Source organism: Chryseobacterium luquanense (assembly GCF_026460945.1).
GTDB lineage: Bacteria > Bacteroidota > Bacteroidia > Flavobacteriales > Weeksellaceae > Chryseobacterium > Chryseobacterium luquanense.
On sequence record NZ_JAOVZV010000008.1, the window covers coordinates 288,358 to 346,028 of the forward strand.

Annotated in this window: 56 protein-coding genes (2 of these 56 only partly in view); 20 read left to right on the forward strand and 36 right to left on the reverse strand. The window is 32.7% G+C overall.

The genetic code is table 11. The annotated features are described in order from the left end of the window. The 12 genes from OEA66_RS09580 to pepE form a co-directional block, all read right to left on the reverse strand. Positions 1-2,097, reverse strand: the 5' portion of a protein-coding gene (locus OEA66_RS09580) for a sodium-translocating pyrophosphatase (protein WP_267281162.1). Its footprint begins 639 nt before the window's first position; the window shows 2,097 of its 2,736 coding nt (coding positions 1-2,097); the start codon lies at positions 2,095-2,097; its stop codon lies off the left edge, out of view. 164 nt (positions 2,098-2,261) lie between these two features. Continuing rightward, on the reverse strand, positions 2,262-2,873 hold the full coding sequence (locus OEA66_RS09585) for an inorganic pyrophosphatase (protein WP_267281163.1): 612 nt from the start codon (positions 2,871-2,873) through the stop codon (positions 2,262-2,264). Between the two features lie 20 nt (positions 2,874-2,893). Beyond that, positions 2,894-3,406, reverse strand: coding sequence for a DUF7935 family protein (locus OEA66_RS09590; RefSeq protein WP_267266073.1), 513 nt, complete (start codon positions 3,404-3,406; stop codon positions 2,894-2,896). A gap of 36 nt (positions 3,407-3,442) precedes the next feature. Then, entirely contained in the window at positions 3,443-4,339 is an 897-nt protein-coding gene (locus OEA66_RS09595) for a phytanoyl-CoA dioxygenase family protein (protein WP_267281164.1), read from the reverse strand. 109 nt (positions 4,340-4,448) lie between these two features. Beyond that, a complete protein-coding gene (locus OEA66_RS09600; protein WP_267281165.1) occupies positions 4,449-5,357 on the reverse strand; it encodes a hypothetical protein in 909 nt (302 codons plus the stop codon). Further along, a complete protein-coding gene (gene radC, locus OEA66_RS09605; protein WP_267281166.1) occupies positions 5,354-6,031 on the reverse strand; it encodes a RadC family protein in 678 nt (225 codons plus the stop codon). Before radC ends, OEA66_RS09600 begins: the two co-directional genes overlap by 4 nt. Before the next feature lie 36 nt (positions 6,032-6,067). After that, positions 6,068-6,640 (reverse strand): murein L,D-transpeptidase catalytic domain-containing protein, encoded by a 573-nt coding sequence (locus OEA66_RS09610; protein ID WP_267281167.1) that lies wholly within the window; start codon positions 6,638-6,640, stop codon positions 6,068-6,070. A 188-nt stretch (positions 6,641-6,828) separates the two neighbouring features. Continuing rightward, on the reverse strand, positions 6,829-7,497 hold the full coding sequence (locus tag OEA66_RS09615) for an ABC transporter ATP-binding protein (protein WP_267281168.1): 669 nt from the start codon (positions 7,495-7,497) through the stop codon (positions 6,829-6,831). Positions 7,498-7,598: 101 nt separating this feature from the next. Further along, on the reverse strand, positions 7,599-8,753 hold the full coding sequence (locus OEA66_RS09620) for a sensor histidine kinase (protein WP_267281169.1): 1,155 nt from the start codon (positions 8,751-8,753) through the stop codon (positions 7,599-7,601). A gap of 6 nt (positions 8,754-8,759) precedes the next feature. Beyond that, the gene (gene dacB, locus OEA66_RS09625; protein WP_267281170.1) at positions 8,760-10,130 is read right to left on the reverse strand and encodes a D-alanyl-D-alanine carboxypeptidase/D-alanyl-D-alanine endopeptidase; all 1,371 of its coding nucleotides are present in this window, start codon (positions 10,128-10,130) and stop codon (positions 8,760-8,762) included. 47 nt (positions 10,131-10,177) lie between these two features. Beyond that, the gene (locus tag OEA66_RS09630) at positions 10,178-11,056 is read right to left on the reverse strand and encodes a hypothetical protein (protein ID WP_267281171.1); all 879 of its coding nucleotides are present in this window, start codon (positions 11,054-11,056) and stop codon (positions 10,178-10,180) included. Positions 11,057-11,058: 2 nt separating this feature from the next. Continuing rightward, entirely contained in the window at positions 11,059-11,751 is a 693-nt protein-coding gene (pepE, locus tag OEA66_RS09635; protein WP_267281172.1) for a dipeptidase PepE, read from the reverse strand. 187 nt (positions 11,752-11,938) lie between these two features. On the opposite strand from pepE, the gene OEA66_RS09640 reads away from it, so the two are divergent. Further along, positions 11,939-12,475, forward strand: coding sequence for a tetratricopeptide repeat protein (locus OEA66_RS09640; RefSeq protein WP_267281173.1), 537 nt, complete (start codon positions 11,939-11,941; stop codon positions 12,473-12,475). Between the two features lie 171 nt (positions 12,476-12,646). On the opposite strand, the gene OEA66_RS09645 is transcribed toward OEA66_RS09640, so the two are convergent. After that, positions 12,647-13,036 carry a DUF1905 domain-containing protein gene (locus OEA66_RS09645; RefSeq protein WP_267281174.1) on the reverse strand — a complete coding sequence of 130 codons (390 nt, stop codon included), beginning with the start codon at positions 13,034-13,036 and terminating at the stop codon, positions 12,647-12,649. 88 nt (positions 13,037-13,124) lie between these two features. Between OEA66_RS09645 and fsa the strand changes: the two genes are divergently transcribed. After that, positions 13,125-13,778: a fructose-6-phosphate aldolase gene (fsa, locus tag OEA66_RS09650; protein WP_267281175.1), complete on the forward strand. Its 654-nt coding sequence runs from the start codon at positions 13,125-13,127 to the stop codon at positions 13,776-13,778. 72 nt (positions 13,779-13,850) lie between these two features. Here the strand turns inward: fsa and OEA66_RS09655 are convergent, their stop codons facing one another. Beyond that, positions 13,851-14,279: a DoxX family protein gene (locus OEA66_RS09655; RefSeq protein ID WP_267281176.1), complete on the reverse strand. Its 429-nt coding sequence runs from the start codon at positions 14,277-14,279 to the stop codon at positions 13,851-13,853. Positions 14,280-14,346: 67 nt separating this feature from the next. Next, positions 14,347-15,222 (reverse strand): GTPase Era, encoded by an 876-nt coding sequence (gene era, locus OEA66_RS09660; RefSeq protein ID WP_267266059.1) that lies wholly within the window; start codon positions 15,220-15,222, stop codon positions 14,347-14,349. A 129-nt stretch (positions 15,223-15,351) separates the two neighbouring features. Here era and OEA66_RS09665 point away from each other — a divergent pair, with 129 nt between their 5' ends. From OEA66_RS09665 to OEA66_RS09675, 3 genes are all read left to right on the forward strand, one after another. After that, positions 15,352-15,915 (forward strand): Crp/Fnr family transcriptional regulator, encoded by a 564-nt coding sequence (locus OEA66_RS09665; protein WP_267281177.1) that lies wholly within the window; start codon positions 15,352-15,354, stop codon positions 15,913-15,915. A 189-nt stretch (positions 15,916-16,104) separates the two neighbouring features. Continuing rightward, a complete protein-coding gene (locus tag OEA66_RS09670; protein ID WP_267281178.1) occupies positions 16,105-16,431 on the forward strand; it encodes a DMT family transporter in 327 nt (108 codons plus the stop codon). Between the two features lie 75 nt (positions 16,432-16,506). Continuing rightward, a complete protein-coding gene (locus OEA66_RS09675; protein ID WP_267281179.1) occupies positions 16,507-17,202 on the forward strand; it encodes a T9SS type A sorting domain-containing protein in 696 nt (231 codons plus the stop codon). Between the two features lie 46 nt (positions 17,203-17,248). On the opposite strand, the gene OEA66_RS09680 is transcribed toward OEA66_RS09675, so the two are convergent. The 5 genes from OEA66_RS09680 to gpmI form a co-directional block, all read right to left on the reverse strand. Next, the gene (locus tag OEA66_RS09680; RefSeq protein ID WP_267281180.1) at positions 17,249-18,016 is read right to left on the reverse strand and encodes a class I SAM-dependent methyltransferase; all 768 of its coding nucleotides are present in this window, start codon (positions 18,014-18,016) and stop codon (positions 17,249-17,251) included. Then, a complete protein-coding gene (gene map, locus OEA66_RS09685; protein WP_267281181.1) occupies positions 18,016-18,825 on the reverse strand; it encodes a type I methionyl aminopeptidase in 810 nt (269 codons plus the stop codon). The genes OEA66_RS09680 and map overlap by 1 nt, the downstream gene beginning before the upstream one ends. A 155-nt stretch (positions 18,826-18,980) precedes the next feature. Further along, the gene (locus OEA66_RS09690) at positions 18,981-19,412 is read right to left on the reverse strand and encodes a BT0820 family HAD-type phosphatase (protein WP_267266053.1); all 432 of its coding nucleotides are present in this window, start codon (positions 19,410-19,412) and stop codon (positions 18,981-18,983) included. A gap of 98 nt (positions 19,413-19,510) precedes the next feature. After that, complete coding sequence (locus tag OEA66_RS09695) at positions 19,511-20,491, reverse strand: acyl-ACP desaturase (RefSeq protein ID WP_267266052.1); 981 nt, start codon at positions 20,489-20,491, stop codon at positions 19,511-19,513. 148 nt (positions 20,492-20,639) lie between these two features. After that, entirely contained in the window at positions 20,640-22,181 is a 1,542-nt protein-coding gene (gene gpmI / locus OEA66_RS09700; protein WP_267281182.1) for a 2,3-bisphosphoglycerate-independent phosphoglycerate mutase, read from the reverse strand. Positions 22,182-22,373: 192 nt separating this feature from the next. Between gpmI and OEA66_RS09705 the strand changes: the two genes are divergently transcribed. Further along, positions 22,374-22,697, forward strand: a complete 324-nt coding sequence (locus OEA66_RS09705; RefSeq protein ID WP_267281183.1) for a translation initiation factor — start codon at positions 22,374-22,376, stop codon at positions 22,695-22,697. A 1-nt stretch (position 22,698) separates the two neighbouring features. On the opposite strand, the gene OEA66_RS09710 is transcribed toward OEA66_RS09705, so the two are convergent. From OEA66_RS09710 to OEA66_RS09720, 3 genes are all read right to left on the reverse strand, one after another. Next, a complete protein-coding gene (locus tag OEA66_RS09710) occupies positions 22,699-23,598 on the reverse strand; it encodes a leucine-rich repeat domain-containing protein (protein WP_267281184.1) in 900 nt (299 codons plus the stop codon). A 56-nt stretch (positions 23,599-23,654) separates the two neighbouring features. After that, positions 23,655-25,814 (reverse strand): alkaline phosphatase PhoX, encoded by a 2,160-nt coding sequence (locus OEA66_RS09715; RefSeq protein ID WP_267281185.1) that lies wholly within the window; start codon positions 25,812-25,814, stop codon positions 23,655-23,657. A 168-nt stretch (positions 25,815-25,982) separates the two neighbouring features. Next, complete coding sequence (locus OEA66_RS09720) at positions 25,983-27,818, reverse strand: cytochrome-c peroxidase (protein ID WP_267281186.1); 1,836 nt, start codon at positions 27,816-27,818, stop codon at positions 25,983-25,985. Positions 27,819-27,973: 155 nt separating this feature from the next. On the opposite strand from OEA66_RS09720, the gene OEA66_RS09725 reads away from it, so the two are divergent. From OEA66_RS09725 to OEA66_RS09740, 4 genes are all read left to right on the forward strand, one after another. Next, the gene (locus OEA66_RS09725) at positions 27,974-28,828 is read left to right on the forward strand and encodes a nucleoside phosphorylase (protein WP_267281187.1); all 855 of its coding nucleotides are present in this window, start codon (positions 27,974-27,976) and stop codon (positions 28,826-28,828) included. A 267-nt stretch (positions 28,829-29,095) separates the two neighbouring features. After that, positions 29,096-29,395, forward strand: a complete 300-nt coding sequence (locus OEA66_RS09730; RefSeq protein WP_267281188.1) for a hypothetical protein — start codon at positions 29,096-29,098, stop codon at positions 29,393-29,395. 123 nt (positions 29,396-29,518) lie between these two features. Continuing rightward, positions 29,519-30,328 carry an enoyl-ACP reductase FabI gene (locus OEA66_RS09735; RefSeq protein WP_102981595.1) on the forward strand — a complete coding sequence of 270 codons (810 nt, stop codon included), beginning with the start codon at positions 29,519-29,521 and terminating at the stop codon, positions 30,326-30,328. Positions 30,329-30,403: 75 nt separating this feature from the next. Beyond that, a complete protein-coding gene (locus OEA66_RS09740) occupies positions 30,404-31,495 on the forward strand; it encodes a hypothetical protein (RefSeq protein ID WP_267281189.1) in 1,092 nt (363 codons plus the stop codon). An 80-nt stretch (positions 31,496-31,575) separates the two neighbouring features. On the opposite strand, the gene OEA66_RS09745 is transcribed toward OEA66_RS09740, so the two are convergent. The 6 genes from OEA66_RS09745 to OEA66_RS09770 all read right to left on the reverse strand — a co-directional run bounded on the left by OEA66_RS09745 (position 31,576) and on the right by OEA66_RS09770 (position 42,307). Next, the gene (locus OEA66_RS09745) at positions 31,576-33,015 is read right to left on the reverse strand and encodes a glycoside hydrolase family 30 protein (RefSeq protein ID WP_267281190.1); all 1,440 of its coding nucleotides are present in this window, start codon (positions 33,013-33,015) and stop codon (positions 31,576-31,578) included. 101 nt (positions 33,016-33,116) lie between these two features. Then, on the reverse strand, positions 33,117-33,926 hold the full coding sequence (locus tag OEA66_RS09750) for a glycoside hydrolase family 16 protein (RefSeq protein WP_267281191.1): 810 nt from the start codon (positions 33,924-33,926) through the stop codon (positions 33,117-33,119). Positions 33,927-34,242: 316 nt separating this feature from the next. Beyond that, a complete protein-coding gene (gene bglX, locus OEA66_RS09755) occupies positions 34,243-36,465 on the reverse strand; it encodes a beta-glucosidase BglX (RefSeq protein ID WP_267281192.1) in 2,223 nt (740 codons plus the stop codon). Positions 36,466-36,624: 159 nt separating this feature from the next. Continuing rightward, positions 36,625-38,055 carry a glycoside hydrolase family 30 protein gene (locus OEA66_RS09760; protein WP_267281193.1) on the reverse strand — a complete coding sequence of 477 codons (1,431 nt, stop codon included), beginning with the start codon at positions 38,053-38,055 and terminating at the stop codon, positions 36,625-36,627. 2 nt (positions 38,056-38,057) lie between these two features. Further along, positions 38,058-39,521 carry a RagB/SusD family nutrient uptake outer membrane protein gene (locus OEA66_RS09765; RefSeq protein WP_267281194.1) on the reverse strand — a complete coding sequence of 488 codons (1,464 nt, stop codon included), beginning with the start codon at positions 39,519-39,521 and terminating at the stop codon, positions 38,058-38,060. Between the two features lie 11 nt (positions 39,522-39,532). After that, on the reverse strand, positions 39,533-42,307 hold the full coding sequence (locus OEA66_RS09770) for a SusC/RagA family TonB-linked outer membrane protein (protein WP_267281195.1): 2,775 nt from the start codon (positions 42,305-42,307) through the stop codon (positions 39,533-39,535). A gap of 176 nt (positions 42,308-42,483) precedes the next feature. Here OEA66_RS09770 and OEA66_RS09775 point away from each other — a divergent pair, with 176 nt between their 5' ends. The 3 genes from OEA66_RS09775 (at position 42,484) to OEA66_RS09785 (ending at position 45,682) form a co-directional block, all read left to right on the forward strand. After that, complete coding sequence (locus OEA66_RS09775) at positions 42,484-43,668, forward strand: MFS transporter (protein WP_267281196.1); 1,185 nt, start codon at positions 42,484-42,486, stop codon at positions 43,666-43,668. A gap of 22 nt (positions 43,669-43,690) precedes the next feature. Beyond that, positions 43,691-44,431, forward strand: a complete 741-nt coding sequence (locus OEA66_RS09780; RefSeq protein WP_267266036.1) for an NUDIX hydrolase — start codon at positions 43,691-43,693, stop codon at positions 44,429-44,431. Between the two features lie 72 nt (positions 44,432-44,503). Beyond that, a complete protein-coding gene (locus OEA66_RS09785; protein ID WP_267281197.1) occupies positions 44,504-45,682 on the forward strand; it encodes an acyl-CoA dehydrogenase family protein in 1,179 nt (392 codons plus the stop codon). Between the two features lie 84 nt (positions 45,683-45,766). Here the strand turns inward: OEA66_RS09785 and OEA66_RS09790 are convergent, their stop codons facing one another. The 4 genes from OEA66_RS09790 to rsmG form a co-directional block, all read right to left on the reverse strand. Next, positions 45,767-48,466 carry a PD-(D/E)XK nuclease family protein gene (locus OEA66_RS09790; RefSeq protein ID WP_267281198.1) on the reverse strand — a complete coding sequence of 900 codons (2,700 nt, stop codon included), beginning with the start codon at positions 48,464-48,466 and terminating at the stop codon, positions 45,767-45,769. Continuing rightward, complete coding sequence (locus OEA66_RS09795) at positions 48,463-48,972, reverse strand: DUF922 domain-containing protein (RefSeq protein WP_267281199.1); 510 nt, start codon at positions 48,970-48,972, stop codon at positions 48,463-48,465. Before OEA66_RS09795 ends, OEA66_RS09790 begins: the two co-directional genes overlap by 4 nt. 27 nt (positions 48,973-48,999) lie before the next feature. Next, entirely contained in the window at positions 49,000-49,407 is a 408-nt protein-coding gene (locus tag OEA66_RS09800) for a hypothetical protein (RefSeq protein ID WP_267281200.1), read from the reverse strand. A 63-nt stretch (positions 49,408-49,470) separates the two neighbouring features. Then, positions 49,471-50,106 (reverse strand): 16S rRNA (guanine(527)-N(7))-methyltransferase RsmG, encoded by a 636-nt coding sequence (gene rsmG, locus OEA66_RS09805; protein WP_267281201.1) that lies wholly within the window; start codon positions 50,104-50,106, stop codon positions 49,471-49,473. Positions 50,107-50,198: 92 nt separating this feature from the next. Between rsmG and OEA66_RS09810 the strand changes: the two genes are divergently transcribed. The 4 genes from OEA66_RS09810 (at position 50,199) to OEA66_RS09825 (ending at position 52,953) form a co-directional block, all read left to right on the forward strand. Continuing rightward, the gene (locus OEA66_RS09810; RefSeq protein WP_267281202.1) at positions 50,199-51,392 is read left to right on the forward strand and encodes a pyridoxal phosphate-dependent aminotransferase; all 1,194 of its coding nucleotides are present in this window, start codon (positions 50,199-50,201) and stop codon (positions 51,390-51,392) included. Between the two features lie 246 nt (positions 51,393-51,638). Then, positions 51,639-52,271 carry a peroxiredoxin gene (locus tag OEA66_RS09815; RefSeq protein WP_267266029.1) on the forward strand — a complete coding sequence of 211 codons (633 nt, stop codon included), beginning with the start codon at positions 51,639-51,641 and terminating at the stop codon, positions 52,269-52,271. 125 nt (positions 52,272-52,396) lie between these two features. Further along, the gene (locus tag OEA66_RS09820) at positions 52,397-52,702 is read left to right on the forward strand and encodes a thioredoxin family protein (RefSeq protein ID WP_047402181.1); all 306 of its coding nucleotides are present in this window, start codon (positions 52,397-52,399) and stop codon (positions 52,700-52,702) included. A 2-nt stretch (positions 52,703-52,704) separates the two neighbouring features. Beyond that, positions 52,705-52,953 carry a DUF6952 family protein gene (locus OEA66_RS09825; protein WP_267281203.1) on the forward strand — a complete coding sequence of 83 codons (249 nt, stop codon included), beginning with the start codon at positions 52,705-52,707 and terminating at the stop codon, positions 52,951-52,953. A gap of 185 nt (positions 52,954-53,138) precedes the next feature. Here the strand turns inward: OEA66_RS09825 and OEA66_RS09830 are convergent, their stop codons facing one another. The 3 genes from OEA66_RS09830 to OEA66_RS09840 are packed head-to-tail and all read right to left on the reverse strand — an operon-like array spanning position 53,139 to position 55,379. After that, entirely contained in the window at positions 53,139-53,825 is a 687-nt protein-coding gene (locus OEA66_RS09830; RefSeq protein WP_267281204.1) for a Bax inhibitor-1/YccA family protein, read from the reverse strand. A gap of 26 nt (positions 53,826-53,851) precedes the next feature. Then, positions 53,852-54,298 (reverse strand): peptidylprolyl isomerase, encoded by a 447-nt coding sequence (locus OEA66_RS09835; RefSeq protein WP_267281205.1) that lies wholly within the window; start codon positions 54,296-54,298, stop codon positions 53,852-53,854. Between the two features lie 46 nt (positions 54,299-54,344). Next, the gene (locus OEA66_RS09840) at positions 54,345-55,379 is read right to left on the reverse strand and encodes an acyl-CoA reductase (RefSeq protein ID WP_267281206.1); all 1,035 of its coding nucleotides are present in this window, start codon (positions 55,377-55,379) and stop codon (positions 54,345-54,347) included. 59 nt (positions 55,380-55,438) lie between these two features. Here OEA66_RS09840 and OEA66_RS09845 point away from each other — a divergent pair, with 59 nt between their 5' ends. From OEA66_RS09845 to OEA66_RS09855, 3 genes are all read left to right on the forward strand, one after another. Then, complete coding sequence (locus OEA66_RS09845) at positions 55,439-55,789, forward strand: 4Fe-4S binding protein (RefSeq protein WP_267281207.1); 351 nt, start codon at positions 55,439-55,441, stop codon at positions 55,787-55,789. A 132-nt stretch (positions 55,790-55,921) separates the two neighbouring features. Continuing rightward, positions 55,922-56,986, forward strand: coding sequence for a 3-phosphoserine/phosphohydroxythreonine transaminase (gene serC / locus OEA66_RS09850; protein WP_267281208.1), 1,065 nt, complete (start codon positions 55,922-55,924; stop codon positions 56,984-56,986). 123 nt (positions 56,987-57,109) lie between these two features. Beyond that, positions 57,110-57,671: the 5' portion of a D-2-hydroxyacid dehydrogenase gene (locus OEA66_RS09855; RefSeq protein WP_267281209.1), read on the forward strand. 398 nt of this gene lie beyond the right edge of the window; 562 of the gene's 960 nt are visible here — the first part of the coding sequence; it begins with the start codon at positions 57,110-57,112; the stop codon falls past the right edge of the window.

Sequence of the window (57,671 nt, forward strand, 5' to 3'; positions counted from 1 at the left end):
CAAAGTTGGTGCAATAACCAAAGAAACAATCGACATTAGTTTTATTAAAATATTCATTGATGGCCCGGAAGTATCTTTAAACGGATCTCCAACTGTATCTCCTGTAATAGAAGCTTTATGCGGTTCTGAACCTTTATAATAAGTTTGTCCGTTGATTTCTACTCCTTTTTCAAAAGATTTTTTAGCATTATCCCAAGCTCCACCTGCATTATTCTGGAAAATCCCCATTAAAACTCCGCAAACTGTTGCTCCGGCTAAAAATCCCCCTAAAACTTCTGGTCCAAAAATAAATCCAATTAATAAAGGTGAAACTATCGCAATTGCACCAGGAAGCATCATTTTTCGGATAGATGCATCAGTAGAAATAGCGACACATTTTTGATATTCCGGTTCTGCTTTTCCTTCCAAAATCCCGGGAATTTCTCTGAACTGTCTTCGGACTTCTTCTACCATCGCCATTGCAGCTTGTCCAACCGCAGTAATAGCCAAAGATGAAAATATGAATGGAATCATTCCACCGACAAATAATCCAGCCAAAACATCGGCTCGGTAAATATCAATTCCATCGATTCCTGCAATTCCTACGAAAGCCGCAAATAAAGCTAAAGCCGTTAATGCAGCAGAAGCAATCGCAAAACCTTTTCCCGATGCTGCAGTGGTATTTCCTACTGCATCTAAAATATCTGTATTCTCACGAACTTCTTTTGGTAATTCACTCATTTCAGCAATTCCTCCCGCGTTGTCTGCAATTGGTCCGAAAGCGTCAATTGCTAACTGCATTGCTGTAGTTGCCATCATTCCGGCTGCTGCAATTGCAACTCCGTATAATCCAGCGCATAAATAAGAACCGTAAATTCCTCCTGCTAAAACTAAAATCGGTAAAAGAGTTGATTCCATTCCAACCGAAAGTCCGCCAATAATGTTGGTGGCATGACCTGTTGAAGATTGTCGTACAATACTTAAAACCGGCCTTTTTCCCATCGCTGTGTAGAATTCTGTAATAATGCTCATCAAAGTTCCTACAACTAATCCTACAATGATTGCTCCGAAAACTCCCATTTTGGTAAATTCAAAACCTCTTAGAATCATTTTTTCAGGTAAAAGATAGGTGACCAAAAAGTAAGATGCGATTGCAGTAATTACAATACTTCCCCAGTTTCCTAAATTTAGTGCATTCTGAACGTTTGAAGTTGATGCTCCTTCATTATCATTAATTTTAACGAATAAAGTTCCGATCATAGAAAATATAATTCCTGTTCCGGCAATTAACATCGGTAAAAGAATCGGAGCAAATCCTCCGAAAGAATCTACTGAGATTGTTTCTCTTCCTAAAACCATCGTTGCTAAAACGGTTGCAACATAAGATCCAAACAAATCAGCTCCCATTCCTGCAACGTCTCCAACATTATCTCCAACATTATCAGCGATTGTAGCTGGATTTCGAGGGTCATCTTCGGGAATTCCGGCTTCTACCTTTCCAACTAAATCGGCTCCGACATCAGCAGCTTTAGTGTATATTCCACCGCCAACTCTTGCAAATAGAGCGATAGATTCCGCTCCGAGAGAAAATCCGGTAAGAATCTCAATAGTTCTTTCCATTTCATGGGAATCAACAGTTGAATTAGGAGCAAAAATCTGTTTAATAATTAAATAAACCGCACCCAATCCTAAAACTGCTAAACCTGCAACTCCCATTCCCATAACAGAACCTCCGGTAAATGATACTTTTAAAGCTTTAGATAAAGAAGTTCTAGCTGCTTCTGCAGTTCTTACATTAGCTTTTGTGGCAATTTTCATTCCGATGAAACCAGCTAAAGCTGAAAGTATGGCACCAATGACAAAAGCAATTCCGATGCTCCAGTGCGAGTTGGAATTGGTCATTCCCATCACTGCAAGTAAAATAGCTACGATAATGACGAAATACATCATGATTTTGTACTCGGCCTTGAGAAAAGCCATCGCACCGTCAGCGATATGCCCGCTGATAACTTTCATTTTTTCATTTCCTGCATTTTGTCTGCTTACCCAATTACTTTGGAGAAAAGTATAGATCAGGGCAATAACGCCAAAAATTGGCACTAACACAAATAAGTCCATAGTTTAATATTTTTTTGGTAATAGAATATTAAATATACTTAATAATTTCCATCAAACCATTTAAAATATTATAGGTTTTGAAAGTTTAAGAAAGTTTAGATAAGATTTAAAACAAAAAAGCAGATGAAAACTCACCTGCTTTTATAATTTTATTGACTAAGGAGCTATCCTCCGTATTTATCAGAATAGTCTTTTTGAGAAGCTATAATTACTTTATGTGCATGATCTGCTCCATAAACTTCCTGGATTCTGCATTTTGCAGGCTCATCCGGTAAGTTTTTGTAAGTAAGGAAATAGTGCATCAATCTTTTTACTTCAGCTTCTGGTAATTCTGAAATATCTCTGAAATGCCCGAAAGCGTGATCACTTACCATTACTGCAACGATTTTATCATCAGCTTCACCTCCATCAATCATTTTGAAACCTCCGATTGGAATAGCTTCCATCAAAAGTCCTCCTGAATGAATATTATGAGAACTTAAAACACAAATATCCAAAGGATCATGATCTCCCATTGTAACATCGCTTGCACCACTTTCTACAGCTAATCTCATTACTTCTGCGTCACAGTAAGTTCTTGGAACAAAACCGTATAATGCAGGAATAATGTTTGAAAATTTCTGAGGTCTGTCTACTTTAAGGTAACCAGTTTCTTTATCTACTTCATATTTAATGGTGTCTGAAGGAACTATTTCCACGAATACGTTTACAACGTTTGGCGCATCTTCTCCTGCAGAAATCCCATGCCACGGATGTGCTTTAAAATTTGGAATCATTATTTATATTTATTATTTAATTAAGCTATTATTAAAATTTCTCTCCTTAAATCTTCGATGGTGGCACCTATATAATCATTATCATTCATGTAATTCATAATGAAAACGGTTTTATATTCGTTAAGATTCGGATTATTATTAAGACTTTCGTATGTTTTGTGAAGCAAATCTATGATTGCATTTTTAGAATCTACAATATTCTGCCATGAATTTTTTGTTAAATAAAGCTGTTGAGAAGCATTATATTCAAATTCTTCGGTAATTGTTTTTTCAGTCAGAAATACAAATTCATGAGCGGCAAGATCTTTATCAAATTTTAAAATAAGATTGGAAGGTTTTATTCTTTCTAAAAAAAGGGTCATTCTTTCATAAGAATGGGTTTTATTTTCAGAATTTGATTTTACAGAAAGTAATTTAATCTCCTGATTTTTTAAGTTGATGTAAGTATATACAAATTGTCTCAGCAAAACCAAAAACGGTATTGCAATAACTAATGCGGCTGCATAAGGTAAATAGTCTAAAAAATCTGTCATAATTTGAGGAAGCAAAATTAATGATATTTTCTGAATTTACAGCTCAAATAATGCAGGTCTTTGAGTTACTTCGTGATAACATATACTTTTGTCATCAAAATAATGATAAACAAGACTTTTTCGGGTTTTGGTTTTGTCTAAATGTGGTTCTCCACCATGAAGAATATTGGCATGCCAAATCAAAAGATCTCCTTTTTTAGCTCGGAAAACTTCTTTTTTAAAACCTAATTCTTTCACTTTATTCTCAAGGAATTCTTCATAAGCTAAATAGCTTTTTTTACCGATTTTAAAAGCCGTTCCTTCATTATCATAATCAGAGTTCAGGAAATATGGCAGTTTATGACTCCCCGGAATATAATGCAAAGCACCATTTGTTTCATCCACATCTTCCAAAGCAATCCAAACTCCTAGAAGTCCGCCTAAAGGATAAGTCGTCATATGAATACTGTCAGAATGTGTTTTTTGCTGACTTCCGTTGATGAAATTGATACTTTGGAATAATTTAGCATTTCCATCAATTAAAACAGATAAAAATTCAAGTAAATTCTTATCGTTTCCAATATTTTTAATGATTTCTGAATGATGAATAACGAACATTAATTTTCCACCGTAACGGAATTTTATCGTCCCATCTTTCATTAATTTTTCAATTTCATTATTGATCTGATCTGCGGTTTCAGGTTTCAAATAATTTCTCAAAACTAAAAAACCCTGATCGTCAAAACTTTCAGCACTCATTTTATTTTCCTCTGAAAGATTCTTATAAAATTCGGTATTAAAAAGTTTTTCTTTATCAAACGTTCTCTCATTTTCTGGTAAATGAGCAAAATCTTTGCTTGAAATGCTTGAGAAATAAGATTTATCGAGTCCGTATTTTTTATAAAGTGGGATATTATGCTGTAATTTTTTTCTATTGAAAAAATTATAAATCATGTAAGGCAATTTATAATTGCGAATCTTCTTTAGCATTGCTATTAGTTTGTAAAATACTTGTATAAATTTATGAAATATATTTAGAACTAATCTAAAGAGCGTGGTTAAATTATCGTTTCATGATAAACTTCAAGCTTAACCATTTTTTGAGAATATCTTTCTTGGAATAATCTATCATATGATAAGGCCGAAGCTCAGGTCTGAAACCTCTGAAAAATTCTTCAACATTAGGAAGATCACTTCCTTCAAAATCGAAAATTTTAGTCTGGATATTTTCTTTTATACAATTGTCTATCAAGACAGAAGCTCCTGATAATTTAACCGATTCTTTATCATTAAATGTTCCTAAAAGTGCCACCGTAAAATCATCAAAATAAGTCACAATAATGTTGATAATTCTTTTATTAAGATAAAAAGCAGAGAACTTCAAACAGCCTGCTTCAAACATATTTTTAAAAATTAAAACAAACAATTCTGTATCTTCTTCTTTATCAGCACCCAATAAATTACCTCTAATAAAGCTTTCAGCTTGATTAAAATTGATTTCTTTAATTTCAGAGTTACTCAAAACATGTTCGTCTAATCTGAGTTTTCTCTTTCTTTTTGGAGAATATTTTGAGTAAACCTTTTCGTACTGGTCAGGGAAAATCAGAAAGTTGTTTTTAGATTTTAATGAAGTTTTAAACTGATTAAATTCATTAAAAGTATAAATTCTGATGAGATATTTTTTCTCTAAAAAACTTAAAAACAATTCATTAAGTTCAATATTGTCTTCCTTTGAAAAAACGCCTAATTGCTGACAAAGCATAGGATTGTGAACTATTTTTACACCAGATTTATAAACATACGGAACCGGCATTACTGCTTCATAATCTTTATAAACGAGCAATTCCCATTTTTTATCAGAACTAATATCTAAAAATCGTTTTGTTGCAGAATATTTTCGTTGTATAGAACTTTCAAGGCATTGAGAATATTTTTCAAAATCAATTTCATTATATTTTAATCTTCTAATCATAATAATCCTTCGTCTGCAAAACTCAGATATGAATTTTGGGTAATAATTAAATGATCCAAAAGCTGAATATTCATCAAATTTCCTGCTTCTTTCACTTTTTTGGTTATGCTAATATCTTCTGCGCTTGGTTTTAAATTTCCTGACGGATGATTGTGCGAAATAATAATTCCTGTTGAAAAATGCTCTAAAGCTGTTTTGAAAAGTATTCTGATGTCTACAATCGACTGATTGATTCCGCCTTGAGTAAGTTGGGCAATGTGAATTACTTTATTGCTTTGATTCAGAAAAAGTGCCCAAAATTCTTCTGTTCTTAGATCAGATAAATGCAGTTTTAAGACATTATAGGCGTCTTTACTGCTCGAAATTTGAGGTTTTTCAGGGATTTCCTGAGCTGCTCTTCTTCTTCCGATTTCCAAAGCTGTTGCAATTGAAATAGCTTTTACTTCACCAACTCCTTTAAATTTAATTAAATCTTTCACCGTCAATAAACTCAACTGATGCCAATTGTTATCAACCGAAGCTAATATTTTTCTTGCCAATTCAACAGCGGTTTCATCTCTGCTTCCACTTCCCATAATGATTGCCAAAAGTTCAGAATCGGATAACGAATTTTTACCTTTCAGTAAAAACTTTTCTCTCGGTCTGTCGTCTTCTGCCAAAAATTTTATAGACATGAATTTAGTTTAAAGGTTTCTGGTTATAGATTTAAGTTAATAAAAAGCATATAAAATGATGCTCTTTTTTGATTGGTCTAAAAACTTTGCTGTTTGATTAAAAGCTTTTGTAGAAAGCATAGGACAACCTAAACTTAAACACGCTAAATCTTGAGATTCCTGATCTGAAACACAGCCAAAAGAATGCAGAACAATGGCACGCTGCATCGCATTGTCATTTGTTGAATCCAAACCTTTCAAACGATAAGCTTTGCCAAATTGACCAACATAACTTTGCTTGATTTCATATTTTCCTAAAGAAGATTGATAAGAGCCTTCAACATTGGAAAATTTAAGCTGATTTGATTTCGGAATTACAGATCCTGAACCGTGGGAAACAATTGCTTTTTGAACAATTTTGTTGTTTTTTAAGTCATAAACAAAATACCGGTATTTCCCGGAATGAACTTTAAAATTAATAAAAATTGCAAAATCTTGATTATACTCTTTATTTTTAATATAATCTCTCAACTCAGAAATTTTCTCTTTTGGCAAGACATCAATATTTTCCTGAGCTTTTGACTGACTGCAGGAAATTAATAAAAGGAATGCAAAAAGTAAAGATTTCATATTTGTTTAAAGTTATTCTTAGAACATTTTTTTACCGCAAAAGATTCAAAAGATTTTTATTCGATTAATTTATTCAAAAGCTAACAAAACGATTGTGAACTTTTTTTCTATATTTTATAAACTTTTGAACAGCCATTTTTCAATCATTTCTTTTGAATCTTTTGCGGTAAAAATATATTAATATAATATTATTCGATGATTAATCCGTCTTTCATGACCAACTTACGGTCGGTAATTTCTGCCAACTGAGGATTGTGCGTCACAATTACAAAAGTCTGATTGTATTTATCTCTCAAATCAAAAAATAACCGGTGAAGATCATCTGCGTTTTTTGAGTCTAAATTACCTGTCGGTTCATCTGCATAAATAATCTTGGGAGAATTGATTAAGGCTCTTGCAACCGCAACTCTTTGCGCCTCACCACCCGATAATTGATTGGGTTTATGATGAATTCTTTCAGCAATTTTTAAATCTTCAAACAGATGATATGCTTTTTCTAAAGTTTCTTTTTCGTTGGCTCCTGCAATTTTTGTTGGCAGTAAAACGTTTTCTAAAGCGGTAAACTCAGGAAGCAACTGATGAAACTGAAACACAAAACCAATATTCTGATTTCTGAATTTTGAAATCTGTTTATCGCTCATGTAAATAAAAGGCTGGTCGTTCAAAAAAATCTCCGTATCGTATTTTTGAGGATTTGATGGAGTATCTAAAGTTCCCAAAATCTGAAGAAGTGTAGATTTTCCGGCTCCGGATTCTCCTACAATAGAAACAACTTCCCCAGTTTTAATGTGAATATCAACTCCTTTCAATACTTCCAGATCTCCATAAGATTTATGGATATTACTCGCTCTAATCATGTTTCAAAAATAGTGTTTTTTTCTTTTGTTTTAAGGTTTTAAAAAGAGGTTTTAGAATGAATGATCTAAGTTTCAATTATCAATTTTTTAATAATAATTATTTATGCTTTTTTAATTAAAATTCTAAAAGTTGTACCTTTTCCTACTTCTGTTTGAGAAATTTTAATATCTCCGTTATGATATTCCTGTACTACTCTTTTTGCTAAACTTAAACCTAATCCCCAACCTCGTTTTTTAGTTGAATATCCTGGTTTAAAAGCATTTTGAGCTTGATATTTTGTCATTCCGCTTCCATTATCTTTTACTTCCACCAAAATATTTTTATTGCGCTCGAAAACCGACATTTGTAAAATACCTTGACCTTTCATGGCATCAACTGCATTTTTAACAAGATTTTCTATCACCCAGCTCATCAGAATTTTATTGTGTGGAACCAATATATTATAGGTTGGAAGCAAAAGTGTAAAATCGATTTTTCTAGAAATTCTCGTTTTCAGATAATCGTAATTTTCTTTAATAGTTTCATTGAAATTCGTATCATTCAACTCCGGAACCGAACCTATTTTTGAGAATCGTTCTGAGATAGTTCTAAGTCTTTCAATATCTTTTTCAATTTCAATTACGCCATCAGAATCAGGGTTTTCTAACTTCATAATTTCCATCCAACCCATCATTGACGATAATGGAGTTCCGATTTGATGCGCTGTTTCTTTTGCCAAACCAGCCCAAAGATAACCTTCATCAGTTTTTTTAACAGTTCTTAAAAACCAAAATGAAAATAAGAAATAGCACAAAACAAAAAATCCGAGGAGAAAAGGAAAATATTGAAGATTATTCAACATTCTTGAATTGTCATAATACACAAACTGATCATTTCCGCCCTGAACTTTTATTTCAATTGCGGGATATTTTTTCTCCATTATCTTGGCTTCGGCGACTATATTTTGAGAATCATCTCCAATTTCTTGCGACAGATGTTTGTACTCAATAATCTGATCATTTTTATCTAAAATAATCATCGGAATTGTCGTATTTGAGCTGTAAATGGCAAGAAGTAATTCCTGAACTTCTAAACTTGGTGTAACATCCTGTTGAAATTTCAGAGCTTTAACCAAAATGTCAACTTGCTTTACTTCATCTTTCTTCAAATAATTTACCACCAAGGTAGAAGTAATAACGATGGATACAACAACCAATGTCATCAAAGAAAAAATAAACCAGTTGTTGAATCTGGCAAAAATGGATCTTTTTTTCAATCTGAATTATTTTAAAACATTTAAAATTTTCTGAAGCTCGGTGCTTCCGCTTCCCTGATAATTATTGATGATGATTGCATAAACATATTTTTTTCCATCTTTGGAAGTGTGATAACCTGCATAGGATTTTGTATCGCGCATCGTTCCGCTTTTCATTTTCATCCCGTTATCCTGAGTTGGAAATCCATCATAGTAAGAATCGTACCAGATTTGTTTTTTAGCATAAATTAAAGCCTGAACTTCTGCTTTTGCTGAAACATAATTTTGTGGTGAAAGTCCGCTTCCATCAGCAAAATTAATCATATTGGGATTAATTCCTTTTGATTTCCAAAATTCATTTAGATAAGAAATTCCGCTTTTAAAATTTGGATTTCCTTTTTTCTCTTTTCCTAAAGTTTTAATTAAATTTTCTCCGTACAAATTCACAGATTTTCTTAGAAACCAATAAACGATTTTATCTAAAGTCGGCGATTCATAAGTAAGAATGATATTGGTTTTGGGAGCCTCCAAAGTTTTTTTGTCCTCAATTTCCAACTGAGAATTGGTAACAACTTTTCCTGAAATTTCAATTCCTGATTCTTTTAGCCATTTTTGAACCTCAATACCCAATTGCAAAGGCGGATTTGGTACAGAGCCAGAAACAGTAACTGTTTTAGCGGGTAAAGTTCCATTGATTAAAGCAACGTCAGAATGTGGTGCCGTAAAAATCAAACTTTGGTCTGAACTTCCTGCGACTTTTACATCATTTAACCATTTTACGCCCTCCAAAGGATAGGAAAAACTTTTAATATCACTTCCGCTCATGTTGATATCAAACTGGTTTTCACGCCAATTGACTCCCCAAACTCCGGCTCCGTAATAATTTCCCAAATCATCCCATGGCCAACCTCCGGGAATCGTCTGATGGTCAAAATATGAATCATCAATCACTAAATCACCAGAAATTTTTGTAATCCCTGATTTTTTTACGGCTTCAATCAGTTTTTGTCTGAAATTTTCAGGTTTGTAACCTTCATAACGCCAACTTCCTAAAGTTGGGTCACCGTTGGATGTTATAAACAGATTTCCGTTTAAATTTCCGTTAGAAATATTTCCTGAATACGATGAAGTTGTTTTGTAAGTATAATTTTTACCTAAAGTTTCCAACGCTGCTGCTGCAGTAAAAATTTTCTGAGTTGATGCTGTCGAAAGTCCTTTATTTCCCTGAAATTCATAAACCAGGTTTCCACTTTCATCTGAGACATAGAAAGATAAATTTGATGAAACTGCCAATGAAGAATTCATCAGATTTTTTGTGACATCATCTAATTTTTGAGCTATATTCTGAGCAAAAATAATTTGTGTGGAAAATACTATTAAGGCAAACGGTTTTTTCATGAAAGAAATGTTTATTCAAATATAATTTTAAATTATTGCATTTTTATTTATAAATCCATTTCTTGTAATTCTTTCTTGTATTTTTCGAGTTCTTCATCATTAAAGAGAAATTTATGATCAGGAAGTTTTTCAAATGATTTGTCAAGCTGACGAACTTTTTCGTTATCATCTTCATCGATAAAAATATCCATCTGAATTTCTTTTAAATATTCTAATTTGTTTTCATAATATTCTAAAAGGGAACTATTCCATGATTCTTTACGGCATCTTAAACAACGATTTTCAAAAACTGATTTATATCCGCAAATTTCACAATTTTTTAAATTTTCAAACATTGACTTAATGTATGTCTTATCTTTATTTGAAAAAAGATGCTGAGGAATTGAATTTAATAACAAATAAAAATTTGGTTCCCAACGGGAAAATTGGAAAGTTTTTTCATTATTCGTAAACGTTGATGAAATATACAATGTCATTTGGCCGTAAGAATTCTGAATCTCAATTCTACTAATTTCATCAATATTAAAAATATATTTGTCATTAATTTTCACATCATCATTATCAATTTCAAGAATATTAATCGTTTCTAAATAATGCTCAAAGCATAGGGTTGTTTCCCAAGAATTTACACATCTACCTTTTCCTTCCTTTCCGCATTTCTCACAAGTTTTCCCTGAGAGTCTTATGTATTTACTTTTAATTTCCTGAATCTTTTTATTTAAAGCTTCATCAGGAGATGAAATGTAGCAACGTAATCCTCCAAATTTTTCTTTTCCAAATACTTTTTCATCTAAATTCCAGCCAGCAATACAAAATTCATACAGCATATCCCGAATTAACGAATGCCACCCTGAACCGTTTATCGAAAAGTTTGATAAATTACTTTCAACAAATTGATCTATTTCGTCTTTAGAAGATTCCATCATGATTAAAATTCTGTTCCCGATTCAATTTCGTAAGGCTCTTTTCCTTTCTCAAAAATTCTGGTCAGCTCATTTCCTTCAACAGTAATTTTGTCACCAATTCTGCGAATCCAGTTTCCTTCACGAAGTCCGACAACTTTGATATCATTCTGTGTTAAAAATTCTTTAATTCGGGTTTCTCTGGTTTCTCCATTATGTTTCAATTCAGGATTCGGATCTAAATAATGCGGATTGATATTAAACGGAACCAATCCCATGCAATCAAAACTTGGGGGATAAACAATCGGCATATCATTCGTTGTTTTCATATTTTGTCCGCCGATATTGCTTCCTGCACTACAGCCTAAATAAGCTTTTCCGCTTTCTACGTTTTGCTTTAAAACGGACATCAGATTTTCTTCATGTAACGTTTTAACCAGCAAAAAAGTGTTTCCACCACCTGTAAAATATCCTTTTGCTGAATTTAGAGCTTCGGTTTTATCTTCAAATTCATGTAAACCTTTTACTTTAATATTTATTGTTTCAAAAAAAGATTTTGCTTTTGCTGTATAATCATCGTGAGAAATCCCGCCGGGTCTTGCGAAAGGAATGAAAATAATTTCATCGATTCCTTTATATAATTCAATTAATTCGTCTTTTAAATATTCAAGATATTCTCCGCCGAAAAGTGTGGAAGTTGATGCTAATATTACGTTCATAAAATGAAAATATAGAATTATTATGTAAAACAAAGATAAACTCAAAGCATATATAAATCAAAAAATTCGCTAAAAATCACATTAAAACCGTTAAAAAACTCCAAAAAAACTTAAAGGCTCTAAAAGAATCGCAGAAAAATAAATCTGTAACTCCTACATTAGCAATAGTAATTTTAAAATAAAGAATATGAAAACGGTTAAAATTAATATCAAACAATTATTTGTAGGTTTAATCATGTTAGGAAGTACGGGTGTTGTCTTTGCACAAACTGCAGAACCTGTCACAACGACTCAAACACAGACAAATCCTACGATTGAAGGACTTAAAAAACAAATTGAAACCAATCCTAAAGATGTAGAATCACTTGCTAAATTGGCAACAGCTTATCAGGATGCTACAGATTGGCAAAACGCAATTGCTACATGGAAAAAATTATCTGTACAATTGCCAGATTGGGCTCCATCGTATTACAGCCAGGCTTATTCATATCAATCTGCAAAAGATAATGAGAACGCCAAACTTGCTTACGAAAAATATATTGCAACAGTAAAGCCTGAAGAAGTTGAGGCGAGTAAAAAGAATTTAGCTTATGCCTATTTCTTTATTGCCTTTAACGAACAAAAAGATAGTCCAGATAAAGCAAAAGAGCATATTGCAAAATCTTTACAGTATGATCCGAGTAATCAGGATGCTGTAAAATTAAGTCAGACTCTGAATTCTTAATATAAATAAAACCGAGGAATTTATTTTCTTCGGTTTTTTAATTGATATTTTTTCCAAAAAAATTTGTTTCACCATTTAAATGCCGAATAATCTTCTCAATATTTCTTTGAATACTTGCTTCAGTTTTTAAATTATTAATGTAGCGAATCAACTCTATTTTTCTTGATGGAGTTAGTTTTCAAAGTTTTTAAGAGCAACAGAATTTTCTTTTATTGCCTTATCTAAACCTGGGTGAATTGAAATTGTTCGGTCAGAATCATCAAATTCGATAGAAATTTCAAGAAGTTCACCAATTCTTTTCGGAGAATCTTTCAGCATGGTTAAATTAATATACAACCTCCATTCTCCAAGATATTTCATTAAGTTTTGCTTAAATTCTTTTCCATTTACAGTTCCTTTCACAGGAATCGGACTTTTATTTTTTCCTGAAGTTTTAAATATTTTCTCTAAAATTTCCTTAGGAATAAAAACAAATGGATTGATTCCGATGATTTCCAGTTTGGTTGTAAATTGATTTTTCATAATTTCAAAGTTAATATTTGATTGTAAATTTGCGTTCATTAATTAAGAATTTGGTAACTCTTCAAAATAATTTTGCACTCAAAATGGATTGCCTATCTTTGTGAAATCTATAATAATTTAAGAAAAAATGAAATTTTTTATCGACACTGCTAATTTAGAGCAAATTAAAGAAGCTAAAGACCTTGGAATTTTGGATGGTGTAACAACCAACCCATCATTAATGGCAAAAGAAGGAATTCAGGGTTCTGAAGCAATTAAAAATCACTACAAAGCAATCTGCGAAATCGTTGATGGAGATATTTCTGCTGAAGTACTTTCTACAACTTACGAAGAAATGATCAAAGAAGGTGATGAATTGGCTGCAATTCACCCAAATATTGTGGTGAAAATCCCAATGATTAAAGACGGTATCAAAGCGTTGAAATATTTTTCAGATAAAGGAATCAGAACCAACTGTACTTTGATTTTCTCTCCTGGACAAGCTCTTTTAGCTGCAAAAGCGGGTGCAACTTATGTTTCTCCGTTCTTGGGAAGATTGGATGATATCACAACTGATGGTTTAAATTTAATTCAGGAAATCAGATTGATTTTTGATAATTATATGTACGAAACAGAAATTTTGGCAGCTTCAATCCGTCACTCAATGCATATCATTGATTGTGCAAAAATTGGTGCAGATGTAATTACTTCACCGCTTCCTCCAATCTTGAGTTTGTTGAAACACCCTTTAACAGATAGCGGATTGGCACAGTTTGTTACAGATTCTCAAAAATTAGCTTAATTTATTTAAGTTTAAAGCATAAAAAATCCCGGAACAATAATTTGTTTCGGGATTTTTTTATATTATGTTGTTTTACCAATCTGAAGCTCTTCTTCGTTTTTCGATCATATGATCTACAGAAAATTTTCCTGCACCTACAGAAATGATTATTAAATATATCGAAAGATATAATAAACTCAATTCTCTTTTGTCAAACGGATCTGCTCCATGAACTACAAATCCTGCAATGATCATTGTAAACAGTAAAAATCCTGCTGCAACTCTTGTGAATAATCCTAAAATAATAAAGATAGAACAGACAAATTCAGCAAAAACCGTTAAAACCAGCGAAACTGTAGAACCAAGCCCAAGAAAATCATAAAACTGTATTTCTCCACCATTAATCAACGTCTGAAGTTTTGGAAATCCGTGAGAAATCATCGCAAACCCTACAAACAATCTTACAATAAATATAACGACATCTAAAATGATGGGATTAGTTTTTGTGTTTAAGTAGCTCATTGTATGAAAATTTAAACTAAAGATAATGAAAATCTTTTATTACAACGATGGATATTGACTTTTTAGTCTATCTGTACCCAAAATTCTTTAAATCTCTGTCGTTTTTTCTCCAGTCCTTTTTCACTTTTACAAAAAGATTCAAATGGATTTTTTTAGCAAAGAATTTCTCCAAATCAATTCTTGCTTCAGTTCCTACTTTTTTTATTGCCTCACCTTTATGACCAATGATAATCCCTTTTTGAGTATCTCTTTCTACATAAATAATAGAATCAATAAAGATAATTCCTTCTTTTTCTTTGAACATTTCTGTCACAACTTCTACTGAATAAGGAATTTCTTTTTCATAATTTAAAAGAATTTTCTCTCTGATTGCTTCATTTACGAAGAAACGCTCCGGTTTATCAGTGTACATATCTTTATCATAGTACGCCGGACTTTCAGGAAGCATTGATTTTAATTTTGGTAAAATAATATCCAGATTAAAAGCATTTAATGCAGAAATAGGAAGAATTTCAGCTTTAGGAATTCTTTCATGCCATTCTGTTGCTATTTTTTCAAGACCTTCCTGATTTGTTTGGTCAATTTTATTTAATAATAATAGAACCGGAACAGGAATTTTATTTAATTTATCAATCAAAAATTCAGATGGTTCAGCTTTATCAGTGACATCTACAATGAAAAGAAAAACGTCTGCATCCTGTAAAGAATCCTTCACAAAATCCATCATTTTTTCCTGCAAACCGTATTTCGGATCCAAAACTCCAGGAGTATCAGAAAATACAATCTGTAAGTCTTCTTCATTATAAATTCCAAAAATTCTATGTCTAGTTGTCTGAGCTTTCTGCGTTACAATAGCCAACTTCTCTCCCATCAATTGATTTAAGAGTGTTGATTTTCCGGCATTTGGCTTTCCAACGATATTTACAAATCCTGCTTTATGCATAAAAAAAATTTAAATCGCTTTTATTACGATTTGCAAAGTTACTAAAACAAAATTTGGATTTTGGACTATATCTAAAATTAGATGCTTAAAAAAGTCTATTTTTGAAAAATAATTAATCCTGACTTTCTCATGGAAATCGATCAGATCATCAATACCATCTTTCCGCTTCCGGAATTGTCTAAATTCAATTTAACCCAACATATTTCTGAAATTAGCCATCCAAAAGGTTTTTGTTTGATGGAAGCCAATAAAGTTGTTCCCTATATTTATTTTCTAAAAAAAGGAATTGTTCGCGCTTATGCATCAACCGAAAATAATGATATTACTTTTTGGTTCGGGACAGAAGGAGAACCGGTAGTTTCAATGAAAAGTTATGTAGATGAAAAGCCAGGTTACGAAAGTATAGAACTTCTGGAAGATTGCGATTTTTATGTTTTGGAAACTTCAAAGCTGAAAAATTTATTTAATGAAGATATTTACATTGCCAATTGGGGAAGAAAATTTGCAGAGCGTGAACTTGTAAAAACAGAAGAATTGATTATTTCCAGACAATATAAAACAGCTTTGGAGCGATATAAAGATTTGCTCAAAGAAAAACCCTATTTGCTTCAAAGAGTTCAGCTTGGTCATATTGCTTCTTATTTGGGAATTACACAGGTAAGTTTGAGTAGAATCCGTGCTGAGATCAAATAGCATTTTAAATTATTATCACGCAGATTTTGCAAATTATGCAGATAAAAAAATCCGTTTAATCAGCAAAATCTGCGTGAGTTCTTTTGTAATTATCAAAATGAAATTTATTTCTAATGATTACATTTTTTAACATTTGTAAAATTTTAAAACAGTTTAAAATCTCAATTTTGCAGTATAAAACTATTTAAAATGAACTGGATTATTTTAATCATCGCAGGATTATTTGAGGTTGCATTTGCATCTTGCCTCGGAAAAGTAAAAGAAACAACCGGAAACGAAATGTATTGGTGGTTCGGAGGATTTTTAGTTTGCTTAACAATCTCAATGCTTTTACTCATCAAAGCCACAGAAACTTTACCTATAGGAACGGCTTATGCAGTATGGACCGGAATTGGTGCTGTAGGAACCGCATTGGTTGGAATTTTAGTATTTAAAGACCCTGCAAGTTTCTGGAGAATATTTTTCATCTGTACGTTAATTGGTTCTGTGATTGGCTTGAAAGCCGTTTCGCATTAATTGTTTGTTTTAATAAATTTAACATTTATCACTATTTGTAGAGTATTTATTTTCTATCTTTGAAATAAAAATACTATGATAAAAACTATACTCTTTTTAACATTGGCAAGCAATTTAATTTTTGCTCAGAATTCAGATCTTTTTAACAACAATTGGTATATTTCACAGATTGTTACTAATAACCAAACAACCATTAGTCCAACAATGCAAGTCTCAATTGGTACTTCACATTTCAACAGCAATACTAATTTTGTTTCTTCCTATTTTAATACAGCGGGTTCTATGATTACTTTCAATACGCTTACAGACAGCTTTACAAGACAAGGTGGTGGCTGCACTCTAGCCGTATATAATGGTACAAATGCAGCGGCAGCTCAAGCGTATGATCAAAAAAACTGTGATTTTTTTATTAACACAAGCTCAGGCACAATTTTCAATTATCAAATTATCAACAACAGCAATTTAAAAACACTTATCATTACCAATGCCACAACAGGAGATAAAATATATTATAACAATTCATTTCTAGGTACAAAAGAAAATGCCTTAAAGAAAACATTTAAAGTTTATCCTAACCCTTCAAGCGACTTTTTGATTGTTGAAGATTTAGAGAAAAATTTAAAAGTGAAAATTTATGATCTGTCTGGAAAATTATTATTTGAAACCTTATCTTCCGGAAAAACATTAAAAGTAGATGTAAGTAATTTTCAAAAAGGTCAATATCTTTTAAATATTGAAAATTTTAAATCTGAATTTTTTATTAAGAATTAAAATCTAACTTAACAAACAAAAACGGCTTCAAAATTTGAAGCCATTTTTATTTCTTTAAAACGATTGGTAAAATCTCGTTTTGTCTTAAACCATATTTTCTTATTTCTTCATCAGAAAATTCTTGGGAATAAAAGTTCGCTTCAACTTCAAAACCAGCTGTTTTTAGACGGTCAAAATAATCCATTCCGTACCAACGAACATGATCGTATTGCCCAAAATGTTTTTGGCGTTCTTTTGGATCTGTAATGGAGAAATCTTCATAAGTTTTCTCCAAAGAGTTTTTCATCGGAACCTGTAAAATCCCCCAACCTCCGGGTTTCATCACACGATAAAGTTCACTCATCGCTTTGGCATCATCCTGAATGTGTTCCAAAACATGATTACAGAAAATAATATCAAAACTTTCATTTTCAAAAGGTAAATTTAAAATATCAGCTTTTACATCTACAATCGGTGAATATAAATCTGCCGAAATATAGTTGAGATTACTCATTCTTTTAAACTTTCTCAAAAATTCCTGTTCGGGAGCGATATGTAAAACTTTATAATTTTTAATGAAAAAATCGGTTTCATTCTGAAGATAAAGATACATTTGACGGTGTCTCTCAAGACTTAAAGTTCCGGGAGATAATGCATTTTCTCTCTGTTTTCCATATCCATAAGGAAGAAATTTTCTGTAAGATCTACCATCAATAGGATCGAAAAACTGATCTCCTTTAAAGAACTGGTAAATCAACGGTCGCGCCCAAATGCTCATTTTAATCAGCATAGGACGTGGAATTTTATTTAATAAAAACTTAGTCAGCTTTTTCATTAAAAATCCAATTGAAATGGCTTTTCTTCATCACTTACAATTCCCAAAGCCTCGTAAATATAATCAAATGTTGAAAGCAAAACCGGTTTACCGTTAATCACACAAACGTCATGTTCGAAATGTGCAGAAGGTTGATTATCAAGTGTTGTAACCGTCCAACCATCGTTATGGAATTTTACTTTTTCAGTTCCTAAATTAATCATTGGTTCAATAGCAATTGCCAAACCGTCTTTGATAACTTTTCCGCTTCCTTGTTTCCCGTAATTCGGAACTTGAGGATCTTCGTGCATTTTCTTTCCTAAACCATGACCAACAAGCTCTTTTACCACACCATAACCTTCTTTCTCACAATGTTGTTGAATAGCATGGGAAATATCTCCAATTCTTTTTCCTCTGATGCATTGCTCAATTCCTTTGTAAAGAGATTCTTTGGCAACTTTTAATAACTTTTTAGTTTCAGGTTTCACTTCACCAATTTCAAAAGTATAAGCATGATCACCAACGTAACCGTTAAGAATTGCACCACAATCAACAGAAAGTACATCTCCTTCTTTAATTTCTTCATTATTTGGAAAACCATGAACAACTTGTTCGTTTGGCGAAATGCAAAGAGAATTTGGGAAACCTCCGTATCCTAAAAATGCAGGTTCAGCACCATGATCTTTAATAAAATCGTGTGCTAATTTATCTAAATATAAAGTAGTAATTCCCGGTTTGATTTCTTTTGCCAACATTCCTAATGTTCTGGAAACCAATCGGGCACTTTCTTTCATAAGACGAAGTTCGTCTATCGTTTTTAATTGAATCATTATTTAATATAGATGTTAGATATTAGATGCTAGATATTAGATTTTCAACTTAATGAATAAATTTTTAATTCTAAACACCCTTATCTTTTTGATAAAATTATTAAAAGCGATATTAAAACTAATTTCTAACATCTAACTTTTAATTTCTCTTGAAATTACCAAAAAAGTCCTTTTTTCTTTTCTTTTTTTAGTTTTGAATAAGCTAAAACCTCTTTTCCTTCAACTCGGAATTCAATTCTTTCGTTGATGATGTTGTAGATTTCGCCCCAACCCGGAAAGCCACCAAGATTTCTGTCGTCAATAAACCAATCCGCGTCTAATTTTCTTGACTGTGCTTCAGAATCGAAAACTTCTCCTTCAAAACTTGAGTTAATTGCGTAGAACTCAATACCATTCTGTCTGCAGAATTCTACAGCTTCATCTAAAGTTTTTCCGTGTCTGTATGTCCAAAGTATCAACCTAAAACCTTGAGACTGAAGTTTTTTAAGTGTTTCGAAAGCGAAAATTTTAGCTTTTCCAATAGCCGGATATGCATCGTCTACGATAGTTCCGTCAAAATCGACAGCAATTTTCTTATTATTTAACATTTTGTTGCGTTTTTAGCTGGGCAAAGATACTAAATAAATAAAAAAGAGTGTCGAAAAACATTTGACACTCTTTTTTATAATTTATTGTTAAAATCTAATTATTTTTTAACCCAAGAGAATTCGTACTGTAAATCCGGAGTAGAAATTCTGTCTGTAATTTTCTGTAATCTTGATGGAAGTTTCATCAAGTATTCCTGTGCTTTTTCAGCTTTTTCAGTAAGACCTGTAATATGTTCAATCTTCCATTCATCCAGAAGATCTTTCATGATATTGATATAATCCTGACCTGTATACACCATGCATCTTTGTGCTGCATCTGAAAAATGCCCCCAAAGTTCACCAGCTTTTTGACCAGACTGTCTCATCATGTGAGCCGGCATAACAATTTTTTTACGCATCATATCTTCAAATGCCAAAATCATTTCCGATGGATCCAATTCTAAAATTTTTGCCACGAAATGTTTATATGCTTTCGCATGTCTTGCTTCATCAGCAGCAATTACACCGCACATTTTTGCTAGTTTACCGTTTCCGGTTTGTTTTGCTAAAGTACCTACTCTTCTATGTGAAACGTTAGTTGCTGTTTCCTGAAAACTAGTGTAGATAAAGTTTCTGTAAGGATCCATGCTTGTTCCGATGTCAAAACCATCACTAATCAGATATTGGGTGGTAATTTCCATCTGTCTCATGTTTACTCTACCACATAAATACAGATATTTTCCAAGTAAATCACCGTGTCTGTTTTCTTCGGCAGTCCACGATCTTATCCAGCTTGCCCAGCTCGGACCACTTTTTTCCTGATCAATGCCGTCAACGCTCATTAGCCAAGATTCATAAGAAGGTAAAGCTTCCTCAGTAATACAGTCGCCAATCAACGTTACGAAAAGGTCATAAGGCATTTCTTGAGCGAAAGTCTGAATTTCTTCTAAGTCATATTTAAAATCAGAGCTAGAAGGATCTGGTAAATAATCTGAAGGCTGCCAAATTTTCTCAATTGGAGTCAAAAACTTATCGAGAAAAGAACCTACTTCCTTTTCCAAAATACCCATTACTTCTTTTCTTACGAGAGCATTATACATCAAAAAACAAATTTATAATTTACAAAGATAAGCTTTATTTGTTATTTGTGACATAATATAATATGTAAGTCATACTATTTCTGACATAAATCATAAAAAATACCGCTATTACTATGGTAACGGTATTTTTACAGTATTATTACTCAATTTAGCTCACTAAAATATCTCCTGTCATAATTGCTGGAATTTCAACACCCATCACTGATAAAATTGTTGGTGCCATATCTCCTAATTTTCCTGGCTTTAAATTCCAGTTTTTTTCTTTATCCATCACAATTAAAGGAACCAAATTGGTTGAATGTTGCGTGTTGGGAGACCCATCTGCATTAATCATTACATCAGAATTTCCATGATCTGCCAAAATGAAAACAGCATAACCATGTTCATAAGCCATATTTGCTACTTTTTCGATGCATTTATCAACTGTTTCAGCGGCTTTTACAGCAGCCTCAAAAACTCCGGTGTGACCAACCATATCTGTATTTGCAAAATTTAAACAAATAAAATCAGCGGTTTCGCTTTCCAATTCCGGTAAAATTGAATTGGTGATTTCATATGCAGACATTTCAGGCTTCAAATCGTAAGTAGGAACGTCTTTCGGACTCGGACAAAGCAATCTTTTTTCGCCGTGAAATTCCTCTTCACGACCTCCCGAAAAGAAGAATGTAACGTGAGGATATTTCTCTGTTTCAGCAATTCTAATCTGAGTTTTCCCATTTCTTTCTAAAACTTCACCCATTGTATCTTTTAAAACTTCTTCATCAAAAACAACATTTACATTTTGATAAGTTTTATCATAATTCGTCAACGTTACATAATGAAGATTTAGCTTTCGCATAAAATATTCAGGCATATCGTGCTGACAAAGAACTTCTGTAATTTCACGACCCCTGTCTGTACGGAAGTTGAAACAAATCACAACATCATTATCAACTATTTTTCCAACCGGAACAATGTTTCCAATCTGAGTTTCTTTAACTAAAATAATTGGTTTGATGAATTCATCTGTAATATTTTCGTCATAAGAAGCTTTAATTGCAGCCAAAGCATTTGTAGTCTGCAAGCCAACTCCTTCTACCATTGCATCGTAAGCCAATTTCACACGTTCCCATCTTCTGTCACGATCCATTGCAAAATATCTTCCGGTAACAGAAGCTAATTCACCCGTTGTCTCGTTCATGTGATTCTGAAGTTCTTCAATAAATCCTAAACCAGAATGCGGATCACAATCTCTACCGTCTGTAAAAGCATGAACATAAACATTTTCATTTAAGCCAAAATCTTTCGCAGCAGACAATAATCCTTTTAAATGATTGATATGCGAATGTACTCCACCGTTGGAAACCAAACCGATAAAGTGGACATTTTTATTTTCGAGTTTTGCATAAGCAAAAGCTTCCTGAATTACTTTTTCATGTCCTAGAGTTCCATTTTCTACGGCCATATTTAGCTTTACCAAATTCTGATACACTACTCTACCTGCTCCCAAATTCATGTGACCCACTTCAGAATTCCCCATCTGTCCCAACGGAAGACCAACCGCCAAACCGCTTGCTTCTAAAGTTGTGTGAGGAAATTTCTGATAACAGCTATCTATGAATGGTGTATTTGCCTGATCTAATGCAGAAACGTTAGGATTTGTTCCCAAACCCCATCCGTCAAGTATTGCTAATATTGCTTTTTTAGACATTTTATTTTGATTTTAAACAAACAAAGTTACCTATTTTTGAACGATATGAACAATTTTCAAGGTTTAAATTTTACTTAAAAGTTTAAACAAAATCAATGCAAATCGTAAGTCTAGCCTACAAATTTTTAAAATGATATTTACTATTGAAATTTAATTATCAGGAATTAGAAATATTATTTTTAATTTTGTTTTATGGATTTACGAGATCAACTAAAAAACCTTTTTCCAACCCATGAAGAGCAGGATTTTCAGATGCCTGAAGAAGAATTTAAGCAGAAGGAACCTTTGGTTTGCAAATTTGAAAAGAAAGGCAGAAACGGAAAACCTGTAACGATTGTAGAAGGTTGGGAAGGCAGTGAAGAAGATTTGAAAAAGATTTCAAAAAAAATAAAAACCACTTTGGGAATCGGTGGTTCTGAAAAAGATAACACAATTATCATTCAGGGAGATAACCGTGATAAAATCATGGCGATTCTGAAAGATTTGGGTTATAAAACGAAAAGAGTCGGGGGATAATTTAAAAATAAATCTGTGTTTGAGGCATCAAAGCTTTAAGCTTTTCTATTGTTGATTTATCCATAGGATTTCCTGCTAAAATAAGGGTTTTAAGATTTTTCAATTGAGCGAATTCTTTAGGAAGATCTTTTAACTGATTGTGTGCAAGATTCATGCTTACAACATTTCTCAATCCTTTTACTTTTGGTGAAATTTCTTTAAGATTGTTCTCACTAATATTTAAAAACTCCAGATTTTTAGATTTAAACATCATTTCCGGTAGTTTTACGATTGAATTTTGTTGTAATTCAAGATATTTCAGCTTTTCAGGAAATTTCACATCTGTTAAATCATTGATCTGATTGGCTGCAAGATTGAGATATTTTAAATTTTTAATCTGATCTAAATCTTTCGCTACAAAACTAATTTGGTTGCTGGAAAGATTGATTTCTTCCAACGCCGAAATTTTAATTAAAGCTTCAGGAAAAACATTCAGATTATTGGCATCAAAATGAGCTACTTTTAGATTTTGAAGCTTTGAGAAATTCGGATTTATTTTCGTTAAGCTATTCAGATTCATCGAAAAGCTTGTCATATTTATCAGTTCGCCAATTTCATCAGGAATAAATTTGATGCTATTTGCGTTTAAATTTAATATTTCAAGTTTTTTAAGCTTAAAAATTTCATCGTCCATTTTCTCTAATTTATTTCCCATTAAATTCAGAAAAAAAAGAGAATCCATTTTTGAGAGCTCAGGAGAAACATTGAAAATACCTTTATCTCTGAAACTCATACTGTAAATGGTTTTCTTGCTTTTCAAAGCATCATCTACATCTGTATAAGTAGGATATTTTAAAGGATCAATCTGTGCATAAATATTCGACAGAGAAAATATTGCAATGAGATAAAGTATCTTTTTCATAATAAAAAAAGCCACCGACAAAGAAAATGTCGGCAGCTGAGAAAGAAAGTTAGTAATTATTTTTTAAGAATTTTTACAGTTTTCTGGAAACCGTCTGCTTCGATGTTCAACATCAAAACTCTTGAAACCTGAAGTTGAGAAGTGAAATCTAATTCTAATGAAGAATTTGATCCTGTAAACTTCTTGCTGTAAACAATTTTACCATCCATACTGTAAGCTGTTACAGAAAGGTTTTTAAGTGCTTTTGGAGAGTTTATTTTTACCAAACCTGAAGTAGGATTCGGAGAAACTGTAACTTCTGTTTGAGCAACAGCTTCTGTTGTTCCTAAAGTTCCGTTTGTTCCTAAAAACTGCTGAAGCGCTATAACCATTGTCGCAGATTTACCTTTATAATCGATTGTATTTCCAGTTGCGTCAATATCTGTAGAAATCGTAGAATCCGGATGCTGAACAGAGAAAAACCCGAATTTATGATCTGGAGTAAACGTCAATCCTGTTGGTTCCGAACCTGCAGGCATAGAAGCAAAAAGTCTTACATTAGGATTTGCCTGAGTGTGAGTAGGCGCAACTACCCAAATATAATTTTTCCCTCCATCCTGAAGAACCCAAAGATTTCCAAGTTCGTCAAATGTTAAGTTATCATTACCATCCCCCCAAGTTTCAGTTTTAACTCCTTGAGCGGTGTTGAATGAATATTGTGTATTTAATCCGCCAACGAACACTTCTACTTGTGAAACAGTACTTCCATTGTCCTGCATACGATAAACTTTATTCAAGCCTTTTGCTGTAAAGTAAACTTTTCCGTCAAGTGGGCTAATTTCAACATCTTCAATACCGTTAAATGATGTTCCGCCAAGAGATTGTGCTAAAGCTGTTGTATTATTTTGGTCAGCCTGAGTTTTGTTAGGAATCTGAACCCATGATGCAGTCGTTACAACCGGATCTCCGTTTGATAATCCCTGATCTAATTTCAATACGTATAAATTTCCGGATGCAAGATTGTTTGGCGTATCCATTACATATTTATAAACCATGTTTGTTCCACCATCTTCACCATAATATGCGGTAGTTCCTGCATTATTAATCACTACATTTTCATGATTCATAATTCCCATCTGCCAAAGTTTATCTTTGGTTCCATTGGTATTATGAGACATAACCTGAGCTGTTGCAGGATCAATTTCTACCAACCAACCGTAATCTTTGTATCCGTCTGCATTGGTATCGTTTCCTGTAACAGATTCTTCTGCGGTAACAATTGTTCCCCAAGGTGTAACTCCTCCAGAACAGTTTCTGATAGTTTGTACTAAGCTTGTTGCAGAAAAACTGACACCTCTGGATTTTGTTAATTGCCAAAGTTTTGTAGAAGTATTATAATTGATTTCTGCCATTGTTACTCCACCAGGATTGGTTTCATGATTTACAGATAAATAACCATTTTCGCTGCTTGTATTTTTAGGAACATAACCTGTAAAATCGTTTTGTCCGCCAACTAATCCTCCACCTTCTGTATAAGCATCACCTTCTTTAAGGATCATTTGGAATCTATGCTCTGCAGGGATAATTAATTTTGCAGTTTGACCAGTAGGAACAATCGATGTAAAACAGCTAATGTGAGTTCCTGTACAAGTATTTACAGGAGGTGTAGGTATTGTAGCAACCGTTTTAAGATAAGCATCAATAGTTAAATCAGAACTCGAACCATTTCTGTTGTGCAATTCGATTGAAATTCTGTTAACTCCTTGTACAAATTTACTTTTCAGAATAGAAAATACGTTGATTGCAGTCTCTGAGGCCCCATCGATTGTTGTAATAGAAGCTGTATTGTGTGTAATCGTTCCTGTAGGCATATTATCTCTAACAACCTCTTCACCATTCAAATAAACCACGATACCGTCATCTCTTCTCACACCAAATTCCATAGTATTGGTAAGATCTGCTAAGTTTACAGTAAAATCTTTAATGAAATATGCAGTAGGTAAACCCGTAGCGCCATTGTGTATAGTGGTTGTTACCGGATCACCATAACCTAATGGTCCATTACCCGAAAACCAAGCTGAAGCATCAAAATTGGTGTTTTTCCAATTTGCCGATGGTGCTGCGTCGAGATCATAAAATTTCCAAGAGCTTTGCAATCCAAAAATTGTAGTCTGAGCTTGTATTGCAGAGCTTGTAAGGAAAGCCAGCATCGCAACTGTAAGTAGTTTTTTTTTCATTTTTAATACTTTTTATTTTTCTGTTGCAAAACTATTTTATTATTGCGAAGCCTCTATTAATAAGGTTTTAATTAAACAGGCATGAAAATTAACAAATCAAAAACCTAATGTTACGGGGATTAACTTTATGTTAAATTATTTTGGAAATTAAATTCTATATAGCAGATTTTATTTAAATTTTGTCTTGCTGATGTCCGTTAAAGAATTTAGAAAAGCGATAATCTGTTTAATTTCTAAAGGGGTAAGTTCCAATTTATCGGCCGGTAAAGTTTGATTTTTTATTTCTAAACCAAGACCTTCTGCTCCACCTTCATTGTAAAATTCTAGAACCTCTTCCAAAGTATTGAAAGCTCCATTATGAAAATAAGGTTTTGTAAGTGCAATATTTCTTACCGTAGTTGTTTTAAAAGAATTTTCATAAATCCAGGAATCTTCTTTTTTGACATTACTTTTTATTCTTCCTCTGTCTGAATCTATTTCTAAAGGCAGGTTTTGAATTGGTTTCTTAGTAATTCCCAAAACTTCAGATTCATTTTCATTGAAAAACGGAGGAACAAGCCCTGAGAAAAGAGGTGCAAAATGACAAGTTGCACAATTGGCTTTTCCCATAAAAAGATTAAAGCCTTTTTTTGCATCATCAGAAATTTCTTTCTCATTCCGCATAAATCGGTCAAAATCACTATCGAAAGAACTTAATGAAGCAACATACGAACTCAAAGCTTTAGAAAACGTCTGTTTATCAATATTTCCATTTTTATAAGCTTTTTTAAATGCTTTTTTGTATTCTGGATTTGTTTTTAGTTTTTTGATGATACTTTCGTAGCTTGTATTAAATTCTTCAGAATTATAAATAACGTGTTCTGCTTGTTGTTCCAGATAATAAGCTCTCATATCATAGAAGAATCTTTTAGCAAAAACAGCATTGTATAAGGAAGGTGAATTTCTTAAAACGGTTTTTCCTTCAACATTACTTAAAGATTTAGATTTGAGATCTGTAAATGCGTTTTCTGGAAGATGACAGGTTGCACAGCTCATTTTTCCGTTGTCGCTTAATGTCTCATCATAAAATATTTTCTTTCCTAAACTTCTCAAATCATCATTATCTTCAGAGTCTTTTAGCAATGTAAAAAAGTAAGGATTAAGAAAATCACTGCTGAAAAAATTCTTATTTGAAGCATTCCAGCCTGAAAACTCCTGCAAATCATCTTTATTCCCGTCCCATTTTCCCAATTCTTCATAAATAGGCTGTAAATGTTTTTTATAAAATTCAATTCTGTCGAACGTTTCAAAATCCTTGTTTTTCGAAAGATAATTTACAGCATCAGAAAACATCCTATCTGCAATTTCAGTATTGTAATTTTTAAAGTAAGAATCGTTTTGAATATATTTTTTCATTCCCTTAAAAGCGTGACTTGCTTCTTCAGAAATATTTAAAGATCCTGGAGTGTCAAAACCAGTAAGTCCCAAAGTGTAAATTCTGATTAATTCAATTCTTAATGGAAGCGTTTTATTTTTGCCTTGACTTGTTCCGTTTTTTATTGAATTTAGATAAAAACTATTGTAATTATTATAAAGAAAATTAGTGATATCAGTTATTTTATCTTTTTGCCCGTGTGCTTCATCGGAAAAAATTAATTCATCTAAAACCTGCAAACCTTCAGGAGGCAAAGTATAAGCCGTAGTTCCTGCTGCTTCAATTCTAAATAAAGGTGCCGCATTAAGATGCGTTTTTGAAAATTCAGGATAATGATACGCAATATAAAATTCTATTTCTTTGTAAGAGTTTCTTGTTTCGCTTAATGATTTTTGAAGTTGTTCCAGACTGATCTTATCTTCTTTAAAAAGATCAGTATCAGATTTTAGGTTTTCAAGTTTTAATTTAAAATCAGATAATCCTACTTTCACAAAATTATTTTCATTCGTATGACCTTTATCGACCGTTTTGAATGACATCACGGAAACTCCGATTAATAAAGCTAAAATAAGAAGTGGATAAGATTTCATTAAAAAATTTTAACCGCAAAGCTATCATCTTTACATTACCACAATTTTAACAAGTAATTAAATAATGTTTATATTTTAATTCATTTAAATTTTATTATTTTTAAATCCCCAAAAATCAAAATAGACATTCATATAAAATAATTTAAAAATAAAATATGTTAAATAAACTTGCAGCTTCCGAGTTGGTTCTGAACGATGACGGAAGTGTTTATCACCTTAATCTTTTACCCGAAGATATTGCCGACAAAATTATTCTGGTTGGAGATCCCGACAGAGTTCCGAAAGTTTCTAAATATTTTGATAAAGTAGAAATTAAAAAAAATAAAAGAGAATTTTATACGCACACCGGAACTTTGCGTGGCGAAAGAATTTCTGTAATGTCAACGGGAATCGGAACTGAAAATATCGACATTGTAATGAATGAACTTGATGCTTTGGTGAATATCGATTTGAAGCAAAAAGAATTTAAAACAGAACACAAATCTCTGGAATTATTCAGAATGGGAACTTGCGGAAGCGTAAATCCGGATGTTCAGGTTGATAATATGCTGGTTACTCAAAATGTGGTTGGATTAGATGGCCTGATGCATTTTTATCAGGATTATCAATTTGAAAATGAATTTTCTAAGCAGTTTTTTGATAATTTTCCTTATGAAAAAATAAAACCTATGCTTTATTTTTCAGAATGGTCTGAAGAATTAGGTGATTTATATAAAGACGCAAAATATCACGGAAATACAGCTACTTTCCCCGGATTTTACGCTCCACAAGGAAGACAGCTTCGTTTAAAATCTTTGGATGACAAATTCCTGGAAACCTTAAATGATTTAGGAATTACTAATTTTGAAATGGAAACATCTGCGATTTATGCTTTCTCAAAATTATTAGGTCATAAAGCAATTACCGTAAATAATGTTATCGCCAACAGAAGACGTGGTGAATTTTCTTCAGATCATCATACTTCAGAAAAAAATCTGATTGAATGGGTTCTGGATAGAATTATTAAGTAATAAAAAAGGATTTCAAAATTGAAATCCTTTTTTATTTTAAACTTAAAACTTACAGAAAAAACTTTGAAGTAAAGAGGAATATTTAATGTTTTTGTGTGTTTTAGATATAGATTTTAAATGACACAACTAATACATTTAATTCGATTTTAATAATGAAATAATAGTAAATTAATAAAAAAAAAATTATGAAAATTTTAACAATGAAAGGAATTATTAGGAATGGTTCTTGTTTAGTAATATCGTATAACACTTAAATAATACATTATTATGGAAAACCAAGATTATAACAAAGCAGAAAAAGCAGTAGACAATACTGAAAATTCTTTAAGAAATGCAGCAACAGATGCTAAATGGAAAATCAGTGATTTGGCAGACAAAGCAAGAGATTATATCAACGAAAAAAGGAACAATGATGAAGAAGCAAGCCAGGAAGATTGGTTCGACAGGGTAAAAGCTAATGCATCAGAAACTTGGGAAGATATTAAAGACGGTGCAAATGATGCCTGGGAAAAAACAAAAGATGCAGCAGAAGACGTAAAAGCAGAATGGAATAAAAAAACAAACTAAGTTTATTAGTCTTTTATATATTATCAAAGAAAAACGGAGTCTTTTTAGGAAGGTTCCGTTTTTTTATTATGCTCTAAACACAAATTATTGTTACATTTGTAGCTTAATAAACATTAGAAAATTATGTCATACGGTTTACTTAAAGGCAAGAAGGGAATTATTTTTGGAGCCCTTAATGAACAATCTATTGCATGGAAAGTTGCAGAAAGATGTCACGAAGAAGGCGCTGAGTTTATTCTGTCAAACGCTCCAATCGCATTAAGAATGGGAGAACTAAACGGTTTAGCAGAAAAGACAGGTTCTGAAGTAATAGGTGCAGATGCAACTTCTATTGAAGATCTTGAAAAACTTTTTGATGCTGCCGTTGCAAAATTTGGTAAAATCGATTTCATCCTTCACTCCATTGGTATGTCTATCAACGTGAGAAAAGGAAAGCATTATACAGAAATGAACTACGATTGGTTGGAAAAAGGTTGGGATATCTCAGCGGTTTCTTTCCACAAAGTAATGAGAGTAGCTTACGAAAAAAACTGTATGAACGAATGGGGAAGTATTTTGGCGCTTACTTATATTGCAGCTCAAAGAACATTCCCAGACTACAACGATATGTCTGATAATAAAGCGTATCTTGAAAGTATCGCAAGAACTTTCGGAAACTATTGGGGAGAAAGAAAAGTGCGTGTAAATACTGTTTCTCAATCTCCTACTCCAACTACTGCAGGAAGCGGTGTGAAAGGTTTCGGAGGATTCCTGGGTTATGCTGAAGATATGTCTCCACTTGGAAATGCTACAGCTCTTGAATGTGCAGATTACTGTGTAACTTTATTCTCAGATTTAACTAAGAAAGTAACGATGCAGAATCTTTTCCATGATGGTGGATTTAGTAGTTCTGGAGTTACTCAGAAAGTAATCAGCAAATATGATGTTGAGTAATTTTAAATAATCATATAAAACATATAACCCAAAGTGAATTTTTACTTTGGGTTTTTTTATACAATTAACAAACAGATGAAAAATATTATACAAATCTTCATTCTCGCTGTAATTCTTTTCAGTTGCAATAAAGAAAAGAAGGCACAAGAAAAACCATCAGTTCAGAAAAACATTATTGATATTAAAAGTTTAAAATACTTTGAAGTCGGTTACCTAGATAAATTTGAAGCACTTCCGTCTCTCGAATTTTCGGAAATTACCAGAGATGAATATGATAATTTAAAAAGTACTTCTAATTCCATAACTAATTCTCCGTTACCAATTAAGGACAATAATTATTTATTGGAAATAAACAATAAGATTCTTAAACTTAAAACTGACGAAAATGTGTCTAAAGAAGGAGAAAACAAATATGAGTATCTAGGATTTTACCCAACTTTAAATATGTATGCTTTTTCAGCTAATAGTTCAAGCGACAATTTAGGCTTTAGCGAACTTGAATTAATCAATAAATCCGATTTTTCAGCATGCCGTATTATTTCAGTTGGAGATGATAAAGTAGAAAATCCTATCATTTCTCCTCAGACAAAATATTTAGTTTATCATTACAATTATGTGTATGATGATCATAAAAGCTTTGTGGGTGTTTTAAAAATTAATTCTGATAAAACATTTACAGAATATAGAAGCTTTTCATCAAATGATTTTAACATTTTGGAAACAGCTTGGTTTGCAGAAGATTTTGTTGGCATAAAAGTAACTTCTGATAATGGTAAAACTTTCAATTACTACAAAGCAAGCTTATCTGCTATTAATAATAAAGAAAGTAGTTATTCTAAAACTTTTGATGGAAATTATTCTGTTTACGTGGAAACAGAAGCTACATCTACCGGGATGGCTTCCATCAGTTACTCATTTAAGATTAATGGTAATAATGCAATATTGGAAACAAATACATATCATGAACCTATACGATGTAACGGAAAATATCTTATCAAAATCAACAATAATATTTTAGAATTATCTTATAGTGATGAAGAGGAAAATTGTAGATCTGATTCTCCGGTTTTCTACATTAAAAAAGAAGAAAATAAGTTTTTTATAAAAGGTGTCGGTGGTGAATCCACTTTTTACGAATGGATTCTATTAAAAAAGAATAATAATTGATACTTTTTTCAAAAATCAAATCGGCGGCACCAAAGGTGCCGCCGATTTTTAATAATAAAAATATATTAATATGAAGTGTGCTATAAAATTACAGTCTGTATAGAATGTGCGGGTGCAGATAATTTGGCAGACATTCCTTCAATCCAAAGATTGGTGTCGATATCATTATCAGAGTCGTTCATGATGACGGTTACCAATTGTCCGTTTTCATTCATAAACGTTGTGGAAGTTAACGCTGCTCTGTTCGATGAATTACCAATTCTCTGAGCATTAGGCTTAACGAATTTTGAAATGTGGCCTACATAATAGTATTCATAAGTGTAATGAACTTCGCCTGTTTTAATATCGGCAATAATTGGGGCGAAACAGAAATTTCCAACATGATTGGGTCCGCCTGTTTCATCCAGAAGAACGTTCCAGTCAGTCCATAATGCGGTTCCTTTATTGAAATCGTTCATCATATTTCTTCCGTATAGTTCGCCTAAGCTTACATCGTAAATTTTAGTTAAATCAAACTGTTCTTTACAGCCTTCAGTAAACGCTAAAAATTTATCAGGAAAAGCTCTCTGTGTTTCCGATAAATTATCAAACAACTGAGTTTTGTTGTTCCATGTTTCGTACCAGTGATAACCGATTCCATGGGCATATTTTGAAGTTTCAGGATCACTTAAGGTTGTTGTGGCTCTTTGGTAAATCAAATCCCGGTTGTGATCCCAAATCATTACTTTTTTATCTTTAAATCCATTTTTCCAAAGTGTCGGGCCTAAATTATTTTTAAGGAATTCTCCTTCTTCTTCAGCGGTATAAATACAAGACTCCCAGGTCTGCGTTGCCATCGGCTCATTCTGAATGGTCAGTCCCCAAACATTGATTCCTCTTTTTTCGTATTCTTTGATGAATTTAATATAATAATCTGCCCAGGTCTGGTAGAACGGGTTTTCCAGTCTGCCGCCTTTCAGCATACTTTTATTAGATTTCATCCATGACGGCGGACTCCAAGGTGAAAAGTAAAAAGTATAATTGTTGCCGATTGCCTTTTGAGCTTCTTTGATCATCGGAATTTTATACTTCTCATCATGAGAAACATTGAATGACTTTAAAGTCTGATCATTTTCTGTTACATACGTGTAAGAATCGCTGGAAAAATCACACGAGTTCATATTAGTACGAACAACCGTGTATCCTAAACCATTCTTACCATAATAAGCTTCAATAATTTCTTTCTGCTTATTTTTTGGAAGTTTATAAAAAGTCTCTGCTGAAGCATCTGTAATAGCACCTCCGATTCCGATTAATTTCTGATATTTAAAATCAGGATCAACAAAAATGCAGGCATCTGTTTCTTTTGGCTGACCCATTTTCTCGAATTTCACCATTCCTTTGTCAACCATTTTTTCATTGGTTGTAGAGTTCGTGAAAATCACTTTCGCAGATTTTCCTGCATTTTTTTTCCAGTAATTTTGTGCGTTTGCATTAAAAGCAATTCCGATTACAAAACAACTTACTACTAGCTTTTTCATTTAATTCTTCTTCTTTTTCAATTTATATTTAACAAGCTCCCGTTTAAATTTTCAGGGAAAATTTATTCGTTCCTCCAGAGAACGCAATTTTATTTATATCATTATTGTTTTTGATAGACTCTCACATAATCAATGAAATATTTCTGAGGAAAAACAGAATCATCAATTCCTTCCTTACCACCCCAGAATCCACCTACTGCCAGATTTAAAATAATAAAATAAGGCTGGTCAAAAGGCCACGCTTCATATGTTTTTTCTTTATTTTCATACGTAAAAAACTTCTGATCATCGATATATACATCAATTTTTTCAGGCGTCCAATCTGCTTTGTAAACATGAAACTTTTCACTGACATCTTTTACAAACAAAGTGTCTGTCTTTTGAGTATTGATGATATGATTGTACTTTTTGGTGTGCACTGATGCATGAACAAATCCTTGATTGAGACCTACGTGTTCCATAATATCCAGTTCACCGTCATCCGGCCATTCTTTCATATTTTCGCTCATCATCCATATGGCAGGCCATGTTCCGCGACCTTTTGGAAGTTTAGCACGGACTTCAACTGTTCCATATTGAAATGAGAATTTCCCTTTCGTCAAAAGCCTTGCTGAAGTATATTTATTCTTTTCCCAGTTTTCTTTTTTGGCTTCAATCAAAAGATTTCCGTTTTCTACTCTTGCGTTTTCCAATCTGTTTTTGGTATAAAACTGAGCTTCATTATTTCCGTAACCGTTGCCACCGACATCGTAATTCCATTTAGTGGAATCCGGTAAACCTTTATAATTAAACTCGTCGCTCCAGATTAATTTTCTGCTTGAATCGGGTTTGTAGGATGCACAGTTCAATGTTGAAAAAACTAAAGTTCCTCCGATCACGATATTGATGATATTTAGAAATTTTATTTTCAATTTTTAAGTTTTATTTTTTAAAAAGATTTTCAACGCAAAGATTTAATTAAATAATTATGATTTTAATGAGCAAAGTTTAAATCAATTTCATTGATTTTATGAAGCTAGCTTAATCAGCGACTTGTCGCAACTCTTTGCTCTTTAAAACTTACAGTTTCAATATTTAAATCTTTGCGAAAAAATAAATATTTTTTATTAACAAAGTTTGTTATGTTGAAATTTCTAATTCAGATTCTTTCAGAATAACAAGAATTACACTCAGTCTTCTACCACCAAAAGCGGGTTTCATCCCGCTCTCAGTTTTATAAACTCATATTTATTTTTCCCAAGTAATTCTTTTTGTCTGAACATTTTGAGAATCGGTTCCTATCATAATGTCAAATTCTCCGGCTTCCCAATCATAGTTCAAAGCATCATCATAGAATTTTAAATTTTCAGGAGTCAATGTAAAATTGATTGTTTTATTCTCTCCTTTTTTAATGAAAACTTTTTGAAAACCCTTTAATTCTTTCACAGGTCTTACCACTTTTCCCACCAAATCTCTAATGTACAGCTGCACCACTTCTTCCCCATCGTAATTTCCAGTATTTGAAACGTTTACAGTGATTTTTAACGTCTGATTTCCATTAAGATTTGTCGAACTTAAATTCATATCAGCATATTTAAACTGAGTATAGCTTAAACCATATCCAAAAGGAAATTTCGGATCGTTATCCAGATCGATGTATGCGGAAACATAATTTCTGTCCGTATCATTCTTTGCAGGTCTTCCCGTATTGTAGTGATTGTAATAAATCGGAAGCTGACCCACCGTTCTCGGAAAAGTCATCGGTAGTTTCCCACCTGGATTAACTGTGCCGAAAAGTACGTCAGCAATTGAATTTCCTGCCTCTGTACCAAGCCACCAAGTGTAAACAATGGTCGGGATATTGTCGGCAGCCCAATCGAAAACCAATGGTCTTCCTGCGTTGATCATTAAAACGATCGGCTTTCCGGTTTTAGCAATTTCCTTCAGTAAATCTTCCTGCACACCGGAAAAATGAAGATTGCTTCTGCTTTTTGCTTCACCGCTCATGGCGTGACCTTCGCCTAAAGTCATAATCACAACATCTGCTTTTTTTGCCGTTTCCACAGCTTCCGCAAACATTGATTTGTCCTGATCATCGACGTTAGCGCCTTTTGCATACAGCAATGTCGAGTTTTTGTCTAACTGATTTTTAATACCATCAAACTGCGTTACAATTCTTTGGTCATCATCTTTAAAAGCCACAGACCAAAAGCCGTGATTAGCGACCGTCTCTTTTCCGAAAGGTCCAATTAATGCTACGGTTTTTGTCGACTTTGAAAGCGGAAGAATATTCTTTTCATTTTTTAGCAAGACAATACTTTTCGAACCAAATTCTCTTCCGAATTTTCTGTTTTCCTGATTGTGTAACTGTTCTTTCTGTCTCTTCTCACTGCTGAATCGGTAAGGATCATCAAATAATCCCATCTCAAATTTTTTAACCAAAATTCTTCTTGCTGCATCATCAATTAATTTAGGATCCACTTTTCCTTCCTGAACTAATTTCGGAAGTTCGGCCATGTAGGCACGGCTTTCCATATCCATGTCGCTTCCAGCGTTGATGGCTTTTTCTGCGGCTTCTTTATTGTCTTTGGCGTAACCGTGAGGAACCATTTCACCGATGCTTCCCCAGTCCGAAACCACAAAACCTTTATAGTTCCATTGACCTTTTAAAATATCTCTTAAAATATATTGGTTTGCTGTTGCAGGAATTCCGTTGATATCATTAAAAGAATTCATAAAAGTTGCCACTCCAGCTTCTGCAGCCGCTTTGAAAGGTGGCAGGTAGGTTTCATGAAGCTGTCTCAAACTCATATCAACAGAGTTATAATCTCTTCCGCCAACTGCTGCTCCATACGCTGCAAAATGTTTTGCACAAGCCATAATCGCATCAAGATTTCCAAGACCTTTTCCCTGAAAACCTTTGATTCTTGCTAGACCAATCTGAGTTCCCAAATACGTATCTTCTCCCGAGCCTTCCATCACTCTGCCCCATCTCGGATCTCTGGCAATGTCTACCATTGGCGCAAACGTCCAGTGAATTCCGTACGCAGAGGCTTCTGTTGCAGCGATTCTTTCAGATTTTTCAATTAAATTTAAATCCCAACTCGCCGCCTGACCCAAATTCACCGGGAACGTTGTTCTGTAGCCATGAATGACGTCCTGACCGAACAACATTGGAATTTTTAATCTTGATTTTAAAGCTAATTCCTGAAATTTTCTGGTCTCCTCTGCTCCTGCCACATTCAGCATCGAACCGACTTTCCCTATTTTAATTTCATTTAAAACATTTGAAGAATTGGAATTCTGAGGACCTGTGGCATATTCAAAACCACTGTACTGTACGAGCTGCCCGATTTTTTCTTCTAAAGTCATTTTAGATAATAAATCGGAAACTTTCTGGTCAATTGTTTTCTGTCCGAATGTGTTGAATCCGAATGCTGTAAATGCTAATATGAAATAAAGTTTTTTCATTATAATTTAATTTTGCTCTGACTTTAAATTTTAACGCAAAGGGCGCAAAGTTTTTTTTTGAAAATGATACTGTTGATTTTTAAGTTCGCAAAGGCGTTCTACTTAGCAAAGAACAAGAGTTTTCATTCTAAAAACTTCTACATGTGTCATTTTTAGAATTTAAAAAACATATGTAGCAACCGAACTTGCAGTAATGTTTACAGGAGCCGTTTTGTTGTTATATTTAATATTAAAATTTTCGTCTTTTTTGCTGTAATTCTGAACAATCAAAACAGTCTTTCCTTCGGGAGTTTTAAAAGCAACTGTTGACAGATTATCTGTCTGCGTAGAAGAAATTCTTTGGGAATTTGCCGGAACAAATTTCGAAGCATGAGCAATGATATAATATCCTACATTTCTTGTAAAGTTTTCTTTATCTGAAACAGTAATGGCACCTTTACATTCTGTACAACCTCCCGGAGTATGGGGTTTAAATTCCGGATCGTTAGCCAAGTTCCACTCTAAAGCAATTTTGCTGTAATTTCTCATCGAACCAATCACAACATTTTTGGTATGCCAGTTTAGATCTTCATTGAAAGTGCCTTTTGCACCGGTCCATTGTTCTGTGAAATATAAATTTTTGTTTGGGTGAGCCTTATAAACTGTACTTAAAGCAGAAATATCGCCTTCGTACAAATGGAAAGCCGAACCGTCAATATATTGATTGGCTTCCGGATCGTTTAAAATATTAATAGCATACTCAGGTTTGTTGCAATTGTGATCGTAAACAACAATTTTGGTTTTAATATTATTTGATTTAAAAATCGGTCCCAAACTTTGTTTAATAAAATCTCTCTGCTGATCTGAAACCATCAATAAACTTGGATTATTTCCGGGATGTAACGGTTCGTTCTGAGGAGTAACAGCATCAATTCTAATTCCCTCTTTCTGCATTCCCTGAATATATTTGACAAAATAGTTTGCATACGTATCGTAAAACTCAGGTTTCAGGCTTCCGCCGATTGATTTTTCGTTGTCTTTCATCCAAACAGGAGGCGACCAAGGAGCTGCAATGATTTTGATCTTCGGATTGATGGCTAAAATTTCTTTTAACATCGCAATTAAATCTTTATCTCTTGCCAGACTGAATTTTGATAAAGTGGGATCAGTTTGACCTTGAGGCAAATCGTCATAAGAAAAAACTTCACCATCCAGATCAGAAGCGCCGATGCTTAATCTCAGATAACTGATGGAAATTGAGTTTTCATCTTTACCGAAAAGTTCGTTCAATAATGCTTTTCTTTTTGATGGAGAAAGACGGTTGATTACTTCAACACTTCCGCCTGTTAATGTATAACCAAAACCATCAACATATTGAAACTTTTGAGAATCATCAATTTCAATATTCTGAAAATTATTGGATGTGTTTACAAAAACCAATGGTAATTGTTGCTGCAATTTTATGCTTTCATCTCCTTTCGTCAACCAAGATTGAACCTGGTCTTTAGTATTGACTGTCGATTTGCACGAAGTTAAAGGCAAAAGTACCACACCGCTAAATAGCAGTGCAGTACTTTTTAAAAAGAAACTATATGATTTTTTCTTTAACATATTTAGTAACCGGGGTTTTGAGTTAAGTTAGGGTTGTTATCCAACTGTGTTTGTGGAATTGGCCACAATAATCTGTTTTGATTCAAATTATTTACATAGGGTAACAAATTACCAGCTGCATTTCTTTGTTGAGAAAGGATTTCGATCGATTTTCCGGTTCTTTTCAAATCAAACCAACGGTGACCTTCGAATGCTAGTTCTAATTTTCTTTCTTTAAGAATTTTATTGATTCCATCATCTGTACTTGTTATCGTAATAGGATTTAGGCTTGAGCTGGCTCTGTTTCTTACTTGGTTAACCAAAGTCGCAGCATCTGTAAAATTACCTTGACGAACCAAAGCTTCTGCTCTAATTAATAATAAATCTGCATATCTCATTACATAAAAATTCTGATGACCTGTAGTAATTCTCATTTTATACATAAAAGGAAAATTATTGCTTGCCCAGAAATTATCAGACCAGCTTACTGTAGTTGGGGAAAACCAAACACTTGAATTTTTTCTAACATTATCCCCTTCTGTATTAAAAGTATTTACTAAATCATAAGAAGGTGTATTGAATTTTTTCCAATCTGTACCATAGAACATTGAAGATCCCCATGCCCAAAGATTTCCGGCATTACCGTTAGATTCAAAAATAGATTCTGCATTCGCTTCATGATTTCCATCAAAAAGGAAATCATAGGTAGGAAGTAATGAATATCCTTGTCCCATTAATTGTGTTGTATAATCAACCACTTTTGCATAATCTGGATTTGGCTTTGTTGCGTAAACTTTTGCCAATAGAGCCATTGCTAAACCTTTTGTAGCTCTATATTTATTTGAACTTGCAGGTGCATTTGCCAAAGCCCCTTCTAAATCTGCAATAATTTGAGCATATACTTCATTTACAGGCTTTCTTGTTGGATAAACTTGACTATAAACCTCGTCAAAATTTTCATCATTTACTCCAATTACCGCTTTTGTAACCAATGGAAAATCTCCCCAAAGCTGAACTCCATGAAAATTGTACATTGCCCTCATAATAGCTGCTTCGGCTTTCATTTCTGATTTTCTTGTACTTGTAAGGGCAGGATCTGAAATATTATCTACATAATTTAAAATTTTGTTAGAATTATTAATAAATGTAAATAAGTAATTCCAGTCTCTGTTTACATTTGAGTTGGTAGCAATAATTCGGTACTCATCCATTTGAAAGTTTTGTACATTGTCACTTCCTGCATGAGCAATTTCGGTTTGTCCGTCACCATTGAAAAAATAATCTAATTGCCAATATTCGTTACCTAAATCGGTATAGATAGTCGTCATTAAACTTTCAGCTTCTGCAGCAGTTGTATAAGGAGTTTCACTAAGTGGAATAGCTCTATCTGTTAAAGGCTCAGTATCTAAATAGTCACTACATGAATTAGTTCCCAATGTTAAAGTCGCACCAAGGAAAAAATAATATATTGTTTTGTTAAATTTCATAACTGTTATAATTAAAAGTTTGCTTTAAGACCGAAAATAAATGTTCTTACTTGAGGATATGTCCCATAATCTATACCTGAAACACCGTTTGTTGTGTTAAAAGCATTTACTTCAGGATCAAAACCTGTATAATCTGTCCAAGTCAAGAGATTTTGACCAGTAACGTATAAATTGATTTTACTCACACCTTTGAACGGACTTAAAAAATTATATCCTAATGTAGCACTCTTAATTTTAAGGAAAGATCCGTCTTCTACAAATCTGTCTGAAACATACTGAGAACTTGCAGAGTTAGCTCTTGGAGTATTTGTAATTTGTCCTGGAGTAGTCCAACGGTCTAAAACTGCAGTTGATTGATTTTTAAAATCATTCATCATTTCTAAGTCAAATCTTGATGCATTGTAAATTTCACCTCCATAAGATCCAGTAACCAATACATCTAGATACCAATTTTTATAAGAAAAATTATTGCTGAAACCGAAAGAAAAGTCTGGGTTTGGATTTCCTATAAAAGTTCTGTCTCCTGTATCAAAATATCCGTTTCCATTAGTATCTTTATAGATAAGATCACCCGTTTGAGAATCTACATGATCAACTTGATAACCATAAAAAGAACTTATTGGCTGACCAGCAGTAAATCTCACCAAATTAGCTCCTACCGTTTCTATATTAGCTCTATCTAAAACAGGAACCCAATTTAGCTGTAAAACTTTATTTTTTGTAAATGAAATATTAAAATTAGTATTCCAAGTAAACTCACCTTTAAAATTTTGGGTATTCAAAGAAAATTCCAAGCCTTGATTTTCCATGCTTCCAACATTTCTATAAAAAGGTACTTGCGCAGCACCCATTGGTATTTGAATTATTAAATCATTTGTCTTTCTCTTATAAGCATCAACACTTAGTTTAATTTTATTATTTAAAAAACCAAAATCAACTCCAATATTAGTATCATTAGTTACCTCCCAAGTTAAATCTCCACTATCCCATTGTCTTGTAAATACAGACCCAGCAGGGCCTAATTCTGTAAATCTTTCTAGATTAAAATGAGAATATGATGGAATTCCAGAAACATTACCCGTTTGTCCCCATCCTCCTCTTAATTTTAATTCTGAAATTATTCTACTATCAGATAAGAAATCTTCATTAGAAACTACCCAAGATGCTGAAACACCTGGAAAGAAACCCCATTTATTTCCTGGAGCCAAAGCAGAGCTTCCATTATATCTGAAAACTCCCATTACAGTATATTTGTTATCTAATGTATATAATGCTCTTCCAAAAAATGAAAGTTCTCTTAGATGTTCTTTTACTAAACTTTCATGTTTATTTACTGCTGTATTAAAATCAAACATCGTGGATCCTTCTGGAAAGCTGTCTCCCCAATAGTTATGCCACGAATTTCTTTTCTCATGAACCTGTGTTCCTCCTAATAATGATAAATCATGTGCTCCAGATTTTAAAGTATATGTTAAAGTATTCTCAAAGTTCAGGTCTTGATAGCTTGAATAATACTTTCCTCCAATTCCTTTTTGCTGTCTTCCGTAGCTTGTTTGATAACCATCAGTAAACTGGTCATTTGTACTTTCGATCAAATCAAATGAAACTGTTGGTTTCCAAACTAAATTTTTAAGAATACTTACTTCCAATCCTAAATTACTCATGAAACGATTCGTCTGAGTTTCATTTTTTCTAGATTGATAAGCAACAGGATTTTCCCAAGAAGATTGAAATGGATTTAAAGCAAACTGACCATCTTTATATCCGTCTAAGAAATTTCCATCTGTATCTTTATCTCTCACGGCAAGCTGACTTCCGTAAATTGGTAAAAAAGAAGGCGTATTTAATGCACTTAAAATAACTCCACCCCTAGAAGTACCTAAATTATCATTTGTATTTTTAAGAGTTGTATTGATATAATTAAAATTACCTGTCAATTTCAACCAATTGGTAATTTTAGCATCTAAATTCATCTTTGCGGAAATTCTGTCAAATCTTGCAGGATCTATAATACCGTCAATTCCTTGATAACCTAAAGCCGTATAAGCTCTTACTTTTTCGTTTCCAAAAGAATAGTTTACATTATAGTTTTGATCAAAACCCGTTCTAAAAACTTCGTCTCTCCAATTAGTATTAATTCCTGCATATCGAGGATTATTAATTGTTGTTAAATAGGAAAGATTAATTTCATTCATCAGTGTTTTATACTGATCCAAATTTAAAACATCAATATTGTTTACCGTTTTAGACATTCCCCAATAGGCATTAAATGCTAACTGTGGTTTATTGGCTTTTCCTCTTTTAGTTGTTACAATCACAACCCCGGAAGACCCATTAATACCATAAATCGCTGCAGAAGTTGCATCTTTCAGAATCGTCATATCTGTAATATCATCAGGATTGATTCCGCTGATGTCAAACGTCTGAATACCGTCAACTACATATAAAGGATTTACGCTTGACGAGATCGAATTGTTTCCTCTGATCTTTACATCAATTGCTGCACCGGGCTTTCCCGAAGATTGTATTACATTTACACCGGCTGCATTTCCTTGTAATGCCTGTCCCACATTATAGATTGGTCGGTCATCAAACGTTTCAGCTTTTACAGTAGATACCGCACTTGTAAGGTTTGATTTTTTCACGGATCCATAACCAATAACAACGACTTCCTCAATTTTCTGCTCTTTCTGAACAGTGTCTTTCGGTGTTGTTTGTGCATGGAAATTGGCTGTAAAATAAAGAGCTGCAACAAGCCCAATACCTCTTGATATTTTTACATTCATATACAGTTTGTTTTTTAATTCTCAAATTGAGACAATAAAAGTATATATTTTTTTTAATAATTAACATTTTATTAATAAATATTTTAATATTTCCTGTATTTTTGGGCAATTAAAGACATGTAAAATAGATGGAAAATTATGAAAACTCCTAAAATCTAACTAAAAGAATTCCCCAAATGACATCTAAGCAACCCAATATTACGCTTCCATTGAAACTCACATTCCTGATTTTTTCAATGGTTTTAAATTGTATGGGTATTGTGATAATACAGCTTTCAGCGCAGAAAATTGGGTATGATAAACTTGGTTTTTTAGAGTCTTTTAAAGATTTACCTATTGCGATTTTTTCTCTTTTTGCGGTTAATTTTATAAGTCGTTTAGGAACAAAAAAATCACTCATTTTCGCTCTGCTTTTAGTTGGAATTTGTTCTTTATTTCTACCTTTTGTAGAAGTCTTTTGGTTTTTTAAGCTTTGGTTTGCTATTATTGGGACTTGTTTCGCTATCGGAAAAATTTGTGTTTATGGAATTATTAGAAACAATATGACCGAAGAACGCTCGTTAGCAAAAACGATGAACAGCGTTGAAGCTTCTTTCATGATTGGTATTTTTGTAGTCAATACAGGTTTCGGATGGCTTATCTCGAGTCAGTTTGGAGAATATTGGAAATTTGGTTTTATTTCTATTTCCCTCATTTCGTTTTTTACTGTTTATTTATTTCTTAAGTCTAAAATTGTAGAACCTGAAGTGAAAAGCAAGAGAATAATTCCTGATTTATCAGGATTTGGGAAAACTCCTTTCATTCTATTTTTTGCAGTTAGTTTTTTTATCATTTTCATTGAACAAAGCTTTAATTCATGGCTTCCAGCGTTTTACAAAGACCACCTTAAAGTAGATTCTTTCTTCGCACTTCAGGCATCTTCGTTTTTAGCTCTTTTTTCTTACTCAGGAAGAGCAATTACTTCACGTATAATTCAGCGATTTTCTTTGTCAAAATATTTTATGTTTTGTTTGTTGATGATTATCTTAGTTTTAGTTCTTATTTCAACAATCCAGTTTTTCTTCACTGAAAACGCAAGAATATTATTATTCCTCTTTCCCGTCATCGGATTATTTTTATCACCACTCTATCCTGTTATTAATTCAAAAATGATTGCTAAAATTGATAAAGATAAAATTAATACTTTCACATCTTTAATCGTTATTGTCTCTTCAGTAAGCAGTTCGTTAAACTCTATTTCAATCTCAATACTATTTAAAAATCAAGCACTTAATTACTATTCATTATATATTTTAGGAGCTGTAATAATGGTTACTTTACTTTCCTACTCTTATTTTAAGCTAAGCATAAATAAAATTTAAAAAATAATTTTATTTTTACCGCATGAAAACTGATCACAATAAAAACATTGAAACTTTAAAGGAACTAATTGATAGCAAGGATCTTATCCCGAATGTGTCGGTAGATTGCACGATTTTTGGCTTTCATGATGATATCTTAAAAGTGCTTCTATTGAAGTATCACGATCTAGATTTGTATTCACTTCCGGGTGGTTTTGTTTTTATTGATGAAGATTTAAGAGAAGCCGCAGATCGTGTTTTGTATGAAAGGACACATTTGAAAGGTTTGTTTTTGGAGCAATTTCACACTTTTGGACGATTAAACCGAACTGAAAATAACGTTCACAAAACATTAATCAACAATAAAGGTCTTGATGTTCCCAAAGATCACTGGATTTTACAGAGATTTATCACGGTTGGTTACTGTAGTCTAATTGATTTTTCGATGGCAAATACTTTTCCCGATGCTTTTAACGAATCTTGTGCCTGGTTTGAAGTCAGTAAGCTTCCACAAATGGCGTTTGATCATGACAGAGTGATTGCTGAAGGTTTGGAGTATTTACGCAAAAATATTGATACTCAGGTGGCTGCAAGTAATCTTTTGCCGGAAAAATTTACGATGAAAGATCTTCAGTCTTTATATGAAACTATTTTGGGCGAAAAATTCAGACGGAATAATTTTCAACGTAAAATACTTAGCACCAACTCTTTAGAAAGAATGGAAAAACTATATGATGGCTCTGCAAACAAAGCTCCATATCTGTATAAATTCATAAAAGAATAAATTTTTCTTCCTTGTTAAAAGTTTTTTTTTGAGCATTCCGAAAAAATCTTATTTTTAGGAAAATTAATTTAAATGTCATACTATCCTCTTACAAGCATTCCCGATTACTACGGAATTGATGCTTTACTTACCGAAGAACACAAACTTATCCGTCAATCCGTAAGAGATTGGGTTGAAAGTTTTGTAATGCCGAATATCGATGAAGCCGCTCAAAATCATACTGATTTACCAAATCTGATGAAAGAATTGGGGAAAATTGGCGCTTTAGGACCTTACATTCCCGAAGAATACGGCGGTTCAGGGCTTGATCAGATTTCTTACGGTTTGATTATGCAGGAATTGGAAAGAGGAGATTCAGCGGTGCGTTCTGCAGCTTCTGTACAGAGTTCTTTGGTGATGTTCCCTATTAATGAATTTGGTTCTGAGGAACAAAAAAGAAAATACTTACCAAAGTTAGCTTCAGGTGAAATGATCGGATCTTTCGGTCTTACTGAGCCAAATCACGGGTCAGATCCTAGTTCTATGGAAACTTATTTTAAAGATATGGGAGATCATTATCTTTTGAATGGTGCTAAAATGTGGATTACCAACTCTCCTTTGTGCGATATTGCAGTTATTTGGGCTAAAAATGAGGAAGGAAAAGTACAGGGATTAATCGTTGAAAGAGGAATGGAAGGCTTTACTACACCCGAAACACACAATAAATGGAGTTTAAGAGCTTCTAAAACCGGTGAGTTGGTTTTCAATGACATAAAAGTTCCTAAGGAAAATCTTCTTCCGGGAGTTACAGGCTTAAAAGGACCTTTATCTTGCTTAAATTCTGCACGATACGGAATTTCGTGGGGTGTAATTGGTGCAGCAATCGACTGTTATTGCACAGCTGTTCAATATTCTAAAGAAAGAAGACAGTTCGGAAAACCAATCGGATCTTTTCAATTACAACAGAAAAAATTAGCTGAATTTTTAACAGAAATTACTAAAGCTCAGTTACTTTGTTTGCAATTAGGAAACTTGAAAAATGACCACAAAGCAAGTCCGGCTCAGATTTCCATGGCAAAAAGAAATAATGTAAAAATGGCGATTGATATTGCAAGAGAATCACGTCAAATTCTTGGCGGAATGGGAATTATGGGAGAATTCCCAATGATGCGTCATGCTGCAAATTTAGAATCAGTAATTACTTATGAAGGAACACACGATGTTCATTTGCTGATTACAGGTCTCGATATTACAGGCTTTAATGCTTTTTAGATAATAAATAATGGAAATTGGAGTTCTCAGAATCCCATTTTAAAAACAAAAAAAAGGTGACTGATATTATCGTAGTCACCTTTTTTATGGACTAAAAGTTCTTACATTTTCTAAAAAGCTTATTTCCGGATTCAAAATTTCGTGAATCAGATTTTGTATTGAAACCATTGCATCATCAAGATTTCCTAAGGCAAACTCTAATGAAACCACTCCTTTTTTAGCATCAGCAAAACTCCAGATTCCTGTTTGTACCGGATAACCCCAAAATTCGGGTAGGCTTTGAATTACGTATTGATACAGGCAAAGCTGCATCGCTTGTTTTCTGTCGCTGTTTTGAAAATAGTCAGATTTATTAAGTTCGTCAATCTTGACGGTTAAATTTTTAGTTTTAGCGGTTTTGTAATCAATAATTCTGATGGTTCCGTTTAGTTTATCAATTCTGTCAATAAATCCGAAGAAAGAAACTTTGTCAGATTTTTCTTCATTCAGATAAAAATCTACACTCTCAAATCGTCTTTCAATATCAATTATTTCTAAAGAATTACCATCTTTTATTAACTCCAAATCATAATTAAGAATATTCTCAATTACTTTCTTGGCAATCGCTTTATGAATGAAATTCATTCCTTTATTGTAAAATTCAGGTTGATGTTTTAGCTTTTCAATAGCTATATCAATAAATTCATCTATTCGTTTAATTGAATCTTGTAAATCTTTTAATTTTAAAACTTTACCTTTTAATACTTCATAAAATTCTTGAAGTGTATAATGTACTAAATTTCCGTAATTTCTGATTGATAACTCCTCTTCAATTTCATCAGCTTCGGAGGTATTCAGAATTTTAGAAAGATAAAAATCAATTGGATTATAGAGATAGCTCGTCAAGTGCGAAGCGGAAACTTTTTCTTTCCATTTTAAAAGTTGTTGTTGAACAATCTCTGTTTTAAAAACTTCGATAGGCTGACTTAAAATGGGCTCGGAAGAATTTTCAACAATAACGTGTTCGATATGATGAGAACTTTCCATTTCGATTTGAGTAATAAACCTACTCTTTTCACCGGTATTTACACCGGAGCTTAACGCATTAAAAAGCAAATGAACATTCTTCGCATCCTGAATTAATCGGTAAAAATGATATGCATAAATACTGTCATTTTCAAGGAAAGTATGCAAATCAAAATGTCTTCTGATATCAAAAGGAATATAGGTATTCTGAGAATTTCCGAGAGGTAATTTTCCCTCATTGACAGACAAAAGAATCACGTTTTCAAAATTTAAAAGACGTGTCTCCAATAATCCCATTACCTGAAGACCTTTTAAAGGCTCACCTTGAAAATCAATACTTTCTGAATTAATATGCTGATTAATCAGAATTTCAAGCGTTTCCATCTTGATTTCAAAACCGTAAGGCGTGATTTGATTTTTGATAATTCGGAAAGCATTTTCAAAATGAGAAACATTTTCATACTGAATATCATCAAGTTCCAGCCATTTTATCTTTTGACAAAACAAAATTAAATCATCCAAAAACCGATAGCCTGATTCTGCTTTTTGAAGCAAATTGAAATAAGAAAGATTCTCTAAAAGCTCTTTGATCAGTTTTTGAGAAATATAAACAATGTTTCTGGCTTCTATTTCAGACTTAAAATTGTTGATAATTTTCTCATCTTCATCAGATTTCGGAAGCTCTTCGAGAATCGGAAAAACGTCGCGGTAATAATATGAACTTTTACTTTTTTCAAGCTGTTTCTGAAGATAAAAAAGTTGTTTTACTGCATTTGAAAATGACAGGTTTTTCAACGGAAAACCCATGGTAATATTAAGGTTTTCAACTTCATGCATTACATCTAAACTTGCAGGAAGAAGATTTTCATCCAACAAAACCACAGCTGTATTGGTAAATGTTTTATTGTCAATGTTTTTAAATAATTCAGGAAGAATTTTTGTTTGGGTAACATTTCCTGAAACTTCGTAAACTTTTATATTTTTAGCCTGATTAAAATCGTCTTCAATCCAGTGAAAAGCTCTGTTCTCATTGAATTCTTTCCATGTTTTATGACTTCTCAGGAATTTTCCGGCTTCCTGCCTTTCATCATCAAAATAATATTTATCCCCTTGAAAAAAACATTGTGCTTTATCCCATTGTAAAAGATTTCGAACTAATTTTTCTTCAACCGGTGTAAATGCATTAAAACCACAGAAAACAAAATTTTCGATATTATTTTTAGCGAAATTTTCGATTTTAGCTTTGGCAGATTCGTGAATCATTCCGGGAGTCGCCCAGTTTTTCTCTTTTAATTTCTTTTTTAAAACCGGCAGAAAAACATTCATATTCCTCCAAAAATTCAAGAATTTTTTCCTTGGAACTTCATCATCATCTCCTAAATCCTGTGCCCATTCTTTAATACGTTCTTCATCAAACATATATTGCAGAACAGCTTGATCAGAATCTGAAAATTTCAAAATATCATCCCAATCTTTCTGAAGCGTCGGAAACCATTTCAAAAATTCAGAAAAATCATCATTAGGAATTAGATTTAAACTTTTGTAAACATCAAACGAAAAAAGCCACAAAGAAATTCCCTGAATAGTCTGCTGATCAACAATATTTACAATCAGCTCTTCAATCGTATAAAAGTTGGGAAGAAATCCTGAATAATTGTTTTCCTCTAAAATTTGACGTATAAAAACGATGGGTCTTTTACCCGGAAGAACAATATTAAATTGTGATAAATCAGAATTTTGAATTAATAATTCATCGATAATTTTGTTTAAAAATTTCAAAGTTTCTGATAGTTTTTTAGTTTTTCAAGCTCTTCGCTTATCAAAATATTGTATTCCGCTTGCTTTTCTTTATTCATCCCATGCTCCGTAATACGGTCATAAGTTGCTTGAAATCGTTTATATTCTGAAGAAATTTTAGCGTAAATTGTTTTAAAGAATTTATTGTAATCCGAAGTCGTTTTTATTTTTTCTGAAACTTCTTTTCTTAGTTTTCTGGCGTGAATTTCAGCAATATCGAAATGTTTTTGTTCGTGAACAAGTACATAATCGTTAATCTTTTTATCGTCTTTCCAAGATTTATCTTCATTAAAAATCGTTTGAATCTCAATTTTAACCGGAACTTTAGGATCACTTGACGTAATTGCTGAATATTCCCAACCACAATGGGTATAAGCTACAACTGTGGAACCTCCTAAATTGTTGGTTTTGCTTTTAAAATTATCCCAAACTAATTTTTGATCTTCACTCCAGTTGATTTTCTGAGCTGATAAGATATTGAATATCAATAAAAAAACTATTAAAAAAAACTTCATTTATTCTACTACAATTGTTTTTGTAATCCACTCATTATTCCCTTTCCAAAATCTAAAGGTGTATTTTCCTTTTTTCCGAGGACTGAAATTTATTTGATTGGCCGATTTATGACTTGCCTGCGAACAAGGTCCATTCGTGCTAAATTGATAAGCAGTAATATCTCTTTCTAAATCTGAGAGATGTACATAATCGTAACCATAAAATCCTTGACAACCCGAAGCATAATTCGAATAAGTTCTTATACTCTGAACTGAAAAAACATCCATTGTATCGTTTACGATTTTCACGCTGTCAATTTTCACTTTATCTACAGATTCTATCGTCTGATAATCGTCGTCATCTTTACAGGAAGTAAAAAGCAGACCTAAAACAACAGAAGCAAAACTTATTTTTAAAAGAGATTTCATGATGCAGGATTTGATAATTTGGAAATATAAATTTAGCAAAAATAAATTCTAATTAATATTTTATTATGAATTAAAATTACCTTTTGATAAATAAACTACTTTTTTTGTATCAAAAAACTCTTCGTCAAAATAATTTTTAAGACTAAAAAGTTCGCATCTTAATCCAGCTAATTCTTCAGCAAGATCTCCACCTTTTAAATATAAAACTCCGTTGTGTTTTGGATTAAACTGTTCTTTTTCAAATTTTCCTTTTAGCCATCTTAAAAATTCAGGCATTTGCGTCACGGCACGGCTTACTACAAAATGAAACTTCTCTTTTACTTTCTCGGCCCTACCGTGAATCGCAGTGACGTTCGTTAATCCAACTCCTTCTGCAACAGCATTTACAACAGTAATTTTCTTACCAATAGAATCAATTAATGTAAACTTTGTTTCTGGAAACAAAATCGCCAAAGGAATTCCAGGAAAACCACCACCCGTTCCGATATCCAAAACTTTTGTTCCGGGAGCAAATTCCATGATCTTTGCGATGCCTAAAGAATGGAGAATATGCTTTTCATAAAGCGATTCCATGTCTTTTCGGGAAATAACGTTTATTTTTTCGTTCCATTCTCCATACAGTGCTTCAAGCTTTGTAAACTGCTCGATTTGTTTCTCTGTAAGATCCGGAAAATATTTTTGGATAGTTGATATCGACATAAAAGTAATTGTAAAAGGCAAAAATAAGTTTTATTCACATTTTATTCAAATTAAGTTTTTATATATATTTGTTAAAAAGACAAAAACAGTATATGGATAAACTTTCAGACAGAGTAAAAAGGCTAGGTTACTCACAAACATTCGTCATGTCTAACAAAGCAAGAGAGATGAAAGCCAGCGGAATAGACGTTATCAGTTTAACGCTTGGTGAGCCAGATTTTGATGTTCCCGACAATATAAAACAAGCTGCTTTTGATGCAATCAATGAAAATTACAGCCACTACTCTCCTGTTCCGGGGTTTTTAGAGCTTAGACAGGCAATTTCTGAAAAATTAAAAAGAGACAATCAATTAGATTATAAACCGACACAAATCTGTGTTTCAAACGGTGCAAAACAGGCAATTATTAATGTTTTGGCAGCAATTATAAATGATGGAGATGAAGTTATTCTTCCAACACCATATTGGGTAAGTTATGATGAAATGGTAAAAATGATGGGCGGAAATTCTGTAATGCTTCCAACTTCATACGTTACTGATTTTAAAATCACTGCAGAACAGCTTGAAGAAGCAATTAATGAAAAAACAAAAGCCATTCTTTTCAGCTCACCTTGTAATCCTTCTGGAGGATATTACACGTACGATGAATTAAAATCTTTGGCGAAAGTTATTGCGAAATATCCTCATGTAACGGTAATTTCAGATGAAATTTATGAATACATTAATTATGAAACTAAGACTAGTTCAATTGCACAGTTTTCTGAAATTTACGAGCAAACAGCTGTAATCAACGGAATGTCTAAAGCCTTCGCAATGACAGGTTGGAGAATCGGTTATTCAGCTTGCCCGGAATGGTTGGCAAAAGCATGTGAAAAAGTTCAGGGACAAATGACAAGTGGCGCAAATACAGTTGCTCAAAGAGCTTCAATTGTTGCTTTAAAAACCGATCCTTCAGAATACAAATACATGATTGATGCTTTTGAATCAAGAAGAAATCTTGTATTTGATTTAATGAAAGAAATTCCGGGATTCAAAGTGCTTTTACCAAAAGCTGCATTCTATTTCTTTCCTGATATTTCTTACTATATCGGAAAAACTTTAAATGGAACTGAAATAAAAGATGCAGATGATTTTGCAATGTTTATTCTGGAAAATGCTCACGTAGGTTGTGTTGGTGGAGTTTCATTCGGCAGTCCGGAATGTATCAGATTTTCTTATGCTGCTTCTGAAGACGAATTGAGAGAAGCGATGCGAAGAATTAGAGATGTATTGGAAAAGGCTGTTTAAAATTTAATTATTTTCAAAAAAAATTCAGGTTTAAAAGCTTAAATCTGTTTTTTTTGATAGACAAAAGCTTTACCATATATCTAAAATTTAAACTCTAAAAGATTGTAATTATTAGCTTTTCAATTTAATAATTGAATTTTTCCTCAAAAACGATTATAGATTTTATTTATCAAAAACTATTTTTCTAATAGATAAAGCAATGTATATTTGCACTATAAAATTATCAATCAAAAAAAATAAAAAATTATGTCTTTAGTAGGAAAAAAATTCCCAAATGTAGCGGTAGATGCAATGTCGGAAATGGGTGATGATTTAAGAATCAACATCTTTGAAGAAGCTACAAACAACCAACAAAAAGTTATTTTATTCTGGTATCCGAAAGATTTCACTTTCGTTTGCCCGACTGAACTTCATGCTTTTCAAGAGGCTTTACCTGAGTTTGAAAAAAGAAATACTAAAGTAATCGGTGCTTCTTGTGATACAAACGAAGTACACTTTGCTTGGTTAAACGTTGCAAAAGATAACGGTGGTATCGAAGGTGTAACTTACCCGCTTTTAGCTGATACGCACAGACAATTGGCAAATGCTTTAGGAATTGTAGATCAGGATTTCGAATACAATGAAGAAGGTGAAGAAGTTTTTACAGGTTCAAATGTAACTTACAGAGCAACTTATTTAATTGACGAAACTGGAAAAATCTTCCATGAGTCTGTAAATGATATGCCTCTTGGAAGAAACGTAAAAGAATATTTAAGATTAATCGATGCTTACACTCACGTTCAGAAGCACGGTGAAGTTTGTCCTGCAAACTGGGAAGAGGGTAAAGATGCAATGAAAGCTGACAGAACTTCTACTGCTGAATATTTAGCGAAAAACTAAGATAGTACTGTAATTTGAAAGTGAGATAATTTGAAAATTATTCGTGTAATTATTTAAAAATTATCTCATTTTCTATTTCTTGATATTTTCAAATTAATAAATTCCCAAATTTTTAAATTAAAATTATGTACACAGAATTAACAGAAGATACTTTACAAAATATTGTAAGCGATAACGAAAAAGTTGTCGTACAATACGGAGCAACATGGTGTGGAAACTGCAGAATTATGAAGCCGAAATTCAAAAAATTAGCTTCTGAGAACGATTCAATACCTTTCCTTTATGTAGATGCAGAAAAATTGCCGGAAAGCAGAAAATTAGCAAAAGTTGATAACTTACCTACTTTTGCGATTTTTAAAAATGGTGAATTGGTGAATCAAGTTCAGTCTAATCAGGCAGAAAGTTTAATTAATTTATTTAACGAATTGTAATTATGAAGTTGCCAATTATCAGACAATTTTACCAAAATCAAACTCCTGAAAATTTAGAAAAAACTTTAGAAGTTTTAGAAAGTTTTACTGAATTCAGAGGAACTACAGAAGAAGACATGAATGTTGCAGGAGAATTAATTACTAACATTTGTGGGGCTCTAGAAGTTCATTCTAATGTTCAAAACGGAATGAGTGAAAAAGATGCTTTAAATTCTTTTGCTCAAAAGGTTTTAGGATCAATTGACAAATAAATTTTATGATTGAAAGATTTAAGAATTTAAAAATTTCAAATATTATTTAAATATAAACTTTTCGAAGTTTCACAATATTTCAATAAAAAATCCCGATGAAAAGACATCAGGATTTTTTTGGGTTATAAAAAGGAATTTTAGTTTCGATTAACTCGTAATTTAAAATTCATAATTTATTATTAAAATTAGCTTCTTCTGCTCATCAAAATATTCAGAATATACCAGAATAAAAGCATGATTGAAGCAAAAAGCTGTAAAGAAGCTCCTACATATTGATCTGTTGCATAAGCATCTTTCAATTTACTGGTTTGATAAAGAATTGTTGCTGAAGCCAAAATCACCATTCCAACAGAGAACCATAATCCAAGGTTGAACCCGAAAATCATTCCACCAACGATTAATCCGATGGCAATAAATCCTCCAATTGTAATAATATTTCTAAGGAATGAAAAATCTCTTTTAGAAGTAAATGCTACAGCAGAAATCCCTGCAAACATTGCCACAGTAAGTGTTGCAGCCTGAAAAATTACAGATGCACCTGCATAAACTACTGCAATATATATCAATGGTAAAAATATTGCCGCCTCAAAAAGTACATAAAATGCCAATCCCATATACTGAGTAGATTTACTTTGCGAAAGCGACCATTTTGTTGCTAAAAAAGAAGCTAACCAAAATACACCGATAATCAACAGCCAAAGATAACGCTGGCCTAACATTGCGAGAATTAATTGTTCAGGAACAACATTTAGCAAAACTGTTTCAACACCGATAAATGCTAAAATTGCTAACGCTACATGAATATAAGTTTTCCTGTAAAAATCACCTCTTTCCAAATCTGTAGAGTGTGATAATAAAACATCAGTTTTCATAATTTTTGTTATATTAATTTAATTTTTTATTTATTGTAATCTGGTTTTACACCAAGAATTTTACCGTCATTTTCAAAAATAACCGTAATCAAATCTCTTGGCGGATCATTTTTATCATCTGTATATTTATACTGAACCGCAGGATAAGTCTGATTATCGGGTAGCTTTTGATAACCTGATTGATAAACTTCAGTCTTTCTTTCAAAGCTTATTCCGCCGGAAAGTTTCTGAATCATATTTTCATCTACCAGACTCTTTACTTTTTCAGAAATATGAGAACCAACCGCTTGCTTATCTGCTGTTTTTAGTGCAGAAATAAATTTAGAGAACGACTGATTATACAATTCAATTTTATCTTTCGGGATAGAAGCAGAAATATCCATTGCAGGATTTTGAACTTCCACTTTTTTCACCTCTTGTGCGAAAGCTGATGAAACCGAAAACATACACAGAGCAACAATTATTTTTTTCATTTTAAGACAGGTTTTAATTTGGCTGACCTAATTTAAGATAAATAAATTAAATGACCTCCAAAAACTTCATGGTATCTACATTGTCTGCATATGTATTCAATCCAGGATTTTGAGCTTCCCCAAATAAAATAGAATCAATGTCCAGCTCATCTTTTGCAACAATACACTGAATATTTTCTTCATTTTCAGCGATAAAATCTTTCACTTCATCCAAAGAAGAATATCTGCTGAAATTAATCACAGAAAGCGGACTGAATAACTGAGCATCTTCTTTCAGCATCACAAAATTATTATCCCAGAATTTATCCTGATTCAAAAGATAAACTGCTCTATTATAATCATAATTATTAGCATATTTATTATGATTGATAATTTCTTTAAAATCTAAGAAACTTTCAAACAATCTGTCAATTATAAAATCGTCGGGAATAAAAACTCGTGTCACATTTCTGCATCCTAATCCAAAATACTGGAAAATATCCTGAGCTAATAATTTTAATTCTTCTTCAGTTTCATCTCCTTTCAAAACCGCTACAGAAGTTCTGTTTTTTCGAATAATGCTTAAATGATTTTTAAAATAATACTCTAAATATCTTGCTGTATTATTACTTCCTGTCGCAATTACCGCATCAAAATTCTCCAATCTTTCAACAAATTCAAAATAAATTGTTTCTTCAGAAAATTCTTTCCATTTTTTTAACAAAAAAGGAATCATCAATCGGTCTTTTGAAGAAAGCTTAATTAAAGGAATATGATTACTTAAAATCACAGAAATTACATCATGCCATCCTACCAGAGGAATATTTCCGGCAAGAATCAATCCCACTTTTTTTGTAGTTTTTGATGGTGAATAATTGCTCAACCAGTCATTAATCTTCTCTTGAGTCAACAATTCCGACCATTGCTTTAAAGCATATTTCTGATTATCAAGTGTAAACCAAGGATTTTCAATTTCACATTTTTTTAATAGTTGCTGAAATTCAACATCATTTTCATTATAATCTTTAGAATCTTTTGTTAAAAACTCTATTATATAATCACTAAGTTTGCTTAGTCCTAAAACTCTTTTTTCAATATTCATAATTACTGTAAAATTGGGGAATATTTTGTAATTTTGTGCAAATTTAAAAAAAATTAGCGATGGCTATTAAAATAACTGATGAATGCATTAATTGCGGCGCTTGCGAACCGGAATGTCCAAACAATGCAATATATGAAGGAGCGGTAGATTGGAAAGCATCCGAAGGTACTGAACTTTCAGGAACCGTGACCTTACCATCAGGTCTTACGGTTGACGCAGATTCTCCACAAGAACCTGTGAGTGACGATGTTTATTTTATTGTAACAGATAAATGTACAGAGTGTAAAGGTTTTCATGAAGAACCACAGTGTGCAGCAGTTTGTCCGGTAGACTGCTGTGTTCCGGATGAAGATCATGTAGAATCTGATGAAGCTTTGCTAAGTAAAAAAGCTTTCTTACACGGTGAATAATAACTACCGTCTCATAGATTATGAGACGGTTTTATTTTATATTTAAATTTAAATCTCTTCAATTTAGTAATAATCAAACCGCAGATTTTTTCTATCTTGAATAAAATTTGCAAAAAAACAAAAAGTAAAATTATGAGCAAAAAGCACAATTTCAGCGCAGGACCATGTATCTTACCTCAGGAAGTATTTGAAAAATCGGCAGAAGCGATTTTAGATTTCAACGGAATTGGTTTATCACTTCTTGAAATTTCGCACAGAAGTAAAGATTTTGTTGCCGTGATGGATGAAGCTCGTGCCATTGTAAAAAGACTGATGAATCTTGGTGATGATTACGAAGTTTTGTATTTGGGAGGCGGTGCAAGTTTACAGTTTGTAATGGTTCCTTACAATTTGATGAAAGTCGGCGGAAAAGCAGCTTATCTTGATACAGGAACTTGGGCTGCAGGAGCTATAAAAGAAGCTAAAAAAGTAGGAAGTGTAGATATTGTAGGTTCTTCAAAAGAAGAAAACTATTCTTTCATTCCTAAAGATTATAAAATTGGTTCAGAATACGATTATTTCCACTGTACTTCAAACAATACCATTTACGGAACTCAGATGAAAACCTTCCCTGAAGTAGATACTTTAATGGTTTGCGATATGAGTTCTGATATTTTTTCAAGACAATTGGATTTCTCAAAATTTGATTTGATTTATGCGGGAGCTCAAAAAAACATGGGACCTGCAGGAGTAACTTTGGTAGTTGTAAAAAAAGAAATTTTAGGTAAGACAGAAAGAGAAAATATGTTCTCTATTTTAGATTATAATCAGCATATTTCTAAAGAATCGATGTATAATACTCCGCCTGTATTCCCTGTTTATGCATCTTTATTGACTTTACAGCATTTAGAAAACAATGGTGGAATTGCAGCTGCAGAAGAAAGAAATGAGGCTAAAGCTAAATTATTATACGGAGAAATTGATTCTAACCCGTTATTCGAAACATTTTGTGTAAAAGAAGACCGTTCTTTGATGAATGTTTCTTTTAAATTAATTGATGAAACTAAAAAAGAAGAATTTGATGCTGCGTGGAAAGCTGCAGGAATTAGCGGTTTAAACGGACACAGAAGTTTGGGTGGTTACAGAGCAAGTATGTATAATGCTTTGCCGATTGAAAGCGTGCAGGTTTTGGTAGATGTAATGAAGTCTATAAAGTAGCATAATCGTCTACATTCAAAATAGTAGAATATTATTTTCCATTATTTTAAATTTTCTTAATTTGCGCAACTATTTATTATTTTAAAAATTCAGCCTTTAAAATCTTAAATTTATAAAAAAACAATGAGAGTTTTAGCTAACGATGGAATCTCCAAAGCCGGAGAAATCGCTTTAAAAGAAGCAGGAATTGAGTTACTCGATAACAGAGTTGCTCAGGATCACGTTATCAATTTCATCAATGAAAACAACGTGGATATTCTTTTGGTGCGAAGTGCAACTAAAGTTAGACAAGATTTGATCGATGCTTGTCCGAATCTTAAAATCATCGGAAGAGGCGGGATCGGTATGGATAATATCGATGTAGAATATGCAATTGAAAAAGGATTATATGTAATAAACACACCTACAGCTTCCTCAAAATCGGTAGCAGAATTGGTTTTTGCGCATTTCTTTTCTTTAGCACGGTTTTTACACGAATCTAACAGATTGATGCCGTTGGAAGGAGATACTCATTTCAATGCGATGAAAAAATCGTTCAGCAAAGCGTACGAGCTTTCAGGGAAAACATTAGGAGTAATCGGTTTTGGAAGTATTGGCCAGGAAGTAGTGAAAATGGGAATTTCTTTAGGAATGAAAATAAAAGTTCTTACAAGAAAACCCAGAACAGAAGTTTTAACCTTAGATT

Excerpts from the sequence above, each read along its gene's own strand:
- OEA66_RS09670 (WP_267281178.1), top strand. The coding sequence starts at position 16,105 with ATGAACTGGATTATTTTAATCATCGCAGGATTATTTGAGGTTGCATTT.
- fsa (WP_267281175.1), top strand. The coding sequence starts at position 13,125 with ATGAAATTTTTTATCGACACTGCTAATTTAGAGCAAATTAAAGAAGCT.
- OEA66_RS09715 (WP_267281185.1), bottom strand. The coding sequence starts at position 25,814 with ATGAAAAAAAAACTACTTACAGTTGCGATGCTGGCTTTCCTTACAAGC.
- OEA66_RS09820 (WP_047402181.1), top strand. The coding sequence starts at position 52,397 with ATGTACACAGAATTAACAGAAGATACTTTACAAAATATTGTAAGCGAT.
- bglX (WP_267281192.1), bottom strand. The coding sequence starts at position 36,465 with ATGAAAAAACTTTATTTCATATTAGCATTTACAGCATTCGGATTCAAC.
- OEA66_RS09840 (WP_267281206.1), bottom strand. The coding sequence starts at position 55,379 with ATGAATATTGAAAAAAGAGTTTTAGGACTAAGCAAACTTAGTGATTAT.
- OEA66_RS09595 (WP_267281164.1), bottom strand. The coding sequence starts at position 4,339 with ATGATTTATAATTTTTTCAATAGAAAAAAATTACAGCATAATATCCCA.
- OEA66_RS09775 (WP_267281196.1), top strand. The coding sequence starts at position 42,484 with ATGACATCTAAGCAACCCAATATTACGCTTCCATTGAAACTCACATTC.
- map (WP_267281181.1), bottom strand. The coding sequence starts at position 18,825 with ATGATTCAATTAAAAACGATAGACGAACTTCGTCTTATGAAAGAAAGT.
- OEA66_RS09725 (WP_267281187.1), top strand. The coding sequence starts at position 27,974 with ATGTTAAATAAACTTGCAGCTTCCGAGTTGGTTCTGAACGATGACGGA.
- OEA66_RS09665 (WP_267281177.1), top strand. The coding sequence starts at position 15,352 with ATGGAAATCGATCAGATCATCAATACCATCTTTCCGCTTCCGGAATTG.
- OEA66_RS09610 (WP_267281167.1), bottom strand. The coding sequence starts at position 6,640 with ATGAAATCTTTACTTTTTGCATTCCTTTTATTAATTTCCTGCAGTCAG.
- OEA66_RS09675 (WP_267281179.1), top strand. The coding sequence starts at position 16,507 with ATGATAAAAACTATACTCTTTTTAACATTGGCAAGCAATTTAATTTTT.
- OEA66_RS09740 (WP_267281189.1), top strand. The coding sequence starts at position 30,404 with ATGAAAAATATTATACAAATCTTCATTCTCGCTGTAATTCTTTTCAGT.
- OEA66_RS09655 (WP_267281176.1), bottom strand. The coding sequence starts at position 14,279 with ATGAGCTACTTAAACACAAAAACTAATCCCATCATTTTAGATGTCGTT.
- OEA66_RS09770 (WP_267281195.1), bottom strand. The coding sequence starts at position 42,307 with ATGAATGTAAAAATATCAAGAGGTATTGGGCTTGTTGCAGCTCTTTAT.
- OEA66_RS09835 (WP_267281205.1), bottom strand. The coding sequence starts at position 54,298 with ATGAAAAAAATAATTGTTGCTCTGTGTATGTTTTCGGTTTCATCAGCT.
- OEA66_RS09705 (WP_267281183.1), top strand. The coding sequence starts at position 22,374 with ATGGATTTACGAGATCAACTAAAAAACCTTTTTCCAACCCATGAAGAG.
- gpmI (WP_267281182.1), bottom strand. The coding sequence starts at position 22,181 with ATGTCTAAAAAAGCAATATTAGCAATACTTGACGGATGGGGTTTGGGA.
- rsmG (WP_267281201.1), bottom strand. The coding sequence starts at position 50,106 with ATGTCGATATCAACTATCCAAAAATATTTTCCGGATCTTACAGAGAAA.
- OEA66_RS09830 (WP_267281204.1), bottom strand. The coding sequence starts at position 53,825 with ATGAAAACTGATGTTTTATTATCACACTCTACAGATTTGGAAAGAGGT.
- OEA66_RS09690 (WP_267266053.1), bottom strand. The coding sequence starts at position 19,412 with ATGTTAAATAATAAGAAAATTGCTGTCGATTTTGACGGAACTATCGTA.
- OEA66_RS09825 (WP_267281203.1), top strand. The coding sequence starts at position 52,705 with ATGAAGTTGCCAATTATCAGACAATTTTACCAAAATCAAACTCCTGAA.
- OEA66_RS09585 (WP_267281163.1), bottom strand. The coding sequence starts at position 2,873 with ATGATTCCAAATTTTAAAGCACATCCGTGGCATGGGATTTCTGCAGGA.
- OEA66_RS09590 (WP_267266073.1), bottom strand. The coding sequence starts at position 3,406 with ATGACAGATTTTTTAGACTATTTACCTTATGCAGCCGCATTAGTTATT.
- era (WP_267266059.1), bottom strand. The coding sequence starts at position 15,222 with ATGCATAAAGCAGGATTTGTAAATATCGTTGGAAAGCCAAATGCCGGA.
- OEA66_RS09640 (WP_267281173.1), top strand. The coding sequence starts at position 11,939 with ATGAAAACGGTTAAAATTAATATCAAACAATTATTTGTAGGTTTAATC.
- OEA66_RS09600 (WP_267281165.1), bottom strand. The coding sequence starts at position 5,357 with ATGATTAGAAGATTAAAATATAATGAAATTGATTTTGAAAAATATTCT.
- OEA66_RS09730 (WP_267281188.1), top strand. The coding sequence starts at position 29,096 with ATGGAAAACCAAGATTATAACAAAGCAGAAAAAGCAGTAGACAATACT.
- OEA66_RS09745 (WP_267281190.1), bottom strand. The coding sequence starts at position 33,015 with ATGAAAAAGCTAGTAGTAAGTTGTTTTGTAATCGGAATTGCTTTTAAT.
- OEA66_RS09645 (WP_267281174.1), bottom strand. The coding sequence starts at position 13,036 with ATGAACGCAAATTTACAATCAAATATTAACTTTGAAATTATGAAAAAT.
- OEA66_RS09845 (WP_267281207.1), top strand. The coding sequence starts at position 55,439 with ATGGCTATTAAAATAACTGATGAATGCATTAATTGCGGCGCTTGCGAA.
- OEA66_RS09760 (WP_267281193.1), bottom strand. The coding sequence starts at position 38,055 with ATGTTAAAGAAAAAATCATATAGTTTCTTTTTAAAAAGTACTGCACTG.
- OEA66_RS09680 (WP_267281180.1), bottom strand. The coding sequence starts at position 18,016 with ATGAAAAAGCTGACTAAGTTTTTATTAAATAAAATTCCACGTCCTATG.
- serC (WP_267281208.1), top strand. The coding sequence starts at position 55,922 with ATGAGCAAAAAGCACAATTTCAGCGCAGGACCATGTATCTTACCTCAG.
- OEA66_RS09710 (WP_267281184.1), bottom strand. The coding sequence starts at position 23,598 with ATGAAAAAGATACTTTATCTCATTGCAATATTTTCTCTGTCGAATATT.
- OEA66_RS09810 (WP_267281202.1), top strand. The coding sequence starts at position 50,199 with ATGGATAAACTTTCAGACAGAGTAAAAAGGCTAGGTTACTCACAAACA.
- OEA66_RS09765 (WP_267281194.1), bottom strand. The coding sequence starts at position 39,521 with ATGAAATTTAACAAAACAATATATTATTTTTTCCTTGGTGCGACTTTA.
- OEA66_RS09695 (WP_267266052.1), bottom strand. The coding sequence starts at position 20,491 with ATGTATAATGCTCTCGTAAGAAAAGAAGTAATGGGTATTTTGGAAAAG.
- OEA66_RS09630 (WP_267281171.1), bottom strand. The coding sequence starts at position 11,056 with ATGATGGAATCTTCTAAAGACGAAATAGATCAATTTGTTGAAAGTAAT.
- dacB (WP_267281170.1), bottom strand. The coding sequence starts at position 10,130 with ATGAAAAAACCGTTTGCCTTAATAGTATTTTCCACACAAATTATTTTT.
- OEA66_RS09735 (WP_102981595.1), top strand. The coding sequence starts at position 29,519 with ATGTCATACGGTTTACTTAAAGGCAAGAAGGGAATTATTTTTGGAGCC.
- OEA66_RS09785 (WP_267281197.1), top strand. The coding sequence starts at position 44,504 with ATGTCATACTATCCTCTTACAAGCATTCCCGATTACTACGGAATTGAT.
- OEA66_RS09615 (WP_267281168.1), bottom strand. The coding sequence starts at position 7,497 with ATGATTAGAGCGAGTAATATCCATAAATCTTATGGAGATCTGGAAGTA.
- OEA66_RS09720 (WP_267281186.1), bottom strand. The coding sequence starts at position 27,818 with ATGAAATCTTATCCACTTCTTATTTTAGCTTTATTAATCGGAGTTTCC.
- OEA66_RS09815 (WP_267266029.1), top strand. The coding sequence starts at position 51,639 with ATGTCTTTAGTAGGAAAAAAATTCCCAAATGTAGCGGTAGATGCAATG.
- OEA66_RS09780 (WP_267266036.1), top strand. The coding sequence starts at position 43,691 with ATGAAAACTGATCACAATAAAAACATTGAAACTTTAAAGGAACTAATT.
- radC (WP_267281166.1), bottom strand. The coding sequence starts at position 6,031 with ATGTCTATAAAATTTTTGGCAGAAGACGACAGACCGAGAGAAAAGTTT.
- pepE (WP_267281172.1), bottom strand. The coding sequence starts at position 11,751 with ATGAACGTAATATTAGCATCAACTTCCACACTTTTCGGCGGAGAATAT.
- OEA66_RS09800 (WP_267281200.1), bottom strand. The coding sequence starts at position 49,407 with ATGAAATCTCTTTTAAAAATAAGTTTTGCTTCTGTTGTTTTAGGTCTG.